General features: G+C 39.0%; 53 protein-coding genes (1 of these 53 cut by a window edge). 33 read left to right on the top strand and 20 right to left on the bottom strand.

What is annotated here, in order from left to right; all coding sequences use genetic code 11:
* The 3 genes in view from priA to thiI are tightly spaced (at most 7 nt apart) and all read right to left on the bottom strand, a layout consistent with a single transcriptional unit that may run on beyond the window.
* Positions 1-1,857, bottom strand: the 5' portion of a protein-coding gene (gene priA / locus T530_RS0101015) for a primosomal protein N' (protein WP_027727400.1). The gene continues 153 nt to the left of window position 1, outside the view; 1,857 of the gene's 2,010 nt are visible here — the first part of the coding sequence; it begins with the start codon at positions 1,855-1,857; its stop codon lies beyond the left edge, outside the window.
* Positions 1,858-1,862: 5 nt separating this feature from the next.
* Complete coding sequence (locus T530_RS0101020) at positions 1,863-2,654, bottom strand: uracil-DNA glycosylase family protein (protein ID WP_027727401.1); 792 nt, start codon at positions 2,652-2,654, stop codon at positions 1,863-1,865.
* 7 nt (positions 2,655-2,661) lie between these two features.
* Positions 2,662-3,861, bottom strand: a complete 1,200-nt coding sequence (thiI, locus tag T530_RS0101025) for a tRNA uracil 4-sulfurtransferase ThiI (RefSeq protein ID WP_027727402.1) — start codon at positions 3,859-3,861, stop codon at positions 2,662-2,664.
* 192 nt (positions 3,862-4,053) lie between these two features.
* Between thiI and T530_RS0101030 the strand changes: the two genes are divergently transcribed.
* From T530_RS0101030 to T530_RS0101045, 4 genes are all read left to right on the top strand, one after another.
* Positions 4,054-5,343 carry an ABC transporter substrate-binding protein gene (locus T530_RS0101030; RefSeq protein ID WP_027727403.1) on the top strand — a complete coding sequence of 430 codons (1,290 nt, stop codon included), beginning with the start codon at positions 4,054-4,056 and terminating at the stop codon, positions 5,341-5,343.
* Between the two features lie 210 nt (positions 5,344-5,553).
* Positions 5,554-6,333, top strand: a complete 780-nt coding sequence (locus T530_RS0101035; RefSeq protein ID WP_252507343.1) for a carbohydrate ABC transporter permease — start codon at positions 5,554-5,556, stop codon at positions 6,331-6,333.
* 5 nt (positions 6,334-6,338) lie between these two features.
* Positions 6,339-7,181, top strand: coding sequence for a carbohydrate ABC transporter permease (locus T530_RS0101040; RefSeq protein ID WP_027727405.1), 843 nt, complete (start codon positions 6,339-6,341; stop codon positions 7,179-7,181).
* Between the two features lie 3 nt (positions 7,182-7,184).
* Positions 7,185-8,672: an alpha-N-arabinofuranosidase gene (locus T530_RS0101045; protein WP_027727406.1), complete on the top strand. Its 1,488-nt coding sequence runs from the start codon at positions 7,185-7,187 to the stop codon at positions 8,670-8,672.
* A 63-nt stretch (positions 8,673-8,735) separates the two neighbouring features.
* Here T530_RS0101045 and T530_RS0101050 read toward each other — a convergent pair whose 3' ends face one another.
* Complete coding sequence (locus tag T530_RS0101050) at positions 8,736-9,653, bottom strand: transcriptional regulator (protein WP_027727407.1); 918 nt, start codon at positions 9,651-9,653, stop codon at positions 8,736-8,738.
* A gap of 240 nt (positions 9,654-9,893) precedes the next feature.
* Between T530_RS0101050 and T530_RS0101055 the strand changes: the two genes are divergently transcribed.
* From T530_RS0101055 to T530_RS0101070, 4 genes are all read left to right on the top strand, one after another.
* Positions 9,894-10,391: a hypothetical protein gene (locus T530_RS0101055; RefSeq protein ID WP_156011478.1), complete on the top strand. Its 498-nt coding sequence runs from the start codon at positions 9,894-9,896 to the stop codon at positions 10,389-10,391.
* A gap of 297 nt (positions 10,392-10,688) precedes the next feature.
* Positions 10,689-11,537, top strand: coding sequence for a hypothetical protein (locus T530_RS0101060; RefSeq protein ID WP_027727409.1), 849 nt, complete (start codon positions 10,689-10,691; stop codon positions 11,535-11,537).
* 97 nt (positions 11,538-11,634) lie between these two features.
* On the top strand, positions 11,635-12,534 hold the full coding sequence (locus tag T530_RS0101065; protein ID WP_027727410.1) for an SH3 domain-containing protein: 900 nt from the start codon (positions 11,635-11,637) through the stop codon (positions 12,532-12,534).
* A 92-nt stretch (positions 12,535-12,626) separates the two neighbouring features.
* Positions 12,627-13,043 (top strand): hypothetical protein, encoded by a 417-nt coding sequence (locus T530_RS0101070; protein WP_156011482.1) that lies wholly within the window; start codon positions 12,627-12,629, stop codon positions 13,041-13,043.
* A 235-nt stretch (positions 13,044-13,278) separates the two neighbouring features.
* Here T530_RS0101070 and T530_RS0101075 read toward each other — a convergent pair whose 3' ends face one another.
* Positions 13,279-14,415, bottom strand: coding sequence for a hypothetical protein (locus T530_RS0101075; protein ID WP_027727412.1), 1,137 nt, complete (start codon positions 14,413-14,415; stop codon positions 13,279-13,281).
* A gap of 272 nt (positions 14,416-14,687) precedes the next feature.
* Between T530_RS0101075 and T530_RS0101080 the strand changes: the two genes are divergently transcribed.
* Complete coding sequence (locus T530_RS0101080) at positions 14,688-15,743, top strand: hypothetical protein (RefSeq protein WP_027727413.1); 1,056 nt, start codon at positions 14,688-14,690, stop codon at positions 15,741-15,743.
* 21 nt (positions 15,744-15,764) lie between these two features.
* Positions 15,765-17,168 carry an alpha-amylase family glycosyl hydrolase gene (locus T530_RS0101085; protein ID WP_027727414.1) on the top strand — a complete coding sequence of 468 codons (1,404 nt, stop codon included), beginning with the start codon at positions 15,765-15,767 and terminating at the stop codon, positions 17,166-17,168.
* Position 17,169: 1 nt separating this feature from the next.
* On the opposite strand, the gene T530_RS0101090 is transcribed toward T530_RS0101085, so the two are convergent.
* The 4 genes from T530_RS0101090 to T530_RS0101105 are packed head-to-tail and all read right to left on the bottom strand — an operon-like array spanning position 17,170 to position 20,723.
* On the bottom strand, positions 17,170-18,012 hold the full coding sequence (locus T530_RS0101090; RefSeq protein ID WP_027727415.1) for a glycosyltransferase: 843 nt from the start codon (positions 18,010-18,012) through the stop codon (positions 17,170-17,172).
* Positions 18,005-18,808, bottom strand: coding sequence for a 1-acyl-sn-glycerol-3-phosphate acyltransferase (locus T530_RS0101095; RefSeq protein WP_027727416.1), 804 nt, complete (start codon positions 18,806-18,808; stop codon positions 18,005-18,007). Before T530_RS0101095 ends, T530_RS0101090 begins: the two co-directional genes overlap by 8 nt.
* Positions 18,809-18,850: 42 nt before the next feature.
* Positions 18,851-19,690, bottom strand: a complete 840-nt coding sequence (locus T530_RS13190; RefSeq protein WP_038073234.1) for a lysophospholipid acyltransferase family protein — start codon at positions 19,688-19,690, stop codon at positions 18,851-18,853.
* Entirely contained in the window at positions 19,671-20,723 is a 1,053-nt protein-coding gene (locus tag T530_RS0101105) for a glycosyltransferase family 8 protein (protein WP_027727417.1), read from the bottom strand. The genes T530_RS13190 and T530_RS0101105 overlap by 20 nt, the downstream gene beginning before the upstream one ends.
* Positions 20,724-20,835: 112 nt before the next feature.
* Between T530_RS0101105 and T530_RS0101110 the strand changes: the two genes are divergently transcribed.
* The 5 genes from T530_RS0101110 to T530_RS0101135 all read left to right on the top strand — a co-directional run bounded on the left by T530_RS0101110 (position 20,836) and on the right by T530_RS0101135 (position 27,729).
* A complete protein-coding gene (locus T530_RS0101110) occupies positions 20,836-21,663 on the top strand; it encodes a hypothetical protein (RefSeq protein WP_027727418.1) in 828 nt (275 codons plus the stop codon).
* A 149-nt stretch (positions 21,664-21,812) separates the two neighbouring features.
* Positions 21,813-25,031 carry an isoleucine--tRNA ligase gene (gene ileS, locus T530_RS0101115; RefSeq protein ID WP_027727419.1) on the top strand — a complete coding sequence of 1,073 codons (3,219 nt, stop codon included), beginning with the start codon at positions 21,813-21,815 and terminating at the stop codon, positions 25,029-25,031.
* Positions 25,018-25,953, top strand: a complete 936-nt coding sequence (locus T530_RS0101120) for a hypothetical protein (protein ID WP_027727420.1) — start codon at positions 25,018-25,020, stop codon at positions 25,951-25,953. The genes ileS and T530_RS0101120 overlap by 14 nt, the downstream gene beginning before the upstream one ends.
* 12 nt (positions 25,954-25,965) lie before the next feature.
* Positions 25,966-27,000 (top strand): uracil phosphoribosyltransferase, encoded by a 1,035-nt coding sequence (locus T530_RS0101125; protein WP_027727421.1) that lies wholly within the window; start codon positions 25,966-25,968, stop codon positions 26,998-27,000.
* Positions 27,001-27,144: 144 nt separating this feature from the next.
* Positions 27,145-27,729, top strand: coding sequence for a lipopolysaccharide assembly protein LapB (locus tag T530_RS0101135; RefSeq protein ID WP_027727422.1), 585 nt, complete (start codon positions 27,145-27,147; stop codon positions 27,727-27,729).
* Here T530_RS0101135 and T530_RS0101140 read toward each other — a convergent pair.
* The 7 genes from T530_RS0101140 to T530_RS0101170 form a co-directional block, all read right to left on the bottom strand.
* Positions 27,726-28,772, bottom strand: a complete 1,047-nt coding sequence (locus tag T530_RS0101140) for a hypothetical protein (RefSeq protein WP_027727423.1) — start codon at positions 28,770-28,772, stop codon at positions 27,726-27,728. The two genes, T530_RS0101135 and T530_RS0101140, sit on opposite strands and share 4 nt — an antisense overlap.
* A 3-nt stretch (positions 28,773-28,775) precedes the next feature.
* Complete coding sequence (locus T530_RS0101145) at positions 28,776-30,248, bottom strand: motility associated factor glycosyltransferase family protein (protein WP_027727424.1); 1,473 nt, start codon at positions 30,246-30,248, stop codon at positions 28,776-28,778.
* The gene (locus T530_RS0101150; protein ID WP_027727425.1) at positions 30,238-31,722 is read right to left on the bottom strand and encodes a 6-hydroxymethylpterin diphosphokinase MptE-like protein; all 1,485 of its coding nucleotides are present in this window, start codon (positions 31,720-31,722) and stop codon (positions 30,238-30,240) included. Before T530_RS0101150 ends, T530_RS0101145 begins: the two co-directional genes overlap by 11 nt.
* A complete protein-coding gene (locus T530_RS0101155) occupies positions 31,723-32,538 on the bottom strand; it encodes a hypothetical protein (RefSeq protein ID WP_027727426.1) in 816 nt (271 codons plus the stop codon).
* Between the two features lies 1 nt (position 32,539).
* Complete coding sequence (locus tag T530_RS0101160) at positions 32,540-35,749, bottom strand: hypothetical protein (RefSeq protein WP_027727427.1); 3,210 nt, start codon at positions 35,747-35,749, stop codon at positions 32,540-32,542.
* Between the two features lie 162 nt (positions 35,750-35,911).
* Positions 35,912-36,265: a PqqD family protein gene (locus T530_RS0101165; protein WP_027727428.1), complete on the bottom strand. Its 354-nt coding sequence runs from the start codon at positions 36,263-36,265 to the stop codon at positions 35,912-35,914.
* 5 nt (positions 36,266-36,270) lie between these two features.
* Complete coding sequence (locus T530_RS0101170) at positions 36,271-38,157, bottom strand: OPT family oligopeptide transporter (RefSeq protein WP_027727429.1); 1,887 nt, start codon at positions 38,155-38,157, stop codon at positions 36,271-36,273.
* Between the two features lie 142 nt (positions 38,158-38,299).
* On the opposite strand from T530_RS0101170, the gene T530_RS13195 reads away from it, so the two are divergent.
* Together T530_RS13195 and T530_RS0101180 are read left to right on the top strand one after the other, a co-directional pair.
* The gene (locus tag T530_RS13195) at positions 38,300-38,797 is read left to right on the top strand and encodes a septum formation initiator family protein (protein ID WP_051537709.1); all 498 of its coding nucleotides are present in this window, start codon (positions 38,300-38,302) and stop codon (positions 38,795-38,797) included.
* Positions 38,778-39,356: an L-threonylcarbamoyladenylate synthase gene (locus tag T530_RS0101180; RefSeq protein WP_027727430.1), complete on the top strand. Its 579-nt coding sequence runs from the start codon at positions 38,778-38,780 to the stop codon at positions 39,354-39,356. Before T530_RS13195 ends, T530_RS0101180 begins: the two co-directional genes overlap by 20 nt.
* On the opposite strand, the gene T530_RS0101185 is transcribed toward T530_RS0101180, so the two are convergent.
* Complete coding sequence (locus T530_RS0101185) at positions 39,353-40,219, bottom strand: hypothetical protein (RefSeq protein WP_027727431.1); 867 nt, start codon at positions 40,217-40,219, stop codon at positions 39,353-39,355. The genes T530_RS0101180 and T530_RS0101185 overlap by 4 nt on opposite strands.
* Before the next feature lie 3 nt (positions 40,220-40,222).
* Entirely contained in the window at positions 40,223-40,687 is a 465-nt protein-coding gene (gene smpB, locus T530_RS0101190; protein ID WP_027727432.1) for an SsrA-binding protein SmpB, read from the bottom strand.
* A gap of 88 nt (positions 40,688-40,775) precedes the next feature.
* On the opposite strand from smpB, the gene lepB reads away from it, so the two are divergent.
* Both lepB and hemW read left to right on the top strand, forming a co-directional pair.
* On the top strand, positions 40,776-41,474 hold the full coding sequence (gene lepB, locus T530_RS14515) for a signal peptidase I (RefSeq protein WP_051537711.1): 699 nt from the start codon (positions 40,776-40,778) through the stop codon (positions 41,472-41,474).
* Positions 41,475-41,477: 3 nt separating this feature from the next.
* Positions 41,478-42,650 (top strand): radical SAM family heme chaperone HemW, encoded by a 1,173-nt coding sequence (gene hemW, locus T530_RS0101200; protein WP_027727433.1) that lies wholly within the window; start codon positions 41,478-41,480, stop codon positions 42,648-42,650.
* Here hemW and T530_RS0101205 read toward each other — a convergent pair.
* Together T530_RS0101205 and T530_RS0101210 are read right to left on the bottom strand one after the other, a co-directional pair.
* Entirely contained in the window at positions 42,616-43,989 is a 1,374-nt protein-coding gene (locus T530_RS0101205) for a sensor histidine kinase KdpD (RefSeq protein ID WP_027727434.1), read from the bottom strand. The genes hemW and T530_RS0101205 overlap by 35 nt on opposite strands.
* Before the next feature lie 36 nt (positions 43,990-44,025).
* The gene (locus T530_RS0101210) at positions 44,026-44,742 is read right to left on the bottom strand and encodes a response regulator transcription factor (RefSeq protein WP_371180455.1); all 717 of its coding nucleotides are present in this window, start codon (positions 44,740-44,742) and stop codon (positions 44,026-44,028) included.
* A 160-nt stretch (positions 44,743-44,902) separates the two neighbouring features.
* Between T530_RS0101210 and T530_RS0101215 the strand changes: the two genes are divergently transcribed.
* The 14 genes from T530_RS0101215 to T530_RS0101280 all read left to right on the top strand — a co-directional run bounded on the left by T530_RS0101215 (position 44,903) and on the right by T530_RS0101280 (position 57,618).
* Positions 44,903-45,103: a flagellar FlbD family protein gene (locus tag T530_RS0101215; protein ID WP_027727436.1), complete on the top strand. Its 201-nt coding sequence runs from the start codon at positions 44,903-44,905 to the stop codon at positions 45,101-45,103.
* Positions 45,103-45,885 (top strand): motility protein A, encoded by a 783-nt coding sequence (locus tag T530_RS0101220; protein ID WP_009106081.1) that lies wholly within the window; start codon positions 45,103-45,105, stop codon positions 45,883-45,885. Before T530_RS0101215 ends, T530_RS0101220 begins: the two co-directional genes overlap by 1 nt.
* Before the next feature lie 12 nt (positions 45,886-45,897).
* Complete coding sequence (gene motB / locus T530_RS0101225; RefSeq protein WP_027727437.1) at positions 45,898-46,623, top strand: flagellar motor protein MotB; 726 nt, start codon at positions 45,898-45,900, stop codon at positions 46,621-46,623.
* Between the two features lie 33 nt (positions 46,624-46,656).
* Complete coding sequence (locus T530_RS0101230) at positions 46,657-47,217, top strand: flagellar basal body-associated FliL family protein (RefSeq protein WP_027727438.1); 561 nt, start codon at positions 46,657-46,659, stop codon at positions 47,215-47,217.
* Positions 47,218-47,233: 16 nt separating this feature from the next.
* The gene (gene fliM, locus T530_RS0101235; protein ID WP_027727439.1) at positions 47,234-48,277 is read left to right on the top strand and encodes a flagellar motor switch protein FliM; all 1,044 of its coding nucleotides are present in this window, start codon (positions 47,234-47,236) and stop codon (positions 48,275-48,277) included.
* Positions 48,270-49,475, top strand: a complete 1,206-nt coding sequence (fliN, locus tag T530_RS0101240; RefSeq protein ID WP_027727440.1) for a flagellar motor switch protein FliN — start codon at positions 48,270-48,272, stop codon at positions 49,473-49,475. The genes fliM and fliN overlap by 8 nt, the downstream gene beginning before the upstream one ends.
* A 123-nt stretch (positions 49,476-49,598) precedes the next feature.
* The gene (locus tag T530_RS0101245; RefSeq protein WP_156011484.1) at positions 49,599-50,249 is read left to right on the top strand and encodes a flagellar biosynthetic protein FliO; all 651 of its coding nucleotides are present in this window, start codon (positions 49,599-49,601) and stop codon (positions 50,247-50,249) included.
* A complete protein-coding gene (fliP, locus tag T530_RS0101250) occupies positions 50,236-51,078 on the top strand; it encodes a flagellar type III secretion system pore protein FliP (protein ID WP_038073239.1) in 843 nt (280 codons plus the stop codon). The genes T530_RS0101245 and fliP overlap by 14 nt, the downstream gene beginning before the upstream one ends.
* A gap of 41 nt (positions 51,079-51,119) precedes the next feature.
* The gene (gene fliQ, locus T530_RS0101255) at positions 51,120-51,389 is read left to right on the top strand and encodes a flagellar biosynthesis protein FliQ (RefSeq protein ID WP_009106090.1); all 270 of its coding nucleotides are present in this window, start codon (positions 51,120-51,122) and stop codon (positions 51,387-51,389) included.
* A gap of 18 nt (positions 51,390-51,407) precedes the next feature.
* The gene (gene fliR / locus T530_RS0101260) at positions 51,408-52,217 is read left to right on the top strand and encodes a flagellar biosynthetic protein FliR (protein WP_027727443.1); all 810 of its coding nucleotides are present in this window, start codon (positions 51,408-51,410) and stop codon (positions 52,215-52,217) included.
* Positions 52,217-53,287 (top strand): flagellar biosynthesis protein FlhB, encoded by a 1,071-nt coding sequence (gene flhB, locus T530_RS0101265; protein ID WP_027727444.1) that lies wholly within the window; start codon positions 52,217-52,219, stop codon positions 53,285-53,287. Before fliR ends, flhB begins: the two co-directional genes overlap by 1 nt.
* Before the next feature lie 24 nt (positions 53,288-53,311).
* Positions 53,312-55,438, top strand: coding sequence for a flagellar biosynthesis protein FlhA (locus tag T530_RS0101270; protein ID WP_027727445.1), 2,127 nt, complete (start codon positions 53,312-53,314; stop codon positions 55,436-55,438).
* A 36-nt stretch (positions 55,439-55,474) separates the two neighbouring features.
* Entirely contained in the window at positions 55,475-56,704 is a 1,230-nt protein-coding gene (locus tag T530_RS13205) for a hypothetical protein (protein ID WP_051537713.1), read from the top strand.
* Between the two features lie 2 nt (positions 56,705-56,706).
* On the top strand, positions 56,707-57,618 hold the full coding sequence (locus T530_RS0101280; protein WP_027727446.1) for a MinD/ParA family protein: 912 nt from the start codon (positions 56,707-56,709) through the stop codon (positions 57,616-57,618).
* The last annotated feature ends 53 nt before the right edge of the window (positions 57,619-57,671 follow it).

A 57,671-nucleotide genomic window follows, 5' to 3' on the forward strand; every position in this document is an offset into this window, starting at 1 on the left:
TATAGGGCATTCTGCAGGGCCTATGATTTCTGCTTCTCGAGGAGTGTTTTCTTTTATGATTGAAGCCGCATTAACAGCAGTTTCGTAGGCAAGACGCTTATTGAAAGAGCGGAATACAATTCTTACTAAGCGGCTGAATGGCGGGAAGTCCAGAAGCTGGCGGTTTGCAAGTTCCTTTTCGTAAAAGTCTATTGTATTTCCTGTGCAGGCATATAAAACAGGCTCGCGGTTCGGGTCATAGGTCTGAACTAAAACTTTTCCGTCCGGAAAGTAGCGTCCTGCGCGGCCTGCAACCTGGGTAATAAGGGAGAAAGTTCGTTCTGATGCGCGGAAGTCAGGCATGTGAAGTCCTGCATCTGCCATGATTACACCTACCAGCTGAAGGTTGGGGAAATTCAGGCCTTTGGCAACCATCTGGGTTCCTAAAAGAATGTCATATTTTCCCTGGCGGAAATCTTCAAGACTTGCCAGTAATTCTTCTTTTTTTCCGGTAACGTCAGTGTCCAGGCGGAGGACTCTTGCGTTGGGGAACTTAGCCCTGGTTTCGGCTTCTATGAACTCGGTTCCAAAACCGTTACTTCCAATATCAAGGGAGCCGCATTCAGGGCAGCTTTGAGGCGGTGTCATTGACCAGCCGCAGTAGTGGCAGGTAAGTCGGTGGGTTGCCTTGTGGTAAGTAAGGGGCACCGAGCAGTTTTTGCAGACAAGTTCAAAACCGCAGGAATTACAGCGGAAAAAGTGAGTAAAGCCTCGGCGATTTAAAAAGAGAATTGTCTGCTTTTTGTTGTCTAGAGTTTTTCTGATTTCATCTTCAAGTGGTTTTGAAATACAGCCGTCTGTTCCGTAAAGATTCAGGTTGATGCAGGAAATATGAGGCATAGTTCCGCCGGCAAGTCGCTTAGTGAGTGTATGGCGGACTATAGTTCCTGTTTTCATGCCGTACCAGGCTTCTACGGATGGGGTGGCACTTCCCATTACAAGGGGGATTTTAAGATTCTGAGCCCTCTTCATTGCAACCTGGCGGGCATGGTAGCGGGGATTATTTCCCGATTTATAAGAACCGTCGTGCTCTTCATCAATGATGATAAGGCCTAAATCCGGCACAGGGGCAAAAACGGCACTGCGCGCTCCAACGATTACCCTTGCTTCTTTATGCATGATTCTGTGCCACTGAGTAAGGCGCTGGCTTGGTGTAAGACCTGAATGAATGATCGCCGCTGTATTTCCAAAGCGTTCTGCAATGGAAGCTGCAACCTGGCCTGTCAGGCTGATTTCAGGAACAAGATAGATTATGCCTTTTCCCTGTGAAAGGATGCGTTCTGCAAGGGTAAGAAAAACTTCCGTTTTGCCGCTGCCGGTGGGCCCGTAAAGATAGTGAAAAAGTTTTGTCTGGCCGGGGGCTGTATTTTGCGAAGAAAGTATTTCTTCTACCGCAGCCTTCTGTTCATCAGATAGAACATTTTTCTGAGCTACTGTAAGTTCGTTTTCAAAAGAAAAGCCGCCGGCACTTGTCTCTCGTCTGCCGGAAGGAATCATAGAAAAAACAGCCTCTCCAAGCGTACACAGATAATAGTGAGAAAGCCATTTTGCCATTTCAAAAAGTTCAGTCCCGAAGAGAGGCTCTTTGTCTAAGATTCGTTTAATCGGGCGGATTTTACCGGCTTCAACAGGACAGGTCGGCGGAATCTGCTCTGTAATTTCCATAATAAAGCCTGTAAGTTTCTGATTTCCGAACATGATTTCGGCTCGTTTACCAACTTCCGGCTTTAATTCGGGCTTTTCCTTTTCGTCCGGGGTGTAGGAGTAAGTAAAGGGCTGATTTACAGGCCTGTTTATGATTATCTGAAGGTAGAGCATCTTTATTACTGATTGCCGCCTAAGATAGTGTCTAATTTCTGCCGGAACTTTTTAAGGTCTTCCCAGGCAGGGCGCTTTAAATCCTGATTGCGAAGAAGAGCGCTCGGGTGATAAGTAATCATAAGAGGAATGCCGTTGTATTCAAAAAAGTTTCCGCGGAGCTTTCCAACCGGCTCTTCTGTGTTGAGCATTTTATGTCCGCTTATGCGTCCCATACACAAAATCATTTTTGGTTTGAGGATTTTAATCTGCGCTTCAAGGAAAGAAAAACAGGCTTCCTGTTCTTCTGGGAAAGGATCGCGGTTCTGAGGCGGACGGCATTTTACGATATTTGCAATAAAGCAGTTTGTCTTGCGGTCAAGGTTGATTGCGGCAAGCATTTTATCAAGCAGGATTCCGGCCTTTCCAACAAAAGGACGGCCCTGCATATCCTCGTCGTAGCCGGGACCTTCGCCGATTACAAGAACATCCGGGTGAGTAACACCTTCGCCCGGAACGACATTCGTGCGGGTACGGGCAAGCTGACAGTGGGTACATCTTAAAATTTTTGAAGCAAGACTTTCGATTGTGATGGCACTGGCGTCTGACTGGCTGCCTAAGACCACGGCGGAAGGTGACTCCTGCACTGGTGCGCTGCCCGTCGCTTCGATTTTAGCAGGCGTTTCCTGCGCAGGCTTGTCCCCATCATCTTCAAAAAGAGGATTGCTGGCAAAGTTAGGCGGCACAAAGCCACCGTTAGCAACTGCACTCGCATTTTTGAGAAGATTAAAAATCAGCTCTTTTTCACTTGCCTTCATTCTGTCACTAAGCCTCGTTTGGATCTTCCTTGTCGGTTCTTACGTCTGGCTCGCCGCTAAAGGTAAACTTAATGATTTTTCTGTCGTCGAATGACTTTTGAATAAGCTCGTCAACTTCGAGATTTTTGTAGATTTCTTCTGCATCTTCAATTCTGCCGCGCAAAACAGGATGCTTAGGGCTAAAAAGCACGCAGCAGTCTTCGTAAGGAAGAATTGAAGTTTCGTAAGTGTCGATAAAGTTTGCTGTATCAATAATTTCTTCTTTATCAAGACCGCAGAGAGGGCGCAGAAGAGGGAACTCTGCAAAATGCTCGGTAACGTTCATGTTTTCAATAGTCTGGCTTGCAACCTGACCAAGACTTTCGCCTGTAATAATGCACTGAGCCTTACAGCGGGCCGCAAGAATATTTGCAACCTTCATCATGCAGACGCGGAGCATAAGGGTAGACCAGGCTTCCGGCGCCTTCTTTTTAATTTCCATCTGAACTTCGGTAAAGGGAATAACGTTGAGGTAAACTGTGATTCCGTAGTAGGCAAGCTTCTGGGCAAGGTCTTCTACCTTTTTCTGAGCCTCTTCCGAAGTGTAAGGATAAGAATGATAGTAAACGCATTCGATTTTCATACCGCGGCGCAGCATACGGTAACCCGCAACAGGAGAATCAAGACCTCCGCTCAAAAGCAAAAGTCCCTTTCCGCTGCAGCCGACAGGAAGTCCGCGGCAGCCCACGTTTTCATCAGAATAAACATAAACCTGTTCGCGAACTTCAACATAAATTACGCAGTCAGGATTATGAACGTCAACTTTCATAAGTTTTTCTACGTCACCTGCTGCTTCACAGCAGATTTCATAAGAATTCATAGGAAAGTTCTTTTCTGCGCGTTTTGCCTGAATCTTAAAAGTCTTGCAGCCCTTTTCAGCAAGGCGCTCGGCAATCATATAAACAGTCTTTTTGATATCTTCGATAGTTTTTTCGCAGGTTTCTGCCTTTGCCCAGCCGGTAATTCCCAAAATGTGATTAAGTGTGAATTCTGCCTTTTCGCTGTCTTTTTCGTCGCAGGTAATATACATTCGTCCTGCATGAAGAATAACCTTAGCATCAATTCCAGCAAGGCATTTTTTAGTATTACGCATCAAAAGATGCTCAAATTCGTGAAGGTTGGAGCCTTTCAAAGTAAGCTCACCAAGTTTTGCCAAATATGTGACCATAGCTTTATTATAGAGGAAAATTGAATAATTGAAAATCGGGCAGGGGGGATTTTAATTTATTAAAAATTTTTTCTGCACCCCCTCCAGCTAATAAACTTTTATTTGACAAATCAAATTTGCGGACTTATACTTTGAATTAGTTAAGCATGCAATAAAAATGTTTAATGAATATTAAAATTAAGAGGTGAAATTATGGTAAAAATGTCAAAAATTGCCGGTGCTGTAGCGGCTCTGGCTCTTCTTTGCGGGCTGACTGGATGTAATGGGGGCAAAAAGTCTGGCTCTGGAAAAACAAAACTAACTTTCTGGACTTTCCAGAACGCTCACGCTGAATTTATGAAGGATGCGGCTGAAACATGGAACCAGCAGAATCCTAACGAACAGATTGAACTTTCCTGCGAAGTTCTTGGTTATGATGAAATGCATAACAAGCTTTTGATTGCCCTTCAGTCTGGCTCTGGCGCTCCTGATATTTCTGATATCGAAATCGGAAAATTTGCAAACTTCCTTAAAGGTAAAAATCCACCTCTTGTAAAATTGAATGACCTGCTTGATATGGATCATCTTATTAAGGGCCGCTTCAATCCTTATACAAAGAACGGAAATATTTACGGCGTTGACTATCACGTTGGTGCTGCTGTTATTTACTATAACAAGGAAATTCTTGATCAGGCTGGTGTAAGCGCTGATGACATCAAGACTTGGGATGACTTCTACCGCATAGGTAAAATTGTTGTTCAGAAGACTGGAAAGCCTATGACAACTGTTGAATCTACTGAGCACTGGTCATTCTACCCTCTTATCGCTCAGCAGGGCGGCGACTTCCTTGATAAAGATGGAAACGGAGCTTTGGACAGCGAAATCAACATTAAAACTCTTGAATACATCAAAAAGCTTGTAGATGAAGGTATTGCTCAGATTGCGCCTGGAGGATTCCATCACTCAGAAGAGTACTGGGCATTTATGAACAACGGTGGCGCTGCAAGTATCTGGATGCCACTCTGGTACATGAACCGCTTTACTGACTATATGCCAAAATTGAGCGGAAAAATCATCGTTCGCCCAATGCCTCGCTGGACTCCAGACGGAGCTCGTTCTGCAGGTCTTGGTGGAACTGGTACTGCAATTCCTACACAGGGTAAACATACTGATCTGGCTTCACGCTTTATGGTTTATGCTAAGGCTTCTAAAGAAGGTTCTATCAAGACCTGGACTTTGCTCGGCTTTGACCCAATCCGCTGGGATGCCTGGTCTGATCCTGCTATGAAGGCTCCAAACAAGTTTACTGCTTACTTTGGTGACGGTGTATTTGACATGCTCGTTGACATTAAGGATGAAATTCTTGGTGTAAACGGTGGTGACAAATTCCCAGAAGCTCAGAGCCTTGTTCAGAAGAACGTTATGTTTAAGGTTTTGGGTGAAAAATCTGCTACTCCAAGAGAAGCTCTTGTTGAAGCAAACAAGATTTTGAACAGCAAATAATCTGACAATTAAAAATATTCAAAACTGTCTGATAAGTCCTGTTTCAGGGCTTGTCAGGCAGGTCTTTAAGGATTTTATATGGAAACAAAAAGCAAAAAATCCCTTTCACAAATTCTTATTAATCAAAAAACAGCGCCCTGGATATTTGTATCTCCTTTTTTAATTTCTTTTTTGGTTTTTACCCTCTATCCTCTCATCAATACCTTTATTATGAGTTTTCAGGATGTAGCAGGTTTTGATGACGTTACCTTTATAGGCTTAAAAAACTATAAAAATCTGAATAATGAGCAGTTTTTTCATGCCCTTCAGAACTCTACTATTTATACGATTCTGACAATTATCGTTTTGATTCCGCTTCCTATGTTTCTGGCGGTTCTTGTTAATTCAAAGACAACTAAATTTAAAAATTTCTTCAGATCTGCATATTTTCTTCCGGCATTAACTTCGGTTGTTGTTGCCGGTTTGTTCTTCCGATACGTTTTCAGCGAGCAGGAAACTGCTTTTGTCAATTCTGTCTTGCTAAAGCTGGGGGCTCGTCCTCAAAAATGGCTCTTCCAGCGGGCAACGACCATGTTTGTTCTTGTCCTTTTCTGTACCTGGAAATGGATTGGTGTAAACATGATTTATTTTCTTTCGGGCTTGAATTCAATTCCTCAGGAACAGTATGAGGCTGCCGATATTGACGGTGTTAATTCATGGCAGAAATTCTGGTACGTTACGGTTCCTAATTTGAGAAACGTAACTATTTATGTAGTCACAATCAGTGTTTATGGCGGTTTTGCAATGTTCGGTGAAACCTACACAATGTTCGGTTCGGCAGCTTCCCCTGGAGACATCGGTTTGACTATGGTTTCATACATTTACCTTGAAGGCTTCAACTATGCAAGACTTGGTATGGGTTCTGCAATCGGTGTAGCTTTGTTTGCCGTAATTATGATTGTAAATGTCGTGCAGCTCTGGCTTACAGGCACATTCAAAAAAGGAGAGTAAGTGTTATGAAAGAAAAATTTGCAATTTACAAAGGCTTAGTAAAATATCTTATACTTCTGATTATTCTTCTTTTCTGCATCATGCCTTTTATCTTCATGCTGCTTTCTTCTTTGAGACCAGGCGCTCAGATGGTACAGAACGGACTTACCCTTGATTTTAATCCAAAGACTATGAGCCTTCATAACTTTAAGGCTCTCTTCGGCTACAATCACGGAATGTTCTTCCTCTGGTTTAAGAACAGCATTGTTTTGACAGCTTTGCAGACGGCGCTTTCGCTTCTCTTCTGCGCTATGGTTGGTTACGGACTTGGCGTTTACAACTTCAGGGGACGCAATATCATCTTCCTTATTGTGCTTGCAGTAATGATGATTCCGACAGAAGTTCTTATTCTTCCTTTGTTCAAGCTTGTCGTAAAAATCAGATTAATCAACACAAAGGCTGGCGTTATCCTTCCTTTTGTTGTATCATCGTTTGCAGTTTTTTATTTCCGTCAGTATTGTCTGGGGCTGCCTCTGGAGCTGATTGATTCAGCCCGCATTGACGGCTGTAACGAAATAAGCATTTTCTTCAGGATTATGAGCCCTGTTATGCTTCCGGCATACGCAGCCATCATGATTTTGCAGGCTATGAACAGCTGGAACGGATTTGTGTGGCCTTTGATTGCCCTTCGTTCCAACGAAAACATGACTCTGCCGATTGGATTAAATGCGCTTCTGACACCTTATGGAAACAACTATGATGTTCTTCTTGCGGGTGCAGTTTTTTCTGTAATTCCGATTATTATTCTTTTCCTTGTTAATCAGAAGGCTTTTATTACTGGTTTAACTGTTGGAAGTATAAAGGGGTAAATTATGAGCAGTATTTCGCTTTTTATTGAAAAGAATTTCAAGCTTGCGGATGTAGACGACAGATTGTTCAGTTCTTTTATTGAACATCTTGGCCGCGCCGTATATACAGGAATTTATGAGCCTGGACACAAAGAAGCTGATGAACAGGGCTTCCGAAAAGATGTCATCAAGCTTGTACAGGAGCTGGGAGTTTCACTGGTTCGCTATCCGGGCGGAAACTTTCTTTCCGGCTATAAATGGACTGACGGAATCGGGCCAAAAGAGCTGCGTCCTAAACGTCTGGATCTGGCATGGAAGACAATTGAGTCTAACCAGTTCGGTATCGATGAATTTTATGACTGGACAAAAAAGGCCGGTACAGGAATTATGGGCGCCGTAAACATGGGAACGGGCACTCCAAAAGAGGCCGGGGAACTTGTTGAATACTGTAACTTCCCGGGCGGAACAGCCTGGAGTGATTTAAGAAAGAAAAACGGTCACGCAGAGCCTTACGGCATCAAAACCTGGTGTATTGGAAACGAAATGGACGGTCCATGGCAGATTTGTCACCTTGATGCAGTTGATTATGGAAAAAAGGCCCGCGAAACTGCAAAAATCATGAAATGGGTTGATGATTCTCTGGAGCTCGTTGCCTGCGGAAGTGCCACCTCCCTGCTCCCGACTTTCCCTGAATGGGACAGAATTGTTCTTGAGCATACTTACGAGCACATTGATTATCTTTCACTTCACCGTTATTACGAAAATCTTGGTAACGATGATAATTTCCTTGCTTCATTCGTCGAAATGGATTCTTTCATTCACAGCGTTACAGCCACAGCTGACTATGTTAAGGCCTTGAAACGCAGCAAGAAGACTATCAACCTTTCTTTTGATGAATGGAACGTATGGTACCAGCAGAAACAGCAGCCTCACGGATGGGAAGAAGTTCCTGCTCTTCTGGAAGACAGATATTCGCTTCTGGACGCCCTTGTTTTTGGTGGACTTGGAATTACACTTTTGAACAACTCTGACCGCGTAAAAATCGCCTGTCTTGCCCAGCTTGTAAACGTTATCGCACCGATTTTCACAATGAAAGGCGGTGCTGTAATCAGACAGACAATTTTCTGGCCTTTCAAGCACCTTTCTACCTTTGGACGCGGCACTGTATTAAAGACTTTGAGTAAGGCTCCTACAATCGAAACCTGTTACGGTGATACTCCTGTTCTTGCTACAGCTGTCGTTCATCAGGAAGAAAAGAAGGAGCTTACAGTATTCTGTCTCAATATCGATAAAAAAGAGAATCACGAGCTTAAGCTTGAGCTGCACGACTTCCCTGATATGACAATGATTGAACATATCGTTCTTTCCGGAAGTGATTTGCACGCAATCAACACTTTTGAAAATCCTGACAATGTTGCACCTCGCAACATTGAGGTCGTAAAAGGTGACAAGGGAACTTTCAATATCAATATTGATAAGCTTTCCTGGAATGTACTTCGCTTTAAGTACTAAGAGAAAGACACTGTTAAAGAAAAAAAACTGAACTGAAAAATCCTCCTTTCAGTTCAGTTTTTTTTAGTCTCTTTCTGAAAAAAGAGCCCTGACTTTTATATCCTGATTGTAGTTGCCAAATCCTTTTCCAAAAATCGTACAGCCACCAATGTTTGCGGCAGTTTCTGGCACGCTTATTCTTAAAGTGATTGTCTGGTCTGCGCTAATCTGCAGGTCATTTATTGTGACATCAGAAATCTTTCCGCCGTCAATAAAAGTTCCGTTTTCGTTGATAACAAGAAGCTTTAAAAGGCCGTAAGAATTCCAGTGCTTATCCCACCAGTCAGGAGTAAAAAGGCCGCGTTTTTCACCAAAATCGCCGGGACTTGTCCAGTAACCGATATTCTTGTCATTTACAGAAAAATAAATGTCGCTGGGCCAGTTTTCACAAATGCCAGGCGCTTCTGAACCGATTTCAAAAGAAAACTGCAGCTCCTTCAAAAGCTGATTCTGTTCAAGATAGTTTGGAATTCGGTATTCGATAAAGCCCTTTGTAAACCAGAGGATTCCGGCTTCCCTTGCACTAGGATCATCAAAATAGCGGGGAGAATCAATCTCACCGATTACTTTATTTATGCTTGCAATTCCGCAGGTAGGATAAACCTTGTACTGAGTAAAGTTACCCACAGGAATTTCAGTTTCATACATCTTAGTTTTGTCATTGGTAGAAAGAATATCAATGACAAACTGGTAATCTTTTAAAGTGCAGTTTTTCTGAGAACCGCGGATTCCCGGCGAATAAACCTGTTCAACAAGATTTGATTCTTCAAGGATTTTCATATGATGAGTTACAGCGCCGTTTGTAATATTGCAGGCCTCTGCCAGCTCATTCAGATTAATATTGCGATTGTTGGCAATAAGCCTGAGCATCTGTAAACGGGTCGGTGAAAGCAGGGCTTTGCAAAGCGCTTCAATTTCAGCATCGGTTCTAAGCGTTCTCATGCATTTATTATAACGGATGCTAAAACTTTTTGCAAAGCTTTAAAATAAATTAAAATCAGAGATTTTTCAAAAAGAACATACGCGTTACTGCTGACAGTCTTTACAAAAATTATTTCACCCAGGAACCAAAAGATTACGGCGGAATCCAGGCTGTGTTCTTCTTAGATTCCACAGGCCGTATTTCTTCCTCATAATATACGCTACATTTTTGGTGAATGTAAAATCAGCTATATTGAAGATGTGTCTGAAATTTCTAAAAATCAGATTTATGACTATATTTGTCTGAACTGTGCATTACCGTTCTGGGAACTGGACTTCAATCTGAGAAATCTACAAAATCATTACAGAGAATTCCTCTTAGGTTTGTCATTTTTCAATATTCCACAGGAAAATCTGGATTTGATTTTAAAATACAAGGTAAAGTATATACTTATTGATTTGGAGAACGAAGAAGAATTTTCTTTTTGCAAAAAAGCTTATGAAGAAAATAAAGCTTACCGTTCAAAAAACACTTTTGATGAATCAAGAAGAATCTATTGTGATTTTACTTCCGTTTATGAAAAACTTCCTTTAAATCAAAAATGTGCTTTCCATTATATGATGTCTGGCAAAACACAGAAAGAGTTCCTGTACGATTTTGGCTTTAACTCCAAAGGTACTGCTTCTACTTACTGGCAGAACACTCTTTGTAAATTTAACGTAGATTCTGTAATAAAACTGCGCAATAAGTTCAGATAGTCTTTATCCGCCTTGAGGAAGTTTTTCACCAGTATTGGTGAAAAGTTTCCTCCGTCTTGGTGAAAGGTGTCACCAGCATTGGTGAAAAAGTTCCTCCGTCTTGGTGAAAGTTTTCATCACGTTTAAGGAATAGATTTTTTCTGTGCCTATGAGCCAATGAAATTCAAGGATTTTGATTAGACAAGGTAATAACCCTTAAAAAGAATTAGCGAAATTGTTACAATAAAATGGTTTACACGGATCTGTGTAATATATGTTATGTGGACGTCCGTACTGGGGCGCTTTTGGAGAAATAAAATGAAAAAAAAGGTTTTTACAATATTCGCTTTCTTTTTAATCTCAACTTTTATTTTCGCAGCGGAAAATAATTTTTTCCTTGATTTTAATGAATCAGATTTTGAAGTAAGTAGTTTTTTAATTGAAGGAAAAACTGAATATTCTCAAAATAAACTTTCTTCAAATGATGAACTTCCATGGGTACCAAAAACAGCAAACAATGCATTTGTAATAATAAAAAACTGTGATACAAAAGATATAATTATTTCATCAGGTTATGTATCAAAAGAAAGACCTGATTTATTTGAAAAAAATGCTCGTCCAAAAATTTTATTAATCGAATATTTAAACTCGAAAAAGAATAAAAAAATTGAATTAAAAGATACTTACGAGCCTCAAACAATTAATATTTTTTCTCCAAAAGAAGAAAGTGAAACAATAAAAATATCTTTTATTGAAAACTATAAAGGAAGTAAATATTCAGATCTTTGTATAAATTATATTTGTAAAGCAGTATGTAAACGTAATCCAACATTTTCAATTGATTCCAACACATTAGACTTTGAAGAACATCGTTCATTTGGAGAATTCATCGACAACTTTTATGATAAAAATTTAAAAGTAATGATTGGACAGGATATTTTTCTTATCTATAAAAATAATAATTTTCCAGAAATAAAAATTAATAATTTTATAGTAAACCTAAATATTTCAGCGTCATATAGCGAAGCTTTTGGAGTTCGAATTATTGATGGTAAAAAATATGAAATAAGTATTTCGTGTGATGATACAAGTGAATATTTTATTTTTGATAAAGAATCATATACAATTGAGAAAACGAAAGTTGTAAATCGTTCGGGAAAAGAATAAATCGTATAAAAGGTTCGTAGCCGACAGCGGGTCGAGCCCGCTGCGGTACAACCAGTTGTTATGTGGACGCACCAGTGGTGTGCTTAGGAGAAAAAAGTTGAAAAAAATAATTTGTATATTATTTTCTTTTACAGTTTTGATTGCTTCACTGTTTGCAGACAAAAGCCGCTTTTATGAAAATGGGAAAGTCATCGACACAGTGTATGTCGATTCTGAAGATGGATTGAAAGTTAGGGATTATCCTTCGCTCAAATCGAACAGAATATGTGGATTATCTCATAAAATGCGATTACAAGTAGTTGCAGTTGGAAAAGAAGAAACTATAGATAATATAACAAATCCGTGGGTTGAAATTTTAATACCAAATATTTATTGGAAAAATAGAAATGTACCTGAATACGGCTGGGTGTTCGGAGGCTATCTTTCTAAGAATTGGCCAGGAAAAGGACTGGCATTGCATACTCTCAACGAAAAAAAAGAATATCTGACTCAATACAATTATTATTGGGCAAACTATCCAAATTTTGTAAAGTTTTATAAAAATGGAAGTTGTGATTGGTTTATAGAATCTTCGCCTAAGTATGGAAAAGGAACCTGGACTTTAGATGAAAATGACAATCTCGTATTATCGCGGGACGATTCCAGTTGGACAGAAAAGTATCATATTAAAAAGTATGATTATGGATTCTTTGAGACAGATACGCCATTAAATCTTTCAGATAGAAATGTTACATTTGGATTACGAATAGATTGGGATGTGCATTTGAATCCAGAATTGATTTACTCAAAGGAAATTTATTATCTGTATGACAGAGAAATGCTTTTTTGCGCAGATGAATCTTATTTCAAAGATAATTATGAAAAATTGACAAAATCTGGCATCTCACCATTGGAGAATTCTGATAACCCATATATTCAAAAGCGTTATGATTCATATAAAAGATACTGGGAGCCAATAAAAGCAGAGCACCAGAAACAAGCCGACGTGATGAAATAAAATCACAAAGCCGACAAAAACTTTTGTGACAATTCTGCCGTTGGCAGAACCGTTTTTACGGTTTAAAGATGCAACTATTTATAGAAATAAATATGAATAAAACAGCAGAACATGCGCTTCAAATCGGATGTCGCATTCAAGCTGCGTCACCAAGGGTGAATAAAAAATTAAAACAAGGAAATCTTATGGTTATACTTTTTCTTTTACTTGTAGCAGTTATATATACTATATTTTTATGTATTGGTACTATTGCTGCTGCCCTGTTGGAAAGCTTAATTATGTATTTTCCATTAATTATACTTTGTGTACTATTCAATACTGCTTTTATAATACAAACAGTAATTGCAATCATTTCCAAAATCAAAACAAAGAAGTTTGGCAAGGGAAATATAATTAGGACAATTATTTTAGGAATAATTACATTTGTTTTGTTTATAATCTCTATTATTCTGATTTTTCTAAAAAATTTTCAAGCATGGAAAGAGCTTTTCTCGTCTTGGGTAAGTTAGCTATTTCCTAATATTAGACCTGTTCGGAAACGCTAGTCGCAAAGCGACCGCAGTTTCCGCTCAGGAAGGAAATGGGATTGTGTCAAATTTAGTTCACAATTTCGATTATGAAAAAGCCATATATCCATCATGCTGCGTTAAACAAAATCTCCTTTTGAACTTTTATTGAGCAGAGCTTTGCATTAAGGCCGTAATCGTCAATTGACGCTTACGACAAATTTTCAATTACTATATTCTAAAAACTTCTTTTTGGGCAAAACGCGGAAGCCAATTCCAGAGGCGTTATTCCAAAACCTGATAAATAAATTTTTCCCGCAGAATCTTTTGTAATTCTTGTGGGATAAACTTTTGTAAAATCAATTGAACTTGTATTAAACCATGTCAAAGGAACGACATTCATGATATTTATGTTAGCATCAAAAGTATAAACCGCGCAGTAATAATCATTTTCATTGTACTGCTCTTCTTCCGGAACAAAGTAAGATAAAAATAATAAATCTTCCGCCAAGCCAAGCTCTTTTATTTCCGGCAAATAATAACTTCCGCTTTTGCTGTGAGGAATCACAATTTCCTTATAAAAATCGCTGCCTTCCTGCTTTGCATAAAACATTTCTTCCGGATTGTCATATTCTTCGCTATAAAAAGTTTCTATTTCATCTTTTGTAAAAGTTTTTGTCAGTTTTGAAACATCAATTATAACAAAATGAAGGTCTTCACTCACATTCCAAAGCAAAAGCTTGTTATCATCCAGTTTTTTGATATAGGTGTTTGGCGAAATAAGCAGCAGAGCTTCCTTACAATTTTGAGCCGCTTCCAAATATGTGTATTTAAAATTATCGCTGTGTAAATAATATTCTTTACCGGAAAATTTCTCGATTCTTAATGTGTTGAAATAATAAGGTGAAAATCCCGGATCATCTGAGAATAAGTCAGTTTTTTCTGTGGATTTGGTGTATAAATTTTTTATGTAAACTTTGCGTCTGTTTTTTTCTGAATAAAAGCCTTTAACAACAGAATAGTTGGAAATATTTTTACTTTGCGGCGTTTTATTTATCGCAAAAGGTTTTGCATAATATGTTCCGTCTTTTTCAAAATGCAAAGTTACGTTTATTGTTTTACCATAATCAGTAAGATTAAAAATCTCGCATAAAACCTCGTTCTTTTCCTTACAGATTTTATTGATATTAAAAAATCGCAATGTAAACAAAACCAGGATAAAAAGGCCTACAAAAACCGGAATAAGCAGTTCAAAAGTTGAAAAATTCTTTTTATCAAGTGAAAAGATAGCTGTAAGAAAAAATGCGCCGGCCGCAAGCAATAACAAAACCTGCTGTAAATAATCATTTTTCACTGTGTTTTTTAAATTTATCATTTCTTTATCCTAAAACTTTATATTCGCCCGGGAATATTCTATTTTATTTCGAATCCGCAAATTGAATTTACGTTTACATAATTATACCACAATTTAAATCCATTCTCCACGAATCTTATATGGAGTAATTTTAATATTCCAGGGGAGAAGTTTTTCACAGTCATTTTCAGTTTCTGCATAAGGGGCTTATGCCGACGATTCATGTGATTACGGCCAAAATTAGGAATAGTTATAAATTAATCTGCCCTTATAATTTTTCCGATAATAACCTTATGAAACGGTCTTTTTTTGCATTTTTTTTGATTTTAGGGGCTTTTCTTTTTGCTCAGGAAAGCTTCCGTCCGGAGGAATTTCAGGCTCAAAGTGAAGTAACCCAAATTCCTGACGAACTTTACGGCATCTGGGAAGGAAAAGACCGCATTGTTTTTTTTGAAGAAGCTGGCGACGCCGGCAATTTGCAGGCAGTAATTTTTCTTAAAGAATATTACGGCTGGTATTATGACAGGGCAGTGGAACCTGAAGAGTATGAAGAAAAAGCACCACGCACCCGTAATAGCGGTACTACAAAAGATGCTCAGCAGATTTATATCGATATAAAAAATCTAAAAAAAGAGGAAGGACGTTTTGTCTCTTTTGAAATGGAAACTGCGCTTTCCCGCCGGCAGAAAAATCTTGTGCCCCTTCTGATTGCAGATGACAAAATCTTCCTTGATTTTTACCTTCAGGATGAAAATGATAAGAATATGTTCATAGGGCATTCTCTTTCCCGCGGAATTACTATGAATGAGCAGCCTTTAAGCGAAAATATCGGAGTATTTTATCTGACTGCTGAAGGCAATTCCTACTTTGACATCCGCTACTGGAAATCTGACATGGATTTTGAAAGCGAAAAGGTAAACTTTACCCTTGGTGACGTTTCCTTTATGGTGCCAAAGCACGTAATTTCACAAAATCAGAATTATTCCTGCGTCAGCGGTCGCAGCAAAAAAATCAGAAATCCTCAGGGGGCAATCAGCTTTGAAAAGCGGGGAGTAAAATATATGGGCGGGAATGCCGCCGAATCTCCTTTTTTAATTCTTGATAAAGAGCCTTATCTTGTCCGCATCGCAGATAAAAAGACTTTTGATGATTTAATGAAGATTGTAAAAGATGCCAACAGCCGCCGTAAGCCGGACCCGCCGGCTCTTTTCCCGCCGCACGAGCCGCCTCTTGACTGGCACTGGGATTTAATAGATGCTTTAGAAAAGAATAATCCATATATTCAGGCAGTTCGCGAGCGTCAGAAAGCCTTCGGGCCGCGGGCTAAAGATTTAGAAATACATAAATAATTTGTATAAAAGGATTTTACTATGAAAAAAGTATTGCTTGCCTTACTGGTTTTAAACTTCAGCCTTCTTTTTGCTGTCCCAAAATCAAAAATTAAAGACGGCGCCATCTTACACTGCTGGTGCTGGTCCTTCAAAACTATAGAAGAAAAACTCCCCGAAATTGCATCTGCCGGTTTTACCGCAATTCAAACTTCCCCGATTAATACCTGCCTTGTCGGGGAAAAGGGCGGGCTTGAACTTTTTGGCCGCAACGGGGGCGGAAAATGGTATTTTCACTATCAGCCGGTTGACTGGAAAATCGGAAACTATCAGCTTGGAAGCCGTGAAGATTTTGAGCGCATGTGTAAAAAGGCTGAAAGTCTTGGAATCGGCGTGATTGTTGACGTTGTTCCAAATCATACTACACCTAAAAAAGAAGCAGTCAGTCCTGATTTTATAAAAGCCTGCGGCGGAATTGAAAAGCTTTATCATGCAAACAGCAGTCAGTCCGTAAAAAGCTATGTAAACCGACTTCAGTCTACAAGCCATTCAATGGGCGGGCTTCCAGATGTAAATACAGAAAATCCCTTGTTTCAGGCATATTTTATGAACTTTATGAATGATGCTGTTGATTGCGGTGCTGACGGCTTCCGTTTTGATACTGCCAAGCATATTGCCCTGCCTGATGACCCTCTTGATCCGGCTGCCACAAAAAATAATTTCTGGCCTGTTTTTACGGGAGCGGAGGCTGTAAACGGTCTTAAGCTTCATAAGGCGGCTGACTTATTTTTGTACGGCGAGGTTTTGCAGGCTGAAAATACACGTGAAAAAGACTATGCCAAATACCTTGCGGTTACTGCAAGTCACTATGGAAAAACTCTCCGCAGTCAGGTAAAAAGTGATTCTGTATCTGCAAAGTATCTTAAAAACTGGCGCAATGATGCCGGCGGAAATAATCTTGTAACCTGGGTTGAATCTCACGACACCTACGCGAACGAGGGTGAAAGCGCAAAGCTTACAAACTTCCAGCTTCGCGCAGGCTGGGCTGTCATTACGGCGCGAAAAGAAGGCACTCCGCTATTTTTTAGCAGGCCTAAGGGCGCGGAAGGGGTACAGTTCCCCGGCGCTTCAAAAATCGGCGATGCAGGAAATGATGAATTTAAAAATCCTGAAGTTGTTGCCCTGAATAATTTCAGGACTGCAATGCGTGGTGAAGAAGAAAATCTTTTTAATGCTGATGAAGACGGCGGAACTAAGATTTTGTGTATTGAACGCGGTAAAAAGGGAGTTGTAATTATTAATACAGGAGATGAAGTTAAAATAAAGGCTCCTTCATCTTTGCCGGACGGACTTTACGCTGACAAGGCTCACGGCCTTCAATTTAAGGTCAAAAAGGGAATGCTTTCTGCTAAATTAAAGGCCAGAGAGATTTATGTAGTGTATTAATTTACTGCTGATTTTCAGCTTCAAACTTGCCTTTCAAATAAACGTAGTCGTACAAAATATCATCAAAATTTTCATAGCCGAAAATCTTATGAACTTTTGTAATCTTCCACTGCTTGATGTTGGCAACGTGAGGGTATGGCAGCCAGAAAAGGCGCTTTGAAAAATGACGGATAACAGTATCCTTATAGAGGAACTTCTGGTCATTAAAGCGCTGGCTCAAAACCTTCTGCTTTGTAGTGCTCAAAATGATGGCGCTTTCGTCAGCGAACAAAAGCTTTTTATTTTTGATAAAGTTACGGCTCTTTTCCAAAAGTCCTGTCTTTTTACATTCTGCAAGATTAAAAAGAATTACTCCCGCATTGATAAACTTTCTTCTAAAGAAGAGGATGATTTTTCCGTAGTGGTCGCGGCTGGCCGCATATTCAACCTTGCTGACATCCTGATCCCACAAGAGGCGGACATCGCGGTTGAATAAAAGGTCAATGTCCAGGTACAAAAGCTTGTCCGGCATATTAGGAACCAGGTCGGCAAAAAGGCGGAGCAGGGTATAAGGAGAGCAGTAGCACTGTTCGTTAGGACTGTTTGCAAATTCCTTGTCGTAAAGGTCCCGAACATCAATTTTGATTACGGTATTTTCAGGATTATAGCCTTTTACAACGTCGTCCAGAAATTTAATCTGCTGGTCTGTAAAAGCCTTATATTCAGGTTTGATGTGGCTTACGTCCATTGTGTAAATGTAAAAGGTAAACGGCTCTTTTGTGTCTGTGCGCTTCAAAATAGAAAGCATGGTTGTAAGCGCGCCGTCAAAAACTTTATCGTTGCCGCAGAATAAAATATTAATCATTTTCTTTCCTTATATATTTAATGATTTCGTAATTACTGTTTTTTGCCCGCTCGCACATTGTCCTGTAAATGCGGTCACGGAGCTCTGTTTTCTGTTCTTTTGATGGGAGGCTTTCATCAGGGTAAAAGGGGCCGTCCACATAGGTTACAATTCGGGGCTGCTTTGAAAAGCGTCTTTTCTGATAGGTGTTTGTAAAGCAGAAGGAAGGAACCTTATGCTGAACAGGATATCTGAATGACAAATCAGAAAAAGGCCTGATTTTTGTGTAGAAAGGCCAAATGTGAGCTTCAGGGTAAATCATAACTGCCTTGTGCTCGCTGATTCTGGTCTTAATGATGTTCATAAAGTTTTTTGTAGCGCCCAGAGTGTCCGGCAGGGGAAGGGCTCCCAGATAATGGGTGATGTTTCCAAGTCCCGGAATGCTGACGTTATTGGGGTGAACTATTACAAAAACACCGCGGGGAAAGCTTACAAAAGTGGGGATAAGGGCGTCGCAGACCGGGTTTGTGTGGTTTGCAAAAACAAAATAGCCACTTCCCTTATTGTTTTTTGTAAGGGCGCGGCGGTTTACGATTTTATGGCGGTATTTAAGCTTTAGAAATACAGCCGCAATGGGAAGGGCAACAATTCTATAGAGAAAAAAACGAATCAGCTTCCATCCAAATGTCGATTTTCCGTAATCATAATTTTCATCAATTTTACGGGCTTCAATCTTCATCGGTGAAAATTCTTCGTTGAGTTCGTCTGTGTAGTAAATTGTATCAGGCAGTTCGCCTCTAACCTTATCTTTTTTCATAAAAAATTGCCGGGTCTGCTGGCCCGGCCCATCCTTGTGGATTTATTTTGTAAGATATGTCAAAGGAATTCCGTAAGTTTTTTCGTAAACTTCCTTCCACATTTCATAGTTCTTTTCGCGAAGCCATTCAATGTTCTGCTTTTTAGATTTATTCGGATCTGCATAAAGGGCTGGCAGAATGTGAACCTTGTAAATCTGAATAGGGAAGCCGTCATCACCTGTTTTATCTGAATCACGCATTGTGATGAACATAGGCAAAAGAGGAACATTATTTTCAACGGCAAAGCGGGCAGCTCCCGCAGTAAGCGGACGAGGCTTTCTGTAGTTCCACCACATTCCCTGCTCTGCGTAAACCAGAATCTTCTGCTTCTTTTTAAGAAGGGTTTTGATTCCGTCAAAAAATTCCTTTGTTACAGAATAATTTGAGCTGAAAGGCAGGGTATTACAGCCGCGGAAAAGATAGCCGTAAAAGCCCGGGAAGTTTGTGTAATTTCCTTCACGGATAACCTTCCACATAATGTGGTGCTTCAGGTATTTATCGATTGTGAGTAAAACTGCAAAATTATCAAAAGCGTTAAAGTGATTGCAGGTCATGATAAGACCGCCGTCTTTTACAGCCTCGTAGTTTTCAATACCCTCAGGTTCGTCCATAAGAAGTCCGCCTGATTTTACAAGACCCTGAATGAATTTCCAGCCGGCCTTGTTTGCAAAATGAGTCTGAATCTTACTGCGAAGCTTTCGTCTTGTGTAATCAACTTCACCAGGTTTCAGCTGGCGGGTAGGAGGATCATCCTCAACATCCTTACTCCACCACTGATTTTTCTCGTATTCCTCAATACGGGCTAATACTTCAAGTCTGTCCTTACTTTTTTCTACTGCCATATACAGATCTGTGTCCTTTTATTCCAATAAGTTTAGAAACTTTCTTCAACTTAGATATTTTAGACAATTTTCTGATAAAAAATCCACCCTCTTTCATAACTTTCTTGTGAGTCAGGCGGTAGCTGTTTGGGCTTTCTGCGTCCTCTTTTGTTGCGGCAACAAACCATTCGAACATATCCTTGTCCTTCTGTTTTGCCGCATCATCATAAGCTGCAAGCTTGTCTTTCAAATCAAGATAGAAGTCTGTCTGCTTTGCATAGAACCAGAAAAGATTTTCGTAAAGTACGTTTTCATAGTGCCATGGGCGCCAGATAATTTTATAATGGATGATTTTGAGGTTTTTATCATCGTATGCATCATTTTTGAATGCAGTTTTATTCCAGTCTAATGGAAGAATCATTTTGTGATCTCTCAAAAGAACGTTGAGGTAGTCTTCGTCCTGAACGATGCGGAAGGTATATTTTTCTGCAAGGGCAACAAATTTTTCTGCAATTTTGTCCTTGAGCATGCGTTCTGTATTCAAAAGCATTACGCCGGCATTGAAGTAATCCTCCGGTTCAATTCCAAGAGCCCCGCGAGGGTAGTTGAGCCAGTTGGGATGAAGAATGAAAACTTCCTCCGGTGCTGCCGCAACGTAATTATTTCCAAGGTCGATGTTATAAAGTTCAGAAATATCGCCTTTTACGATGATATCGCAGTCAAGGTAGATGATTTTCTTATATTTTGGAAAAAGATTTGGAATAAAGAATCTGTAATAAGTTTCCTGAGAATAATAGTCACGGAGTTTAAAGAGGTGACGGAGTTTATCAAGTTCTGCAGTAAGCGAAATGAATTCAATGGTAGAATTTTCAGTTGCCATCTTTACGATTTTTTCACGCTTATCCTGTGAAATGCTTGTTGTAAGCACGTAGATTTTGTACATGTAATTCTTTGAGGCATTAGAAAGAAGTGATTTGATTGCTGTTGCCAGAAGAGGAACATAATTGTCATCCGAGGCAAAGAAAATTGGAATCTCTTTAGTTGTGTTTTTCATAAAATTGGAAATCTCCCTTTTATTCCATCAGTTTAAATCAGTCTTTTTTTAATTAGACATAGCGGTGTAAAAAAAGGTTGCAGAAAAGTGATTTTTTTTTTATCCTTTTTGCATGATTTTTAAACGAATTTTTATTTTTATCACATTTTTTTCTGTTTTTAACTTGTTTGCAGATGATTTTTCTGATTACGAAATGGATATTATCAATCAGATTCAGGAATTCCGTTTTTCAACCCGCAGTCTGAAAAGCGCTGATGAGGCAATTAAGGCGGTTGCTGATTATAGAAAAACTCTGCTTACTGATGATGTCCGAAAAAAGCTTGGAGATGAAGCTGAACTTACAGCCGACAATCTTCTTGTTCTTGAACAGTATAACTACATGTATGAAAAAGAGATGAAGTCTCCTGACCTTGAGCCTTTCATCAAGCCTCAGTATGAAAAAATCGCAGCCTGGGATGCTGAACATCCTTTTGATAAGGCAAATCCTTACTATATTCTTTCCAGCGGCGATTTGACTAACTCAACAATGCAGTTTTTGCCTCAGGGAAAGGCAATAAGTCTTGGCATTCAGGAAAAGAAGAATTATGACATGGTGGTTGCAAAATACCCTAAGCTTGCCTTTGGACTTATAAATGCCGCCCTCTGGTATTATTTTGCGCCGGCGATTGGAGGGGGCAGCATGACAAAAGCCCGCGAATACTTTAGTCGCGCTGCTGAATCTGCCGCAAACAATTACGAAAAATTCTATGCTTATGTTTATTATTCTCAGTTCCTTTATGAAAATAATGAAATGGAGACTTGTGAAAAATATCTGAAAAAAGCAGAAGAGCTTCTTCCTGATAACCGCTGGACTCCTTTTATCAGAAAGATGAATGCAAAATCATACAGCGTTCTCGATTATTCAAATAACCGCGATAAAATAGAAAAAAAGATTCAGTAAAATAGCCGCAGATGAGACACGGATGAACGCAGATAAAAAACATCTGTGTCCTGTCTGTGTGTATCTGTGGCTAAAATCAATCATATAGAATAAAATCTCATTTTGTGTCATAATTGGTTAATTTATAATATCTAAAAGGACACTTAATAATGAGTTACAAACCCGTTGATCCAAAAGTTGACTTCCCTAAGCAGGAAGAAGAAGTTTTAAAATATTGGAAAGATAACAAGACATTTGAAAAATCTATAAGCCAGAGAGAAGGGGCAGAGGAATTTGTTTTTTACGACGGTCCTCCGTTTGCTACTGGTCTTCCACACTTTGGTCATTTTATTCCTTCTACAATTAAAGATATTATTCCGCGCTACCAGACAATGAAGGGCAAGAAGGTAGAGCGCCGCTTCGGCTGGGACTGCCACGGACTCCCTGTTGAAAACTTAATTGAAAAAGAGCTTGGAATTAACTCTAAGCACGAAATTGAAGCTTACGGAATTGATAAATTCAATGACAAGTGTAAGGCTTCGGTTCTTAAATACACCGCAGAATGGCGTCAGACTATTACCCGTATGGGACGCTGGGTTGATTTTGACCATGACTACAAGACAATGAATCCTGAATACATGGAATCAATCTGGTGGGTTGCAAAATCACTCTGGGATAAAGGCCTCATCTACGAAGGAAAATATATTCTTCCATATTGTCCACGCTGTTCAACAGTTCTTTCTACTCACGAACTTGCACAGGGCTATAAAGACGTTCAGGATCAGACTGTAACAGTACGCTTTAAGATTACAAAGGCTCCTGAAGGGGTAAATGACCCTGACATGGCAAACGGAAAAAACTACTTCCTTGCATGGACAACAACTCCTTGGACTTTGCCTTCAAACCTTGGGCTTTGTATGGGACCGGAAGTTGACTATGTAAAAATCCTTGATAAGGAAAGCGGCGACTTCTACATTTTTGCAGAAGCAAGACTTCCTGCTTACTACAAGAGCGAAGATGCTTACGAAATCATTTACCGCCACAAGGGTAAGGAATTCCTTGGTGCTGAATATGAGCCTTTGTTCCCATATTTTGCCCGCCTTAAGGATGCTAAAGTTTGCGCAGAAGAGTCAAATCAGAAGTGCGAAAAAGGTGCTTTCCGCATGTTCAATGCAGACTACGTTTCTACAGAAGACGGTACTGGAATTGTTCATATTGCTCCGGCCTTTGGTGAAGAAGATAATAAGATTTTCCGCGGAACTGGTATTCCAAACGTTGAGCCAATCGATGCTGAATGTAAATTTACAAAAGAAGTTCCTGAATATCAGGGCGTTTTTGTAAAAGATGCAGATAAAGATATTATGAAACGCCTTAAGGAAGAGGGTAAACTTGTAAAACGTGATACAGTTGTTCACTCTTATCCTCACTGCTGGCGCTGTGGTTCACCTCTTATTTACCGCGGAATCGGTTCATGGTTTGTAAAGGTTGCAGATCACCACGAAGCTTTGCTACGTGCAAACAGCCAGATTAAATGGCAGCCTGCCCATATTAAGGAAGGCCGCTTTGGTAAATGGCTGGCAGGAAGCCGCGACTGGGCAGTAAGCCGTAACCGCTACTGGGGTAACCCTATTCCAATCTGGAAGTGTGATGATCCTGACTGTAAGCATACCTTGTGTGTAGGAAGCCGCGAAGAACTCAAAAAACTTTCGGGTACTTACCCAGAAGATTTACACAAGCAGTATGTAGATAAAATTACTATTCCTTGTCCAAAATGCGGTAAGACAATGCACCGTATTCCTGAGGTTTTTGACTGCTGGTTTGAATCTGGTTCAATGCCTTATGCCCAGCAGCATTATCCTTTTGAAAATAAAGAATATTTTGAAAGCCACTTCCCGGCAAACTTCATTTCTGAAGGTCTTGACCAGACACGCGGATGGTTCTATACACTTACAATTCTTGCAAGCCACCTATTTGACAAGCCTGCCTTCCAGAACTGTATTGTAAACGGACTTGTTCTTGCTTCTGACGGACGCAAGATGTCTAAATCACTCCGCAACTATACAGACCCTGTTGAAGCAATCAACAAGTTTGGTGCAGATGCACTCCGTCTCTTCCTTATTCACTCTTCTGTTGTTAAGGCAGATGACCTCCGCTATTCGGATGAAGGTGTCCGCGATGTACTTAAATCAATCATCATTCCTCTGTGGAACTCTTATTCTTTCTTTGTAACTTATGCAAATATTGATAAGGTTCAGCCAAATGGAAAGGCTTTTGAAAACAAGCTTCCTTTAAATCCTCTGGATGCATGGCTTTTGTCTATTACCCAGAAGCTTATAAAGGATGTTACAGAAGCTCTTGATGATTATGACCTTTCTGCGGCAATCGACCCGATTGTTGCCTTTATTGATGAACTTAATAACTGGTATATCCGCCGCAGCCGCCGCCGCTTCTGGAAATCAGAAAATGACAGCGACAAAACAGAGGCTTACGAAAGTCTCTATATTGCACTTAAGACTTTGTGTCAGGTTGCAGCTCCTGTTACTCCATTTATTACAGAAGAAATGTGGCTCAACCTTAAGACAAGCGAAGACAAGGAATCTGTTCATCTTACAGATTATCCTGTTTACAATGCTGCATGGCGTAACGAAGAGCTTGAGTTCAAGATGGGAACTGTTCAGAAGGCAGTTTCTATGGGACACTCGCTGCGTAACCAGTTCAACCTTAAGAACCGCCAGCCATTGGCAAGCGTAGCTCTGGTAACACGCAATCCTAATGAAAAAACTGTTCTTGCAGAAATGCAGGATACTATTGCAGAGGAATTGAACGTTAAGAAAGTTGAATTCCACGACCGCGAAGACGAACTTGTAGAATATAAAGCAAAGGCAAACTTCAAAGTGCTTGGTAAGGAACTTGGAGGCCTTATGAAGAAGGCAGCAGGCATTATTACAGGCCTTTCTTCTGAACAGATTCAGGCAATTCTTGACGGAAGCAAAGTTACAATTGATGTAGACGGAACTTCTGTAGATTTGACTGAAGAAAAAGTTCTTGTAGACCGCTTTGAAAAAGATGACCTTAAAGTTTTGAACGAAGGAACTCTTACAGTTGGTTTGGATTCAAAAGTAACTGACGAACTTAAGAAAGAAGGTTACATCCGTGATTTGATTCGCGGTATCCAGAACCAGCGTAAAGAAAACGGCTACGAAGTTACAGACAGAATCAAGCTTGAAATTTCTGGTGACGCAGTTCTTAAATCTGCTTACGAAATGTTCAAGGATTTTGTTGCCGGCGAAACACTTGCTGCTTCAATTTCATGGGCAGACAGCCTGTCTGATGCTGTAACAGTAGACGCTGACGATGCTAAATGGAGCTTTAAAGTTGAAAAAGCATAATTTTTCAAAAAAAATTGCACTTTCAATTTGTGGACTGGCACTTGCTGCCAGTCTTTCAGCAGGATTTCTTACAGGATGTAAAACTCTTCCTGTAGAAACTCCTGTAAATGTAAATGCGCTTGATTTACTTGATAATGACAGCGCCTTTTATATCGCAATTCCAAATGGAGTTGACCCTGAACTTATCGTTCGTTTTTTACAGAACAACATAAAAGATATTAGCGAAAACGATGCCAGATCTATTTCAAAAAGAATTGATAATGTTTACTGCGGTCTTAATCACAAAAAGAATAAGACTCAGATTCAGATTACTTCTGATGCAAACTTTGGAAATAGCCTGGCTTCAAAACTTCTTAATGAAAAAACTGGATGGAAGTCTGGTCTTGTTACTACGGCTCAGTCTAAATCCTATGATACATATGAGCGAAATGCCCTGGAACTTTGCTTCCCGTCAGAAGATATTGCATTAATTGGTCGTGATATTCCTGTAATGCTTTCTCAGTTTGACACTGTTTATGAAGAACTTTCTGGCGCAGAGGAAAACGAGCTTCCTATAGAAACTTCGCATCTTTTGGATGATCAGATTTATGATTATCTTTCGCAGGCTGCATCAGAAAATGAAATCCGCTTTTATGCGGGAAAACCGCAGTCATTTCTTACCATCCTTACTGGCGCAAATCTTGATTTAAAGCTTGACCATGTAAGCGGTTCTTTTGTCTGCGATCCTGATTATCCGTCTCAGTATCTTCTTAAACTTGATTTTAAGTTTAAAAACGCCAGCTATCTTAAGGCGGGCAGGGGATTACTGACACTTGCATTTGGACTTACAAATTCTAACTGCGAAATTATCGGGGATGATGAACTTATTATTTACGATATAAAAATTGCAAAAAAATCATTATATAAAATCTTAATTCTGTAGATAGAGGAAAATATGTCTGATAACAAAATTATTCTTAAAGCTGAAGATTTGGATGGCTACCTTACAGCCGAAGATATGTCTGATTTGAAACGTCTTGACGAGATGTTTAAGGAGACAATGCAGTCTTTCGAGCCTGTAGATGAAGCAAAAATCGTAGAAGGATATGATAAGCTTGGAAAGGAAATGCAGGCTATCTGTGCCAAACACCCAAATATCAAGGTTTTCTCTTTTGTTACAGAAGAAGGCGCCCATGCTGAATGTTCCCGCGTAATTTCTAAACTCCGCGACATCAATACAGATCACCAGGAGTTTATGTACTACAGCCAGCGCGCATACGAAATGCTTTTCCGCATGGCTTACACAGACCAGCATTCTGATAAAAAGAGCCATATGTTTGTAAAAACTCCGGTAACTTATCCTGTTCAGAACTATGCCGTTCATAAAATCCCTGATATCGATGATAAAATTGAAAATACTGTAATGTGCGTTATGCTACGCGGCGCTCTTCTTCCAAGTATGATTATGTCAAAGGAAATTCAGGAGTATTCTTCTCACGATTACATTACTCCATTTGCCCTTTTCAAAATCAGCCGCAACGACAAAAAAGGCGAGTCAGACATGGAATACATCATGGATTTGAACAAGTCTTTCTTTGACCTCAAGCAGCTTGACGGTAAAGATTTGATTTTTGCTGACCCAATGAACGCAACAGGCGGTTCTCTTGTAACTGTTGTTAAATATCTTCAGGAGCAGGGAGTTCATCCTAAATCAATCGCTTTCTTCAATACAATTTCAACTCTCAAAGGAAGTATCCGCGTAACACGTGCCCTTCCAAACTGTACATGTTACACACTCTGGGTTGACCCTGTAATGAACGAAAAAGCTTACATTATGCCAGGTCTTGGTGATGCCGGCGACCGTTTGAACGGCTGTGATACTCAGGATTCTCCTCGCAATATCATTCAGCTGATTGCAGACTACGGTCACAATATTTCAGGCCTCTACCGCCGCCAGCTTTACGAAATTGAAAAAATCGTATTAGGCTAAAAATTCATCAGCGGGAGAAAAATTATTTTGAAAAGATTTTTACTCATAACATCTTTAAGCATTTTCTTTTTCTCCTGCGTGTCAAAACCAATTCCTATTCCCGGTGATAAAAAAATAGCTGTAAATAACATATATGCTGAATATATGAATATTGCGGATGTATATTATTCGCTGGAAAAATATGACAAGGCGCTGGAATATTATAAATTAAGCATGCAAAATTCCAAGCTTTACTGGGCCGCTTATTATAAAACTGCCAGGGTTTATGCCGTTCAGTCTAACTGGGAAGCTGCGCTGCCAATGTACCGCAATCTTTTACGCCGCGACAAGAATAATGATTCTTTGAAAGCTTCCCTTGCTTATATTTATGCCATGACAGGCAAGCTTAAAAAAGCAGAACGCGCCTATAAAGAACTGATTTATCTTCAGCCAGATAACCGAGATTATCTTGAAAATCTGATTGCTGTTTATTTTGCAAGAAAGCAATATGATGAAGGTAAGCGCTATCTTGATGTATTAATAGAAAAATTTCCCGACAGTGAAAATATTTCCAAGTTTAAGGATCTTGTCAAAACTATTGATGATGAAAATGCAGCTGAAGTTCCTCTTGAAGAAGGGGAAACTTCAGATTCAGATAAAAGTATTTTTGACGAAGAGCTTGAAAACGAAGAAGCTGCTAACGGGGAGTTACCGCCACCACCTCCTGAGCGCGGTAAAAATAAATCTTAATTCTGATTCATAAATTCGTTATACTGTTCTGTATTTGCGCGGAATGCGATAACTTTTTCTTCTGTTTCTTCTGCGTGTTCAAGGGCTGCTTCAGCCTCGAATAAAAGTCTTTCGCCAGTTACAATGCGCTGGTTTCTGTTGGAAATTCCCACATAGCAGACAGGTTTGAAATCTGCATAAGTCTGTTCAATTTCATTAATTGTATTTTCTGCAATTGTCAGGTTTTCATCGATATTTGTATCATTTTTCAAAAGAATAAGGGTGTCGTCTTTTCCTTCAAAGACAAGGTTCTGCGCCTTCATTCTGTCTTCAAGAAGTTCAATCAATTTTCGGTATTCTTCAGATGTTTTTTCAATTCCAAGGAACTTCATTACAAAAATTGCAAATTCTTTTTCATTTGCAATGGAATTTCTAAGGAGCTCTGTAAGTGTTTCATTAAAACTTACATCATATTCATCTTTTGATTTTTCTTCATTATTTACATCCTGATTATCTTCTGAATCAGCTTCATCATTATTGTTTTCTTCTGTTTCTTCATCAGAATCCTCGGCAGTTTTTGCCTGACCCTGGTTAGAAACAATTACAATGAGAATAAGTGTTATTACGGTTACCACAAGGATGATTAAAAAGGAGCTTTTTCCATATTCAAAGATTTTTGACGGGCGAATCAAGTAGCCTTTTGCTTGCAGAGTAATTGTTCTGTTTTCATATGAAATTGTATAACTGAAATTATTAATGTATCTTGAATCCTGAATAGAAGTTTCGGGATAAAAAAATATATAGGAATCGTTCATTTTTAATGTAACTTCAGCAATTCTGTCTGATGAATGAACAAATTTATTTAGCAGCTTTGATGCTTCTGTTTCAAAATTATCATAAGATGTATTTTGCATCATTTTATTTGTAATAAAATTAAAGGATTCTTCAGTTTTTAATTTACCATCCTGATATTCAGAATATAATGAAGAACAGAATAAAATAATTGAAAATAGATAAATTGCTACTGCAAAAACTGAATAAATAATTACAGACTGTTTTTTCATAATTTATAAATACCTGTCTAAAGTTTTTCGAGCAATATTATAGAGCTCTTTATAATTATTATCGGAAAATTCTGAATTTTTTCTTAGCCATGCGATGTAAGGAAGTAAAATTATTTCTTTTTTTTCATCGTTTTTAAGCTGTTTTATAAAGGCCTTGTAATCGAATGTCTTGGAAGACTGTGTTTGTAAGCCGGCCGGGTGGCTTTTAATTTCAATATTATAAACAAAGTCCTTGTTTGAAAATTCCGCGCCGGTATTAGTAAGATATTCTTCAAAGGATGTTCTGTAGCCTTCAAGAACTTCTGTGCTTTTATTATTGTTTTTGCTGATAAGGGGAGTTCTGTACATCAATTTGGAAAAAAGCTTTTCTGTTGAATTAAGCCGGTTACTTTGAAGCTGATAAAGAGTATCAAGATATGAGCCCTTTGCATAAGGCTTATTGTCTGGATATGAAAAATCAGCTCCGAAAACTTTAATTTTTGAAAAGCCCATCTGTATAGCCAGGTCCAATGCGCTTATTGTTACCGTGCCGCTTCCGGAATAAAGCTTTAAGAGCTTAAGATTTTGAGACTGCTTTGCATATTCGCTTAATGGGTGCCCTGAGGTAAAATAAGATAATCTTGCCTTGTCAGAAATATTTCTTGCGGCGCTTGGATTTGAAGACAAATCAAAAAAGAAGGCAGTTTGCGAGTTATTTTTTACATGGCCTAAAAAATGATTGTAGGAAAGATACTGACCGTCAAGACTTACTGCTGCATCTGCTTTAATGCCGTATTTTGTTAATATAGTGTAGGCTGTGTCGGTTGCAATAATGTAGTAATCACCCTTTTTCAGTTCATTGATATAGTTGTCTAAAGATGGCCCTGCCGCAATTATTGCCGCTGTTTTGCTGTTAACCGGCTGAAGGTTATTTTCCTGCTTATTGTTTGGAAGAATTTTCAGATTGCAAAGTATATTTTTTTGCCATATTTTTCCAAAATGCGCCTGTACTGAAAAATCTGCCGAGACTTTTTTCAAGCCGCTTTGAATCTGTTTTTGAAGTAAATCTATAATATTTGAGTTTTCATTAATCCACGCCTTATTTTCAAAAATCTTGATATTTCCGTAAAGGGCAGGGATGTAATTACTTATTATTGCCTGACAAAGATTTTCTGAATGATAGAAAAGTATATTTTTATTTTGAGATAAATTTTTTATTGCTGTCAGATGACTTAAAAAAGTAAGCTCATTTTCTGATTTTTCAACTGCAATTATTTTTGCTTGAGGGAAAGTTTCTGCAATGTTCTGAATTAATATGCCGCTTCCAATTCCTGTTATGATAAAAAATCTTGTGTCTGGTGAAAAAGTCTGAATTATCTGTTTTGCTTCCCTTTCAGGATCATATTTTGATTCTATACTTCTTCCATTTTGTAAAATTGGAATTTCTTTTCCGGTTTTGGATAATATTATTTCTTTATAAATTGAATTAGTCATCATTTAAAATTTTCTGTAATTTTTTCATCAATCTTGAGTTTTCTTTTTCCAGTTTTTCCTGAGCTTCATTGTTTTCAGGATTATGCTTGATTGCAACAAAATCCAAAGGAAATAAACTTTTTTTCCAGCCTTCAGTATTACAGTTTCTTAAAATATAAGTCAGGACATTTTTAATATTTGTTTTATTTTCTAAAGCTGAAAGTTTTTTGCTTTTGCTGATAGAGAATGTTTTAGAAGAAGTATAAAGCTTGCATTCTTCAGCAAATTTCTCAGGGCTGATATCTATAATGTCACCAAGACTATTTTTTTTGCCTTCTTCTGAAATAATTCTGAAAAATTTATTATTCTCCAGCTTTTGATTGCAAAACCAGTCTTTGTAAATCATTAAAGACTGGTTCTTAAAGCCAGATTTTGCAATTCTTTTTTCTTTTGAATTGATAAAATAATCATTAAGGCAGGCATTTTTTTCAAGTTCATTTGGTTGAGTATGCTGAAAACCTTTTTGTTCGCTTAGGTCCAGGCCTGAATAATATATTTTTCCTGTCGTAAGATTTTTTGCAAGGTCTAAAGCTGTTCCGCTGACAGTTCCATTGCGTTTTGCTTCAATAAATGGAATAGATGTCTGATCCGCAAGTTGGCGTGAAATGCCGTCATTATAAAAAAGTGGAATTATCTTAAGATTTTGTAAGATCTCTTTTTTGCAATAAGCTTCTGAAGTTATTGCCAGCGGTATTTTATTTTTTGTAAGCTTTTTCAAATGTTCTCCAGCCCAATAGCCTCCATCCGTAGAAATACAAAAATCTGGGATAATATCATTTTCCAAAAGTGTTGTTATTGCAGAACTTAAAGCAATAATTACAAAAGATTTCTGGCCTTTTTTAAGGCTTTCAAGGTTATCTTGTAAGCTGGGGCCTGAAGCAGCAATAAAAACTGGTGAACTTGTTTTATTGAAAGTATAAAAATCCTGCGCGTATTTAATGAAATTTGCAGAGTTTATAAGCCATTTTTTTTCAAAAAACTGTCTTGTAACTAAAAGTGTCTTTGCAGTATCAAGTGCCTGTTTTATCTGAAGCCAGACCTGCTTATTTTCATCTGGGAATATCTTTTCGGATGCCGTCCAGGAAATAAAGAGCACTGAAAAAATATTGTCTTCTGAAAATTCCCTAAGTAAATGATTTTTTAAATCACTGATACTTTCTTTATTAAAGGCAAAATCAAAAAGATTATTGTAAGATTCAAATTCATGTGTATACCTTATTGCTCCGATTTTTGCATAAGGAAAAGATTTTTTCAGATATGGAGCACAGTAAGAAAGACCTGGTTCAGTTATAATTACATATGAGGGCTTGAAGGTTGATTTAATGTTTAATGAAAATCTTTCTGCTTCTTTAATAGGTGAGTATGCAGAGTGAAGAAGGAGCCCATTAGCTTTTACAGTTTTTACTCCTTCCTTAGTATCAAGATATTCAAAAATCAATTAAATCACCTTTAAGAATTCTTTTGCAGCGATTGCTGACTGTGCCTGCCCTAAAAAATTAAGTCCTATTAATTCGGCGCTGCTTTCAAGAACAGATTTTAAAAGCTTTACAAGATGATTATGCAGCAGTTCCGGCACAAAAACTGATTTAAGTGAAAATATTACGTTGACTGCGGTTTTTGAACTTTTGGAAACTGCAGAAGGCGATGCAAAATAAGAACTCATGCGGTTAAAAAGTTCGCTCATAAGGGCAATTTCGTATACATCGCGGGAGTCACTTTCATCCTTGTGTTTTTTTGACAGAAAATCATCAAAACTTTCTGAAAAATCAATGGAAAGCATATAGTTTTTATTTTCAGGATTAAGCTTTATATCCGTCAAATCCTGCCAGCTTGCCTGATTTATCTGTTTGTAAGAGAGTAAAAGTTTTTCTGTCAGATTTTTATTGCAAAGTAAAATAATTCTGTCTTCTGCAAGCCTGCATATGCTTACAGAAGTAATTCTTTCTTCCAATTCTGATGAAAAAAACTGCAAAATCTGGTTTAGGGAAAAATCGCTTGAAGAAAAATTATAGATTTTCCCTAAAACCGGAGTCAGGCCGTCCCAGAAAGTTTTTGTGGAATCTGAAAGAAGAATTGTTTCTCCGTCTAATCCGTATGAATTTTTACAGAAGAAGAAATCAGAATAATAAAATAGTTCTGCAAATATTTCTATTTTATTATTCTGAATAAAGTTCAGGAAACTTTGCTCATTTCTGCTGATTTGTAAGTTTTCAATCTTATGTAATAGTCCTGAATTCTGAGATGTTAAGTCCATATTAAGACAATCCCAATTCAGAGAACAATTTTTTGTATGTTACAAATTCATCTGATTTTGCAAATTCCATAATCTTTTCTTCAGGAAGGTTTTCCAGAAGCTGATCCATATAAAGAAGAACAGATTTTATGTCACGCTTAAGATCATCGTTTGTATTATGCTCAGAAGTGTAAAGTTTGTCCTGTTCCAGAACGTTTTCTTTATCTGAATTCAGATAGTCTATGTTATCTTTTGAAATATTAGTATCAAGATTATCTACTTCTGCAAATTCTGAAGAAATTTCAGCAGTTTCTGCAGGCTCAGGTTCTTTTGCCAGCAATTTTTCTACAGTTGGAATCTCATCATCTGCGATTGAAGTTTCTTCTGTTACAGGTTCAGAAGGCTCTTCAATTACGCTTGCTGGACTTTCTGTCACAGGTAAAGATTCTGTTTCTACAACTTCTGCTGGTTCTGTATTGTCCAAATCAGAGAGAAGGGTATCTGTTGTATCAAAATGCTCTTCAAACAAAGTATCAGGAGAATCAAACTGAGTTGAATTTTCTGATGCTGCATTATCATCATTGCCAAAGATTGATTCTGTTGTTTCAAATACTGTTTCTTCAGAAGCAGGTACTTCTTCTGTTGTAGAATTTACAGAATCCATAAAATCAGTTTCGTTAGATTCTACAACAATATCTTCACTCTTTGGAATTGAGATTTCATCAGGAAGTTCTTCTTCTGTTTCATTTTCCTGGTCAAGCTGGATATTTTCAATATCAGGCTCTTCTTCAAGATTTTTGTCATTAAAATCAAAAGACAAATCTTCATTAATTGCTGTTTCTTCTGCTTCTATAGGAGCGTTTTCAACTACGTCAGGCTGAAGGCCTTCAGAAGCTTCTTCTGTTACTTCTGTAGTTGTCATTATATTGGCAAGCTCATCTCCTGAGAGGGCAATAGTATCATCGCCGTCATCTGTAAAGAAGCCGCCCTGCTGTTCTTCTGCAGGCTCATCTGTAACAGGAATTTCTGTTTCAGCAATTACAGGCTCTTCCTCAGCCACAGTTTCAGAAGGAATTTCATCTTCGATAGTTTCTGATTCAGCTTCAATTACAGAATCGCTGTCGATAGGAATCTGAGTTAATTCATCTTCAGAAAGGGCGATAGTATCATCATCGTCATCAGCAAAGAAACCTCCCTTGTCTTCAACAGGGCTTTCTTCTTCTTTAGGTTCTTCTACCTGAGTTTCTTCGAATACAGGTTCAGAATTTTCTGTAATATCAAGGTCTTCAAAAACTGAAGTATCTTCAAGTGTAATTTCAGCCTCATCTACAGCACTTTCCTCTACTGCAGGCTCATTATTTTCTACAATTGCAGGTTCAGCCGGGCTTTCTGTTACGATTTCTTCTGTTGGAGACTGAATTTCCTCTGTTGCAGGCTGTGATTCTTCAATTTCAGGCTGAGGCATTTCAAATTCAGCAGTTTCTTCAGCAATATTTTCTTCTGAAATTGCTTCCTCTGTGATTGTTTCCTGTGGAATTTCTTCCTGGACAGGTACCTGGATTTCTGGTTCAGAGAAGTCACTGTCTTCGCCAGAAACGCCTCTTTCCTTTACTTCGTTAATTTCTGACTTAAGGTTATTTATATCGTTTTTAAGACCTGTAAGTTCAGCCATAATCTGCTGAAGAATAGAAGTTGTAGTTGGATCCGGCTGAGCTGGTGCAGCTGCCTGAACAGGCTCAGCTGCTTCTTCAGCTTCCTCTTTATCTTCTTCTGTTTTAATTTCACTTATAACAGGAGCTGATGCGAATGTATCTTCATCGCCGATTGAAAGGTCATAATCAACAACTGCGTCAGCTTCTTTCTTTTCTTCTACATTCTGAGTAACAGGAGTTTCTTCCGCATTTGAATCAATTCCAAAGTCTGAAAGATCTACTTCTTCTGTTGATACATTTGAAGTATCTGCAACATAAGGTTTGTCTTCTTCTGCTGAGAACGTGCTTTCTTCTGTAGTATCTGCTTCAAATTCCTCTGAATCATCAGCTGTAAAATCACTAAAGTCACTTTCAATCTTATTGTCTTCTGTTTCAATTGTGTCTGTAGAATCGTCAAAAGACAAATCCATATCAAGTACAGGCTCTTCTTCTATAGTATCTTCTGCTGGGGCTGAAGTTTCCTGAACTTCTACGCCGAAGTCGCTTGTATCAATAAAGTCATCAAGAGAAATTTCTTCTGAACTGCCTGAATCTACAGGAAGAGAGAAGTCTTCTGCTGGAGCGCTGGCAGCTCCCGGTTCTTTTCCAGGTTCATAGCCATTATTTCCGCTGGCAACAGAATCATCAGAGAAACCGTCTTCAAGGAAGTCATCAAGAGAAACTTCTTCTTCACCCGGTGCAAGCTGTGTTTTAGGTGCTTCTGTATCATTTGTTTCAGGAGCCGGCTCATCAATTGCATCAAAACTGATTTCTTCAAATTCTGCTTCTGAAGAGCCGTCTTCTGTATTGATTTCAATTTCATCAGAAATTGGAGAAGGGGAAGCTTCATTTTCTGTTATGCTTCCGAATTCAGAAAGGTCAATGTCTGAAGAATTTGAATCTGCTGCCGGAACTTCAATACTTTCTGCCGCAGGTTCTTCAAAGCTTTCTTCAGAGATTTCAAAATTATCTTCTATAACAGGCTCTTCAATTGTGCCAAAAGAACTTTCGTCAATTGAGTCTGCAACAGGTTCTTCAAAAGTCTCTTCAGCGGTTTCTTCAACTGATTCTTCAGGATTTATTTCAAAACTTTCTTCTGGAGCTGCTTCAAATGTGTCGTCTGAAACTTCTTCTGTTTCTGTATTTTCAAAAGCGGCATCTTCCGGGAATTCATGCAGTAAAACTTCGTCAGTGCCAACTTCATTGGAAATTTCTTCTCCATTTGCAAACATCATAGACTCGTCTGTTTCTTCTTCAACCTGAGTTGTATTAGCAATGTTCATTAATTCATCTGCTGTAAGGGTAGAATCTTCGTCACCGGCAAAAGATTCCTCTGCGGGATTTTCTTCAATTTTTGGTTCTTCAAAAGAAGCATCACTTTTAAACATATCTGAAAAATCAGAGTCATCAAATTCTGGAATATCCAATGTATCATCAGATTTAGGCTCTGTGTCTGTTATATCTTCTGGCTGCTGCGAATTGTTTTTTACCCAAACGCCGTAACTTTCTAATTCGTTAGTATTTTCATCTGATTTACTCATATTTTTCCCCTTATAGAGTATAAATTCCGCTATTTAATTATCGGTAGAAACGTTTAAAAAAAATAGAGAAATATAAGTTATTCTATTATATCACATAAATTTTGAATTGGATAAAAAAAATTGTTAAAAAGTTTAGCCCCCCCCGGGAGCCGCCGGGGAAGCTTATTTTGCTCGTTTGATAAAAGAATGGAGTTCCAGAGTGGTTAAAAACTGTACGACGCGTTTGAGCATAGCGTCTTTTTCTGAAGGAAATGCCTCTTCCATCAGTTTTACAATATCTGAAACTGTGTTTTTGCCGTCAATGCAAAGCCAGACTTTTGTGCCGTAAGCATCAAGGGCAATGTTACTGAAACGAGGACGTTTGAAAAATTTCTGTGCTATGGTATTGAAGAAACCCTTGTTTTCCATTTTGATTTCAACAATACCGTTTTCTTTCTGACTCCACGGACGGTCTTCATTTTTTACGAAGACCAGATCCATGTAATTGGCAGAAAGTTTTTTGGTTTTCTGCTTCATCAGATTTATTTCTTAAGTTTCTTGTTAGAGAATACATAGAAGAGTGCCATCAAAGCTGCAAAGAAGATGAGTCCGCCAGCGTTTCCAAGCTTGCCGCCCATATTAATTGCAGAAAGAACAGTCATACCCTTAGCCTTAGAAACTGGAATTACAGCGAGGATTGCAAGGATAATACCTACAAGACCTTCACCGGCAATAAGACCTGAACCGAAGAGAACTCCGTTTTCTCCTGCTTCTTTACCAGCTTCACCCTTCTTGTCGAACCATGCGCGCAAAAGTCCGCCAGCGAAAATTGGAGTTGAAAGATGAATTGGAAGATAAAGTCCAACAGCAACTGGAAGAACAGGAATTCCGATTACTTCAATTGCAAGACCAATACCAACACCTGTAATTACAAGACCCCATGGAAGGTTTCCGCCCATAACGCCTTCTACAACAAGCTTCATCAAAGTTGCCTGTGGAGCAGGAAGTTCTTTTGAACCGAATCCCCAGGCTTTATCAAGAAGGAACATGATTCCGCCGATTGCAAGGGCAGCTGCAACAGAACCGATCAACTCACCAATCTGCTGTTTCTTTGGAGTTGCTCCAACGATATAACCAGTTTTAAGGTCCTGAGAAATATCACCAGCCATACAAGCGATGATACAGATAATAGTTCCGATACAGATTGCAGAAATCATTCCTGCAATTCCAGTGTGGCCTGTAGACTTAAGAAGGGCAGTTGCGATAATCAATGTTGCAATTGTCATTCCAGATACAGGGTTATTTGAAGAACCTACAATACCAACCATACGGCTTGAAACTGTTGCAAAGAAGAAGCCGAAGAGCACGATAATCAAAGCTCCAAGAAGTCCAACTGGAATAGCTGGGATAAGCCAGATTGTAACTACGATGATAGCTGCAAGAATAAGAAGGAATTTTGTTGAAAGATCGCGGTTTGTGCGCTCTTCAGTAGCTTCCTTGTGGCCAAAGCCGCCTACAGCTTTTTTGAAAGTCTTGATGATTGTAGGAAGAGATTTGATAAGGCTGATGATACCGCCTGTTGCAACTGCTCCGGCACCAACGTAACGGATGTAGTTGCTCCAGATTCCCCAAACGCCAAGTTCACTTACAGGAACCTTAGCTGGAGCAATCATCATTGAGCTTCCAAAAAGGTTGATTAATGGAATTGCAACAAACCAGCCCAAAATACCACCGGCAAAGAGGTAAGCTGAAATTTTCTTTCCGCAGATGAAACCTACACCGGCAAGTGAAGGAAGTACGTCTGCGCCGAAACCTGAACCAATTGATTTAATGCTCCAGTCAATTTCAGAAGGGAAAAGTTTAAGTCCGTCAGCAATGAATTTGTAAAGTGTAGAAATTCCAAGACCTGAGAATACAAGCTTAGATTTTGCACCACCTTCCTCACCTGCAAGAAGAACTTCTGCACATGCAGTTCCTTCAGGGAATGGAAGAACTCCGTGCTCTTCTACGATAAGGGCAGAGCGGAGAGGTACCATGAAGATAAGACCAAGCAATGCTGCGCAAAGTGAAATGATTGCAATTACCCAGAAAGATGGCTTAGAAATTGCGTCGCTTTCTTTTGCCCACATAAACAAAGCAGGAAGTGTAAAGATTGCTCCTGCGGCCAGTGATTCTCCGGCTGAACCGATGGTCTGAACCATGTTGTTCTCAAGGATTGAATCACGCTTCATGATGATTCTGATAATTCCCATTGAGATTACGGCAGCTGGAATTGAAGCTGAAATTGTCATACCTACGCGAAGTCCAAGGTATGCGTTTGCAGCGCCGAAAAGCACTGCAAGGAGAATTCCCAGAACGACAGAAACCGGTGTAATTTCCGGAAGAATTCTATCGGCAGGAATAAAAGGTTTGAATGATTTGTCTTCCATAACGATTTATAAATCCTTTAATTAAATTGAGATAACTTTTCTATTTTATCACACTTTGTTATTAATTGCTAATAATGATTTTTTATAATTTGAAAATAAAAATGTTTGCAGATTTTGAAACTGCCTGCCGATATTTTAACAAATGAAATGTGCAAAATATTTGTTCTCAATTTTTGTTGGAACAGCTATCTATGTTTGTTTGTCTCTCTGCTTTGGTCAGAATGGAATGCGCTGTTATAAGCAGCTTGAAGAACAGAAAATATTGTTGAGTAAACGAACAAGCGAAATTCAAAATATAAATACAGAACTGACTCTTGAATATTCAGCCCTTCAAAACGATAAGGCCGTTATTTCTGCCTATGCCCGTAAGCTAGATTATGTAAGTGACGGTGAAAAACTGGTAAAAATTACCGGGCTTAAACCTGCCCAGACAACTTTATATGATACAGGAAGTGTTCTTCGTCATCAGGATCCTGATTTTCTTTCAGAAGATGCTTGTAAAATCATAAGTCTTTTCATTACAATCCTTTGTCTTGGAGTGATGTTCCTTTTTGACGTAAGTAATGGTAAAATCTCCTTTAAGAAAGAACATTCACCTATGATAAAAGGAATTCCTGTATATGATTTTAAACAAATCTGATAAAAACTCTTCTGAAGCTTGTATTGACGCCCTTAAAAAGGGCAAAATTGTAATAATTCCAACTGATACTGTTTACGGATTTTCAGGCCTTGTGCTTCCCGGAAATACGCTGGACGGTGATTCAAAAATCAAGGCAATAAAGGGAAGGGCGGAAACAAAGCCTTTTATCCAGCTTATAGCAAGTCCTGAAGACATAAAAAAGCATACTGATGATGAAATTCCTGCAAGTCTGCTGTCTTACTGGCCGGGCCCACTCACAATAATCGTAAATAATAAAAATGAAGAAACAGACGGCCTTAAAACTATCGCTTTCCGCTGTCCTGGTGACCAGTGGCTTAGGGATATTATAGCCGAGGTTGGACAGCCTCTTTATTCTACCAGCGTAAACCGCAGCGGTTTTCCTGTTTTGGATACGGAAGAAGCAATAATCAGTGAGTTTGAAAAAGACGTTGATTTAATCGTTCTTGACGGTGATAAAAAGAATGCCGTGCCTTCTACAATCGTAAGTCTTGCCGGCGGCGAAGTAAAAGTGCTGCGTCAGGGTGCCTTGAAAATCTAGTTAATTCTTGTCCAGGTAACCGGAATATCTGTGTAGACAACGGAGCCGTCAGCCTTTATAAGGGTGTGTTTTGCGCCCTTTAAAGTGTTTGAATCGCTTGCAGTGAGGGTCCATTCAATCGGCTGGGCGTTTATGGCATGCTCCAATGCTTCTTCTCGTGAAAGTTCCGGGAAATAAGAGGCGTTTGATTTTTGATTCTGGGTAATCTTGATTTTTTTGCCTTCCGCATCTTCAAAATTTATCAGGATATTCATGCTGGCGCCGTTATTAAAAATTACAAAGCCGCGTCCGCCCCTCATGATGACAACCTTGTTCAGTCCGTTTTCTGCCTTCCAGGTTCCTGATAAAAATTCTGTGGAGATTGCATTGGCTTTTGCTGGCGGCATGTCATTTTTAGCTTTTGTTTCTGCTGGAGCGTCACCGCCTTTTGTAATCAGGTTGCTTAGGGAAGTTTTTAAATTATCCTTTGGTTCCATAAGGATTTTGTAATAGGAATCGTATTCCTTTGTTCTGGTTACTTCTGAATTTTCATAAACCAGATGAAAAACCGTCTGCCATTTATCAGAATCCGTGATTTTATTGATTTCTGCAAAAAAAGTTTTTTTAGAAGGTGTAAAAAGCTCCTTATCAAGCTTTTCAATTTCTTTTGTATTGAACTCTGACCGGCGGTCTGTAACTTCAAAATTCTGGGTTTCGGAAAGCTGGGTAAAGTATAAATCACTTGTCAGCTTTGCCATGTTCATATCAAGGTCTGAAGAGAATATTCCGCAATAATCAATTTCATAAGTCTGAGCAAAAGTAAAAGCGCTCAAAAAAATGAGAAGGGTAAAAAAAGATTTATACTTTTTTAATTCCTTTTGCAAATCCTATCCTCTGAGTTTATTAGAAAACTCCCTCTGAAGTTCACGTTTAATATCACGATCCTTAATGGTTGCTCTCTTATCAAACTGTTTTTTACCCTTGCAGACGCCAAGCGTAACCTTAACGCGTCCCTTTACAAGATAAAAATTCAGCGGAATAAGGGTAAATCCTTTTTCTTCAACCTTTCTTGTCAGACGCTTGATTTCTTCCTTATGCAAAAGAAGCTTTTTAGGTCTGTCCGGATTATGGTTGAAAATTGAAGAATACACATATTCCGATATATGAAAGTTTTTAAGCCACACTTCGTTATTTATAATTTCGGCAAAAGCATCTGGAAATGAAATGTTTCCGTTTTTTACAGATTTTACTTCGGTTCCAACAAGCTCAAGTCCGCATTCGTAAGATTCTTCTACAAAGTAGTCAAAGCGGGCCTTTTTGTTATCTGCAATAATTTTTCTTTCCTCTGACATATTTATAGTAATTATATAATTAAATCAGTCGGTTGTAAAAGCACTTTATATGTGATATTTTTATTTAAAAAGATTATCTGAGGCAATTATGAACAACAAATTATTGCATTATTCTTATTCGCACAAAGTTCAGACTCATAAGCACGTTTTCTTTATTTTTTTTAATCTCATTTTTTTGTTTGTCATCTTAAATCTGCTTCTTGCTTATGTATTTTTTCCTGTTCGCCAGACTTCAGTTTCAATGATTCCTGATATCGAAGAAAATTCCATGATTATGGTGTCTCCTCTTGCAAAAAAACTCAACAGGGGAGATGTGGTTCTTCTAAAACCTAAAAAAACAGTAAATTTAAGTAAAATTCAATGTATTTCTGAAGTTTTTGTACGTTTTTTTACCGGCCAGCAGGTTTCTCTTTTTCAGAAAAGTTCTTTTCCTGGAACTAACAGTCAGCTGAGACGGGTAGTTGCCCTTCCTGGTGACAGAATTTATATGCGTGATTATGTCCTTTACGTTAAGCCTGCCAATGGAAAGTATTATCTTACAGAATTTGAAATTGCAGACCACCCGTATAACGTGACATTTTTTACAGCTCCTTCTGAATGGGATCCTTACCTTGGTGTAAAAGGCTCCTTTGATGAAATTATTCTTTCTGACAATGAGTATTTTGTCCTTGGGGATAACCGAAAGTCCAGCGATGATTCCCGCCTTTACGGACCTGTAAAACTGGAAAACATTCAGGGAAAAGCCGTTATGTGCTATTTTCCATTCAAGAAGTTCAAACTTTTCTAAAAAATGACAGTTTCTTCTGCCGCCCTTTACATTCACATTCCTTTCTGCATTTCAAAATGCCATTATTGTGATTTTTTCAGCAGGGGTGGCTCGAATTCTGTCCCTGATTCTTATGTCGAAGCGCTTTGTCAGGAAATCCGCGGGCGGGCGAAAAAATTTTCTGTAAAAGAGTGGGGCTCGGTTTATATTGGTGGCGGCACACCAAGCCTTTTGAATGCCAGGCAGATAAAGCAAATTCTTTCTGCAATAAAAGAAGCTGCTGTTCTTCCTGAAAGTTCTGAAGTTACAATTGAATTGAATCCTGATGATATAACTGAAAATCTGCTTGAGACATTAAATGAAAGCCGGATAAACAGAATTTCTGTCGGAATTCAGTCTTTTAATGATAAGGCTCTTTCTTTCTGCCATCGCCGGGCTGATCCAGGTAAAAATGAAGAGGCTCTTTCTTTAATTCAGAAAAAATGGAAAAAAAGATTTTCTATAGATTTAATCTGCGGTCTTCCTTTTGAAAGTGAAGAAAGCTTTATGTCAGGCCTTGAAAAGATTGTTTCCTTTAATCCGGACCATATTTCCATGTATTCCCTTACTTTTGAAGATGAAACTCCCTTTGGAAAACTTCTTAATCAGAAAAAAATTGAATATGATTATGATTTTTCAGATGCACTCTGGCTAAAAGGACGGGAATTTCTTGAAAATCATGGCTTTTATCAATACGAAGTTTCAAATTTTTCAAAAAAAGGCTTTGAAAGTCTTCATAATCTCTGCTACTGGAATCATAAATCTTATCTTGGCTGTGGGAGTGGAGCGACTGGAACTGTTTATAATGAAGAAGGCAGCGCTTTCAGGTTTACAAACACAACGAATATCGAAAAGTATATAAAAAATCCCCTTGCTTCATTTACCAGCGAAGAAATAGATGTAAAAACTTCTGTCCTGGAATTTTTTATGATGGGGCTTAGAAAAATAAGCGGAGTTAGTGAAAAGGATTTTTATAATTCTTTTGGAAAAAAGCTTACCATTCCTGATTCCGTAAAAAAACTTGCTGAAGCATGGGAACGAAAAGACTTGTGCAAAATTACTGAGAACGAAGATGATTATTCTTTTACGCTTGGAAAAGAAGGAATCTTATATTTAAATCGATTTATTTTTGAGCTTCTTGATCTGGAATTGGAATAATAATCGTAAAGCAGCTTCCTTTTCCTTTTTCTGATTCAACGTTGATTTTCCATCCGTGAGTTTCAATGATGTTCTTTACAACTGAAAGTCCTATGCCCATTCCTTCTTCGCGGCGTGAATTTGATGCCCTGTAAAAGAGGTCAAAAATATTTGCAAGGTCATTTTCGCTGATTCCAATACCCGTATCACAGATTTTTACAAAAAGGTTATTATCCTGCTCAAAAGCGATGATTTTAATTTCATCACCTTCTTCTGTGTATCTGAGCGCGTTTCCAATAAGGTTTTCAAAAACTCGGTTAAGCAGCTGCTCGTCATAAGGAATGATATATTCATTTTGAATATCAATGCTGCTTGTAAGTTTTCTGTTGAAAACTCCGATGGTGTTTTCTGCATCAGAAGCAATGTGTTTTATAAATTTTACAATAGGCTGAGGTGTAAGGGTTTTGCGTAAATCACTGTTTTCAAGCTTTACAAAATTAATCAGGGTGTTAATCATATTTTCAAGGTGAGTTGATTTTGCCTTAATAAGCTTAATTGCTTTGATTCTGTCTTCTTTTCCCTTTATTACGCCATCGATAATAGCTTCTGTATACCCTTTGATAATTGCAACCGGAGTTCTAAGGTCGTGGCTGATACCCATAATGAATTTATTTTTGCGGTTCTGCGCACTAACCAGCGCCTCTCTCATGGTTTCAAGACTTTTTGAAATTGAAGAGATTTCGTTTGTTTTTATTTTAGCATCGCAGATAATTTCAACATCAAGGTTTCCGTCTGCAATCTGACTCATCTGTTTTTGAATGTTTACGATTGAGCGGAACATGTTTTTTGAGATTTCAAAAAGAATTATTACGCTTACTGCAACAAGACTTGCGATGATAATCAGAAGAGGAAGTAAAAAGTCTTTTGGATTTTTTGGAGTTAATTCCTTTTTGGGGAAACGTGTAATAAGTGTATATTCAGAATCATCAAAAACATGAGTTGTAAACTGGTAGATATATTTTTCTTCTGCAGACTGAATAAAAGGGATTATGTTTGTTGCATCTAATGTTATCCCGGCAGGTATGCCTTTTATCGTAGATATTACAATTTTTCCATTTCCATCAATTAAAAAGGAATCCATTTCCGGAGGAAGAAAATCAAAGGTGTCTGTTAGAGTTTCCGTGCTTTTTGAAAAAAGTGATTTTTCATTCTCTTCAAGCATTTTGTAAGACGCTTCATCTCTTGTAATGGCGCGTCTTCTGAACTGGAAGTAGTTGTTGGTTGTTATAAAAAAAATGCATAAAACCGGAATTGCGATGATAAATGCTGCAAGAAGAGTTAACTGTTTTCTTAGAGTCATATCTGCCGCCTGTATTCCAGTTTATATTAGCGTATTTTATTTAATTATGCAGTCAGGGTTGAATACATATCCTTTACCGAATACGGTTTTGATGTATTCTTTGTCAGAACCTTCTGTATGAAGCTTTTTGCGAAGGCGCTGGATGTAAACGGCAACTGCTGTGATGTCACCAAAATCAACCTTCCATACAGCCTGGTAAATCTGTTCCGGAATAAGTGTCTTTCCGGCATTTTTTACAATGTATTCAAGAACTTCGTATTCCTTTGATGAAAGAGGAATCTTCTGACTTCCTTTTTTAAGTACGCATGAGTTCAGTAGGAGAGTGAAGTCGTCAAAACGAATTGAATCTTCTGCTTTTGCAGATGCTGAAATCTGGCGGCGGAGGTTTGCGTTTACGCGGGCAACAAGAACGCTTGGCGAAAATGGTTTTGTTACAAACTCATCAGCTCCAAGTCCAAGACCTTTAATCATATCTTCATCTGCATCACGGGCAGACAAAATCATTACAGAAGGTTTTTCAGTTTCTGTAAAGCGTGTACTCAGTTCCTTTAAGAAATCAAAGCCGCTCATTCCAGGTAAGTTCAAGTCAAGGATAATAAGGTCTGGTTTGCGGTCTTTGTCAAAGTTGGCAAGTGCATCTTCAGCGTTGTAAAAAGCTTTTGTACCGATTTCTGATTTTGAAAGATAAAGGCAGATCAACTGTGAAATTGATTCTTCATCTTCAATTACGTAGACATACGGAAGTTTACTCATATCACTCATAATAAAGATTATATTAATATAACAGTAAAAAGTGTAATAAATTTTTGTTAATATCTTATAAAATCTTAGAAATTAAGAGGTTGAAATATAGAAAAAAAAGATTATAATTTTAGATTATGTAGGATATGAAAAATTCCGAAAAATAAAAAGTATGATTGAAGTTATGCGTTTGGATGGGAAAAGTTACTGGGTAAATCCACACATGATAGAAAGTATGGAATCTAATCCTGATTTAACATTAACTATGTTGTCGGGAAAAAAACTCATCGTAAAGAATTCTCCCCAAGAAATCATCGATAAAATTATCTCATACCGTAAAAAAGTCGGTACAAGCTGGCAAGAGGTGTTGTAATGGATATAGCTACTATAATTGGTATTGTTGGTGGTGCTGTAATGATCGTCATGTCGGTTGTTACTTCTGGTGGTACTTTGGGAGGTATTATCGATATTCCTTCTGCAGCCATGACAATCGGCGGTTCTTATTTCGCCATGTTCATTGCTGCTCCTTTGAAAAACATTCTGGCCCTTTTCAAAATCATGGGACGTGCCTTTAAGGTTCCTGATTTTGGTGAAAAAAACATCGTAATCAATATGCAGGCGCTTTCAGAAAAAGCCCGCCGTGAAGGTATTCTTGCCCTTGAAGACGGACTTGATGATCTGGAAGACCAGTTTATGAAAATGGGACTCCGTCTGGTAGTAGACGGTACTGACGGTAACATTATTCGTGCAGTTATGGAAAACGAAATGAACCAGTGCGAAGCACGTCATATGTACTGGGTTGGACTTATCAACGCCTGGGCCGGATTTGCTCCTGGTTTTGGTATGATGGGTACTGTAGTAGGTCTTATTGGTATGTTGAACAACCTGGAAGATAAATCATCCCTCGGTCCTAACATGGCGGTTGCTTTGATTACAACACTTTACGGTTCCATGCTTGCCAACTGGCTTATTACGCCGTTCTCTACAAAGCTTCTTGCTCATAACCAGCAGGAAATGCGTGCAAAGGAAATGGTAATCGAGGGGGTTCTTGCTATTCAGGCTGGTGAAAACCCTCGTATTATGGCTCAGAAACTTCTTACTTATCTTGATCCTGTAACAAGAAAAGCAATTGAAGCTGATGTATTGAAAGACTAATCAGGGGATAAAATGGGAAAATCGAAGGAACCTGAAAAACCGTCGGCTGCCTGGCAAGGTACCTACGGTGATATGATTACACTGATGCTCTGCTTCTTCGTAATGCTTTATGATCCGTCAGAAATCGATATCACGACACTTGCAACAATTACTCAGAATCTGCAGATGAATGAAACAGAATCTGTTTCGGGCGGTCTTTCCTTGTCTTCTGGAAAACTTTCTGACCTTGGTAATATGATTAACTCCCTTCCGTCTTTGGAAAAAGGACGTTCTCTGGGGCTTGCTAAAAAGAAGGCAGTAAGCCTTTTTGCACCGGATATTAAATCAAGTAGAATTACCATTACAAGTGATGAACGCGGACTTATCATCACTCTTCTTTCTGATAATTTTTTTGAAGAGGGAAGTGCGGTACTTAATATAGAAGAAACGCGCGATACTTTACTTCGCCTTGCAGACTTTTTTAAGTCGCCGGAAGTAAAAGACCGCCGTTACAGAATAGAAGGACATACAGATAATACACCGGTTCCTGTTGCTTCTGAATTTACAAGTAACTGGGAATTGTCCGCTCAAAGAAGTATTAATGTTCTTCATTATTTAGCCGATTATGGAGTAAACGAAAATAGTTTTTCGGTTGCCGGATACGCTGATACAAGGCCTAAGTATTCTAACGAAACGGCTGAGGGGCGTGCCTATAACAGACGTGTAGATATAATTATTCTAGACGAGGGACATTTTTAATGTTACTATATATAGAGATTTGCTGGAGGGGAAATGGCAGATAACGACGATATCAATCTGGATGATGGTGGAGAAGCATCAGCATCATCTTCAGAAAAAAAAGGCGGCTTGGGCGGTTTAGTTTCAGGTCTTTTAAAATGGATTATAATCGGTCTTGCAGCAATTATCGTAATTGTAGTTGTTGTTGTAATTACAGTTAAAATTGCAAGCAAAAATACTTCTTCTATAACTGCAATCCCATCTTCAGAGGAATATGTTTCCGGTCAGCGTGAAATTTTTGACTGGTATACTTCTTTGGGAATTATCCAGACTTCAACCTGTGATGATCCTCCTGCAACTGTTCGTGTGGATGTGGCTCTTGCATACAAAAAAGATGATAAGGCAACATCAACAGAAATTACTCAGCGTAACGTTGAATTAAAGGCTTTTTTGCGCCGCTATTTCAGCAGTAAAACTGCAGCGGAACTTAGAAACCCTAACAACGAAGATGCCCTGGAAAATGAGCTTAAGAACGGCATCAATGATAAAATCTTAAGCTCTTCAAAAATACGAGATGTTGTGTTCCAGTCGAAAGACGTTATAGAACAGAATTAATAAAGGTGGATTGTGAATGAACGAGGTTCTGTCACAGGACGAAATTGACCAGCTTCTTACTGCCATCAGTTCGGGTGATTCCGAAGTTGATGACTTTAAGCCGGTTAATAGTGCCCGCAAAATTAAGATTTACGATTTTAAGCGTCCTGATAAATTCTCAAAGGAGCAGTTGCGTACAGTTTCTAACATGCACGAAACTTTTGCGCGTTTAACTACTACTTCTTTGTCTGCGCAGCTTCGTTCTTTGGTTCACGTACACGTAGCGTCGGTAGATCAGCTTACTTATGAGGAATTTATCCGTTCTATTCCGACTCCTACAACTCTTGCCGTAATCAATATGGACCCTCTTAAGGGTAACGCCGTTTTGGAAATTGACCCTGCAATCACTTTCTGTATGATTGACCGCCTTTTTGGTGGACGCGGAGCAATTTCTGGCGGTGGAAATAAAAACCGCGACCTTACAGATATCGAACAGGAAGTAATGGAAGGCGTAATTGTCCGAATCCTTGCTAATATCCGTGAAGCATGGACTCAGGTAATCGACTTGCGCCCTCGTTTTGCACAGATTGAAACAAACCCTCAGTTTGCGCAGATTGTACCTCCTACAGAAATGGTCGTGCTCATTACTTTGGAAACAAAAGTCGGTGATGAGGAAGGAATGATGAACTTTTGTATTCCTTACCTTGTTCTTGAACCGATTATTTCAAAGCTGTCATCCCAGTTCTGGTTCTCTTCTGTCCGCAAGAACTCAACAACTCAGTATCTGGGAACAATCAAACAGCAGCTTACCGATGTAAATATGGATGTCGTTGCAGACATCGGAACTATAAATCTTCCTATCCGCGATGTGCTTAGCCTCAGGGTAGGAGACGTTGTGCGTCTTTCTACTATCAAAGTTGGAGATCCATTGACGCTCAGCGTTGGAAATAAAAAGAAATTTTTCTGCCAGCCTGGTGTTGTTGGCAAAAAAATGGCTGTTCAAATTACAGGAAAGATGGAAGGTCAGGAATCAGACGATTTTGAAGAGCTTTCAGTAGAAGGAGACGAAACTTATGAGTGATGGTGCTATCTCACAGGATGAAATTGACGCTTTGTTATCAGGCGTTTCTGTAGACGGATTGAATGCTTCCGGCCACGTAGGAAACGACCCAACTCATCATTTTGATATTCCTACTCTTCAGAAAATGGCTGATGATTTACAGCCTAAGACAGAGGAAAATATTAACAAATACACCGGCGCCACTTTTAAGGTTGATAAACCTTATGTTGAGCAGGCTAACCGTGATATTGTTCTTTCAAAAATCCCTGAAGTTGTTGTTGGTGTAAATGCTGACTATACAACAGGAATTAAAGGAAATCACCTTTATATTATTTCTCCTGAGTTTGCCCTTAAGCTTTTTGCCCTTGTTGGTGGTGAAGCGGCTGCAGAAGTTGATGATATGGTTTTGTCTGTTGTAAGTGAGTTTATCGCAACTCATATTGCTGCAGAAATCAACATTCTTGATGCAACAGGAAAGGCAAGCGGTCTTGCAAATGCAACTCCGGAAACTGTAAATGATTCAAAAGCTGTAATTATGTTCCCTCAGGGGGATTTTGTTCTTGCAAGCTATCCAATTACTCTTGAAAGCGAAGCCTTTACCTTGTGGGAGTGTATCGGCGGTGATGCTGCTGAAGGCATGACTAAAGCTTTGGGTGGCGGCGCTGAAGAACCGGCTCCAATTGGTGCCGTTGATATGGGCGGAGCTCAGATGGGTGGTATGGCCGGCGGAATGGCAGGCGGCGCTCAGATGGGCGGAATGCCAAATATGGGTATGAATATGGGAATGGGAATGCAGCAGCCTATGGGCGGTATGCAGATGGGAGCTATGCCAAATATGGGTATGGGAATGCCTATGGGCGGTATGATGCCAAATATGGGTATGAACATGGGTATGAATGTTCCTAACGTTCAGCAGCTCCAGTTCCCTAATCTTCAGAACGGCGTAGCAGGCGGTGAACAGGGTAATATCGGTCTTATCATGGACGTATTCATGGAAATGACCGTAGAACTTGGACGTACTAAAAAATCCATTAAAGATATTCTTGGAATGGGTGAAGGTACAATCATCGAGCTTGATAAGCTTGCCGGTGAACCGGTTGATATCCTTGTAAACCATAAAGCAATTGCCAAGGGAGAAGTTGTAGTTATTGATGAAAACTTTGGTGTTCGTGTAACTGAAATTCTTTCTCCTCAGGAGCGCGTAAACGAATTGAACTAAAAATATTAAACTGTTTTGGGGAAAACAGTTATCAAATAGGTAAGCCTAAAAATTGCTTTCGCAATTTTTTTAACGGCTTGCTATTGAACAGAGACCGCCAGCGGTCTCACACGGGTGGGAAAATTGACATTAAAAAAAATTCTTATGACTGCAGTTTTATTAACTGCGGTCTGCTTTAATTTTTATTCACAAACCTCGGAGCAGGCTTCTGCCGTAGAAACCGAGGTTTCGTCTTTTGAAAATAATACTAACTATTTTAACAATAATCCTTCAGCAGGTGCTGCTGCCCAGGCTGGAAATCAGAATGTGGGCGGAATAGGGCTTTTTATCCGCATGGTTTTTGTCCTTGCTTTTGTAATCGCCCTGATTTACGGAGTTTTGTGGTTTATCAAAAATAAAACAAACGTTGTAAAAACCGAAGATGATTTTTTACGTCGTGCCGCCTACATCAATATTGCGCCGGGAAAAACTATCGAGGTCATCACCCTTGTTGACCGTGCCTATGTAATCGGCGTTACGGAAGATGGCATTACTCTTCTTGGGGAAATTGATTCAAAATCTGATGAACAGACAGCTCAGATGATTAATGCTATGAACCTTCACGCAGATCAGACTCAGAATACTAAAAAACCTTTGAACTTCAGCGATGTAATGGATATGTTCCTTGCCAAAAAAGGAAAGACAAAGAACGTATTCAGCGATACAGAAAATCAGGTTGACAAGATTTTTGGCCGTAATAAGAGTGAAAATGGAGAAAATAATGAAGAGTCTTAGAATTATTCTTTCTTTATTAGTAATTTTCTCTTCTGTTACACCGGCATTTTCTCAGTCTGTAACAAATCAGGGGACTCAAAATAGAAATTTTCCTCAGGGGAGCACACAGGGACGTACTGAACTTCGTAATGATGTCCGTCAGCCTTTAGTTCCAAATGTTGCTGTTCAGATTTCAGAGCCAAGATCCGGCCGTGAAGTTGCCTTTTCCGTACGCCTGCTTGTTTTACTTACACTTTTAACTCTTGCGCCAAGCATTTTAATTCTTACAACCTGCTTCCTTCGTTTTTCTATCGTACTGGACTTTATTAAGCGAGCTCTTTCGCTGCAGCAGGTTCCTCCGACTTCCGTTTTGAACGGAATTGCATTTTTTATGACTCTTTTTGTAATGTGGCCGACTTTCAGCCGCATTTATAATAACGCCTATAAGCCTATGAGTGACGGAACTATTGGAATTGAAGAAGCCTTTACTCAGGCAGAAACTCCAATCCGTGAGTTTATGTTCATTCAGATGGAAAAGGATACTTCTTACATAAGCATGTTTATGAATATGGCTCATCTTGAAAAGCCTGATACTCCTGCTGATGTTCCTACATATATTCTTATTCCGTCTTACATCCTTCACGAGCTTTCTGTTGCCTTTAAGATTGGTGTACTTCTGTACATTCCTTTTATTATTGTAGATATGGTCGTTGCCAGTATTTTGATGGCAATGGGTATGATGATGCTGCCTCCGGTTCAGATTTCTATGCCGTTTAAACTTATCCTTTTTGTTCTTGTTGACGGCTGGGGCTTACTTACACAGCAGCTTTTTGTTTCGGTTCTGCATTAGCGGATGCAGGCGGGATTTCACAGTGAGGTAAAAATAAAAAAATGTCAGCAGGTGAAGTAAATGTTTTGATGCGAGGGGCAGTTGTTCAGATTTTGCAGATGATTCTGCCTGTTCTGGGACTTGCGCTTATAGTTGGTTTGATTGTAGCTATCTTTCAGGCTGCAACTTCTATTCAGGAACAGACCCTAACTTTTCTTCCAAAATTCGTAGTTATTATTCTCGTAATTGCTCTTTTGGGTGGCGTTGCTTTTACATCGCTGGGCCAGTACACCGTCCTTTTATTTAACCGTATTCCGGATTTTGCAAAATAAGGGGCCTGGTAAAGACTGATGTTAAACGAAATTCTTTCAAATGCACCAGTTTATCTCCTTATTTTTGCAAGGGTTATGAGCCTTATTGTAACCCTGCCGCTTTTTTCCATGCGTGCAGCCTCACGAATGTCCAAGGTTGCGCTTGCAGGCTACATCTCTTTTTTTATTTTTAGCACAGTAGATTTTTCTTTTTACAATTCCCTGATTACATCTGACCAGGTTTTCAGTATGGAATATTTTCTTCTGATTGCAGGAGAAGTTCTTCTTGGCGTCCTCATGGGCTTTTATGTTTCCATAATTTTTGCAGCCTTCAGTTCTGCAGGTCAGTTTATGGGATTTCAGATGGGACTTTCTGCTGCCAGCTCTTACGATGCCATGAGCCAGGTAGAAAACCCTCTTATGGGACAGTTCTTTAACCTTGTAGCCATGCTGGTATTCTTGCAGACAAAGTTCTTCCAGCGTCTTTTTTTAGGCGGCCTTGTTTCCAGCTTTAAGACCCTTACAGCCTTCAGTATTGTTACTTCTAACGAAGCGATTGCAAGATTTCTGCTGGCAGGCCTTACAAAACTTTTTGCAGACGCTCTGATTATCGCTCTTCCTGTAATGGGAACTCTATTTTTGATTACTGTCTGTACCGGTCTTTTGACAAAGGCAGCTCCACAGATGAACCTTCTTTCTGAAGGTTTCCCGATTATGATTCTTGTGGCTTATTTTGTAATTGCTACAATTATGCCAAACCTTATAGATTTTTTTGTACGCGCCTTTACCGGCGGTTTCACCCAGATTCAGAATCTCTTCATAGAGATTAGCGGCGGAGGAATTAACTAATGGCTGCAGAAGACGAGGGAAGAACCGAAGAACCGTCGGAATACAAACTTGAAAAAGCCCGAAAAGAAGGCCGCGTTGCCAAAAGTAGTGAAGTAAGCGGTGCTCTTGTGCTTTTGCTCAGCGTGCTAACCCTGATTTTCCTTTCAAAGTGGATTTTTAATCAGATTGTTACCGCTTTCGTTTATTTTTTCAGCAGAACCGGCACTGGTGAAATGGGAACTTATTCAATGGTCGCTTATTTTATGACAACAGTTGTAAAATGCATGCTTCCTGTTTCAATCGTCGGGGTAGTGGGAGCAATCCTTGGAAACATAATTCAGACCCGCGGTTTTGTTTTCAGTTTTAAGCCGATTGAACCAAAGTTTTCTAAAATCGTTCCAAAGTTCGGTGAATATTTTAAGAAGACGATTTTTTCGGGAAAAGGTCTTTTTAACGTTGCAAAATCGGTAGGTAAAGTTGCAATTATCGTATCAATTGCCTATATCTATATCAGAAAAGATATTTTTGTAATTATCGATATTATCGGAAACGGCGATGCCTTTGGCGCCCTTGCAAAGGTTGCTAAAATGGCAGCCCAGCTTCTTATAATTGTTTCTATTTTATTCCTTATAATTTCTATCCCTGATTACTTTGTTCAGAAGCGTGATTTTATGGAAGAAATGAAGATGACCAAACAGGAACAGAAGGAAGAATATAAGGAAATGGAAGGCGATCCTGAAGTTAAAAGCCGCCTGCGTCAGATGCAGCAGCAGCTTTTACAACAGAATATTCCTAAGGCAGTTGCCGAATCTGATGTTGTAGTAACCAACCCTACGCATTTTGCAGTTGCCCTGAAAATGGATAGAGATACAGCCGACGCTCCAAAGGTTAATGCCAAGGGTGCCGACGAAGTTGCACAGACAATCAAACGGCTTGCAAGGGAAAATGACATTCCTATTGTAGAAAACCGCCCTGTGGCCCGCGGATTGTATACAGAAGTTGAAGTTGGTGATATAATACCAGTAGATTATTATAAAGTTATTGCATTGATTTATTCGCATCTTGAAAAGTTTCAGGATTTAAAAAAATAGTAGATTGCTGAGGGTGGGGACTTAATGGCAAACGAAAAAAGGGGAAATGTTTTAAATTTCATTCAGCAGAATGCTGTTGCAGTAGCAGCCTTAGTGGGCGTTTTTCTGGTAATTTTACCGATGCCACAGCTGCTCATCGACTTCTGTATGATTTTAAACATCGCCATTTCTGTAATCATCCTTCTTGTAGTAGTAAGTACCCCTCGTGCATCTGATTTTGAAACCTTCCCGCGAGTAGTCCTTTTTGCCACAATCTTTTCTGTAGCAATTAATATTTCTTCAACAAGACTTATTCTCAGCGGAACCATGGGGGCCGGTCACAGACTGGCAAACCAGAGTTTTATGGTTCAGGCTTTTGCAAACATTATTGCCGGAAGTGATATCGTAATAGGTTTTATCGTCTTTGTAATTCTTATTATCTTCCAGATTCTTGTAGTTACAAAGGGTGCCAGCCGAGTATCAGAAGTTGCAGCCCGCTTCAGCTTGGATTCCATGAACCAGAAGCTTTTCGATATCGATAACCGTTTGAACAGCGGCGCATTGAGTCCTGATGAAGCAGAAATTGAAAAAGCAAAAATCCGCCGTGAAATTGACTTTTACTCAGCAATGGACGGTTCTTCTAAGTTCGTAAGCGGAAACGTTAAATTTGGCGTTGTCGTAACAATCGTAAACTTAGTCGGTGGACTTATAATCGGCGTTATTAGAAATTCAATGGGATTTGGTGAAGCAGTTTCTACCTATTCAATCCTCACCATAGGTGACGGACTTACTTCTCAGATTCCTTCTCTTATTATTTCATTTGCAACTGGTGTTCTTGTAACCGGTACTAAATCTGATGAGCCCTTTGATCAGAAACTTATCAAGAACTTTACCCGCGACGGCCAGATTTACCAGCTGGTTGGAATTGGTCTGGCACTTTCTGGTTTTGCCCTTCGCAACAACACTCAGGTTCTTCTTATTCCAATCGGACTTCTTTTCTTCTGGATGGGACTCAGTATTTCCAGACAGAAAACAAAAGAGGCAATTGCCGCAAAACAGCAGGCAGAAGACGCTAAAAAATCAGAGCAGACAAATCCTATCGATGATTCTAAAACTCTTGAGATGCTGGATCCTCTTTCGCTGGAAATTGGTTATGCTCTTATTCCTCTTGTTAATAAGGAAAAGGGGGCGGAACTTCTTGAACGAATTACCCGAATCCGAACAGAAGCCCGCCTTGATATGGGCTTCAATATTCCAAAAATCCGCATTCAGGATAATATGACCCTGGATCCTAACGATTATTCTTTCAAAATTCAGGGAATTGAAGCAGGCCATGCAAATATCCGTCTTGGCTATCTTATGTGTATGGATACGGGGGCTGTAATCAATAAAATTGAAGGAGAGCACACAAAAGACCCTGCTTTTGGAATGGATGCAATATGGCTGCCGGAAGACCGCCGCCAGGAAGCTGAAAATGCGGGCTATGTAGTTGTAGATCCGCCTACAATTATTTCTACCCATATTACAGAAATTATCCGCTCTCATGCGGCAGAAATGCTTGACCGTCAGGCAGTTTCAAATATCATAGAAAAGGTAAAGGAAAAAAATCCTGTTCTTATAAACGAAGTTCTGGACGTTGCAAAACTTTCTTACGGTATGATAGAGCGCGTTCTTCAAAATCTTCTGGAAGAAAAGGTTTCTATCCGTAACTACGTTAAGATTCTGGAAACCATGGCAAACTACGCTTCTGTCTGCCGTACTTCCTGGGAACTTACGGAAAAGGTTCGAGAAGCGCTTGGACTTCAGATTTGCATGCAGTATGCAGACCCTGCAGATAAAAAACTTCGTGTAATGCGACTTTCTGAGCCTTTGAGCGAGATGATTGCATCTCATGCTTATCTTCCACCGGACGGTTCAAAACCATATCCTGCATTTGATCCTGTTGACCGCCGCAAGTGGATTCGCGCTATAAGCGACAGTCTTTCAACTGTCAGCAATATGGGGCTCATGCCGATTATTCTTTGTGTACGTGATGTTCGTCAGCTGGTGCGTGCTTCGCTTGAACGTGAGCAGCCTGGTGTAGTTGTTCTTTCAGATATGGAAATCTTAGCCGCAGGCAAGAATGTAGACACTGAAATAATTGCAGAAATCAGGTCTGAAGACGAAGTGTAAAAAAAAGGAAAGAGGAAATAAAAAGGTTTAGATAAAATGGCTTACGAACGAGAAAATATTCAAAAAATAGTTGCAGATAATCTTGATGAATGCAAAGAGAAAATTTCCCGCATGTATGGTCGTGACTGGGTTTACAGAGGGCATGACAGAAAACTTGTAAAATACGGACCATTAAATCTTTTTAAGAAATGGGGCATAGAAATGAAGTATATTGTCGGACATTCAGATGCCTATTCCGATGCAAAGCCTTCAAAAAAGAATGAAGAAGATGCTGAATTTGAAAAAAATAAGGCAGCGCTTCTTGTACAGACTCTTTCTGCCCAGCTTACAAGTCAGCTTACTCAGAAACTTGAAGAAACTAAAAATGAACTTTCTGCTCAGATTGCAACAAAAAGCGGCTCTTCTGCTGATGAGCCTGAAGCAATCGTAAAAATTGAAGACATGCTCTATCAGAATGATTTTTCAAAAGATTATATCAAAGAGATTTCTGAAAAAATCCGCGCTAATTTTTCTCTGGAACAGCTGGAAAATTTTGATTTAGTTGAACACAAGGTCGTAGACTGGATTGGAGAAAGCATAGAAGTTGCCCTTCCAAAAGTTCACAGACCTCCTCACGTTGTAATTATTGTAGGTCCTACAGGAGTTGGGAAAACTACAACTCTTGTAAAACTTGCCGCTCAGTTTATGCTTTCTTACCGCAAGGATGAAAGAAATCAGGGCCGCCGTCCTAACTTATGCTTTATTACAACAGACTTTATGCGAGTTGGCGCTCTGCAGCAGCTTGAACGCTTTGGCGATATTATGAGTTACAGCGTTCTTAAAGCCGAAAAAACAGAAGATTTGAAAGTCCTTTATGATGAAAATAAAGACAATATGGATGCAATTTTTATCGATACTTCTGGATGCAGCCCTAATGACGCAACTCATCTTGCTCAGATGAAGCTTCTTCTTGATATTCCTCAGATGAATCCTGATATTTATCTTGCAGTTACAGCTTCATCAAAAGCCCGTGATCTGGAAAATATTTTCAAAAATTATGAACCTTTCGGTTATAATTCAGTTATTATTACAAAAAGCGATGAATCTCTGCAGTATGGAAACGTTATCAGCGTTTTGCATAAAAAACATAAGGCTGTTTCCTATATTACAAACGGCCAGAATGTAACACAGGATTTAAGACAGGCCTCAATAGTTGATTTTTTAATCAGGCTTGAAGGCTTTGATATAGACAGACAACACATTGAAGGAAAATTTGGAGGAAAATAAAAATGGAAGAACAGGCAGAAGGATTGAAAGAACTAATGGAAGATAATTTTCCTTCCAATGATACAAAAGATTCCGGCGAAAAAACTAACGGAAAAAATCATAATACAAGAATTATTGCCGTAACAAGTGGAAAGGGCGGTGTCGGAAAAACTAACTTTGCCGTAAACATGGCGATTGCCTATGCCCAGCTTGGCAAAAAGGTTATCCTTATTGACGGTGACCTTGGTATGGCAAACGTAAACGTGCTTTTGAATGTTGTGCCTCAGTTCAATCTTATGCACGTAATCAATAAGAAAAAGACAATGAAGCAGATTATTCTTGATACCGAATTCGGTATTAAGTTTATTGCCGGCGCCAACGGTTTTTCAAAAATTGCCAACCTAAGCGTAGACGAGCTTGAGTATTTTGCAAAACAGTTCAGTACTCTTGGTAATGCAGATATCATCATTATTGATACAGGTGCAGGTATTGCAAATAACGTTTTGCAGTTTGTTGCCGCTGCTGATGAAGTTTATGTCGTAACAACTCCAGAGCCTACTGCCATCACGGACGCTTACGGAATCATTAAAATCATCACTACAGAAATTGTTGACCGCGTTGTAAACATCAAGCTTATTGTAAACCGCGTTCATTCTGCAGATGAAGGAAAACGTATTTCAGAGCGAATCATTAACATTGTTGGTCAGTTCTTAAATTACAAGGTTGAATATCTTGGCTGTGTTTACGAAGATCCTATCGTACAGGCTTCTGTAATCCGCCAGAAACCATTTATTGTTGTAAATCCTACTTCAAAACCGGCTGTCTGCCTTAAACATATTGTAGGACGAATTGAAAAAACTGAACCGGAATACAACGAGGGAGTTGCAAGCTTCCTTAAAAAATTCCTCAGTAAGAAGAAAAAGGACGATATGTAAAAATTTTTCTATTAATTTTATATCTTATGGTGTATAATTAATAGGGAAAAAAT

The sequence above is a fragment of the Treponema sp. C6A8 genome, assembly GCF_000619925.1.
Lineage (GTDB): Bacteria > Spirochaetota > Spirochaetia > Treponematales > Treponemataceae > Treponema_D.

Coding starts and splice junctions, on each gene's coding strand:
- T530_RS0101230 (WP_027727438.1), top strand. CDS start 46,657: ATGGCAGATAACGACGATATCAATCTGGATGATGGTGGAGAAGCATCA.
- T530_RS0101135 (WP_027727422.1), top strand. CDS start 27,145: ATGAATATTGCGGATGTATATTATTCGCTGGAAAAATATGACAAGGCG.
- T530_RS0101050 (WP_027727407.1), bottom strand. CDS start 9,653: ATGAGAACGCTTAGAACCGATGCTGAAATTGAAGCGCTTTGCAAAGCC.
- T530_RS0101035 (WP_252507343.1), top strand. CDS start 5,554: ATGAGTTTTCAGGATGTAGCAGGTTTTGATGACGTTACCTTTATAGGC.
- flhB (WP_027727444.1), top strand. CDS start 52,217: ATGGCTGCAGAAGACGAGGGAAGAACCGAAGAACCGTCGGAATACAAA.
- hemW (WP_027727433.1), top strand. CDS start 41,478: ATGACAGTTTCTTCTGCCGCCCTTTACATTCACATTCCTTTCTGCATT.
- T530_RS13190 (WP_038073234.1), bottom strand. CDS start 19,690: ATGGCAGTAGAAAAAAGTAAGGACAGACTTGAAGTATTAGCCCGTATT.
- T530_RS0101110 (WP_027727418.1), top strand. CDS start 20,836: ATGATTTTTAAACGAATTTTTATTTTTATCACATTTTTTTCTGTTTTT.
- T530_RS0101165 (WP_027727428.1), bottom strand. CDS start 36,265: ATGAAGCAGAAAACCAAAAAACTTTCTGCCAATTACATGGATCTGGTC.
- T530_RS0101220 (WP_009106081.1), top strand. CDS start 45,103: ATGGATATAGCTACTATAATTGGTATTGTTGGTGGTGCTGTAATGATC.
- T530_RS0101270 (WP_027727445.1), top strand. CDS start 53,312: ATGGCAAACGAAAAAAGGGGAAATGTTTTAAATTTCATTCAGCAGAAT.
- fliM (WP_027727439.1), top strand. CDS start 47,234: ATGAACGAGGTTCTGTCACAGGACGAAATTGACCAGCTTCTTACTGCC.
- thiI (WP_027727402.1), bottom strand. CDS start 3,861: ATGGTCACATATTTGGCAAAACTTGGTGAGCTTACTTTGAAAGGCTCC.
- T530_RS0101075 (WP_027727412.1), bottom strand. CDS start 14,415: ATGATAAATTTAAAAAACACAGTGAAAAATGATTATTTACAGCAGGTT.
- T530_RS13205 (WP_051537713.1), top strand. CDS start 55,475: ATGGCTTACGAACGAGAAAATATTCAAAAAATAGTTGCAGATAATCTT.
- fliP (WP_038073239.1), top strand. CDS start 50,236: ATGAAGAGTCTTAGAATTATTCTTTCTTTATTAGTAATTTTCTCTTCT.
- T530_RS0101105 (WP_027727417.1), bottom strand. CDS start 20,723: ATGAAAAACACAACTAAAGAGATTCCAATTTTCTTTGCCTCGGATGAC.
- fliQ (WP_009106090.1), top strand. CDS start 51,120: ATGTCAGCAGGTGAAGTAAATGTTTTGATGCGAGGGGCAGTTGTTCAG.
- smpB (WP_027727432.1), bottom strand. CDS start 40,687: ATGTCAGAGGAAAGAAAAATTATTGCAGATAACAAAAAGGCCCGCTTT.
- T530_RS0101170 (WP_027727429.1), bottom strand. CDS start 38,157: ATGGAAGACAAATCATTCAAACCTTTTATTCCTGCCGATAGAATTCTT.
- T530_RS0101210 (WP_371180455.1), bottom strand. CDS start 44,742: ATGAGTAAACTTCCGTATGTCTACGTAATTGAAGATGAAGAATCAATT.
- T530_RS13195 (WP_051537709.1), top strand. CDS start 38,300: ATGAAATGTGCAAAATATTTGTTCTCAATTTTTGTTGGAACAGCTATC.
- lepB (WP_051537711.1), top strand. CDS start 40,776: ATGAACAACAAATTATTGCATTATTCTTATTCGCACAAAGTTCAGACT.
- motB (WP_027727437.1), top strand. CDS start 45,898: ATGGGAAAATCGAAGGAACCTGAAAAACCGTCGGCTGCCTGGCAAGGT.
- T530_RS0101155 (WP_027727426.1), bottom strand. CDS start 32,538: ATGGACTTAACATCTCAGAATTCAGGACTATTACATAAGATTGAAAAC.
- T530_RS0101080 (WP_027727413.1), top strand. CDS start 14,688: ATGAAACGGTCTTTTTTTGCATTTTTTTTGATTTTAGGGGCTTTTCTT.
- T530_RS0101060 (WP_027727409.1), top strand. CDS start 10,689: ATGAAAAAAAAGGTTTTTACAATATTCGCTTTCTTTTTAATCTCAACT.
- T530_RS0101140 (WP_027727423.1), bottom strand. CDS start 28,772: ATGAAAAAACAGTCTGTAATTATTTATTCAGTTTTTGCAGTAGCAATT.
- fliR (WP_027727443.1), top strand. CDS start 51,408: ATGTTAAACGAAATTCTTTCAAATGCACCAGTTTATCTCCTTATTTTT.
- T530_RS0101040 (WP_027727405.1), top strand. CDS start 6,339: ATGAAAGAAAAATTTGCAATTTACAAAGGCTTAGTAAAATATCTTATA.
- T530_RS0101090 (WP_027727415.1), bottom strand. CDS start 18,012: ATGATTAATATTTTATTCTGCGGCAACGATAAAGTTTTTGACGGCGCG.
- T530_RS0101125 (WP_027727421.1), top strand. CDS start 25,966: ATGTCTGATAACAAAATTATTCTTAAAGCTGAAGATTTGGATGGCTAC.
- T530_RS0101145 (WP_027727424.1), bottom strand. CDS start 30,248: ATGATGACTAATTCAATTTATAAAGAAATAATATTATCCAAAACCGGA.
- T530_RS0101070 (WP_156011482.1), top strand. CDS start 12,627: ATGAATAAAACAGCAGAACATGCGCTTCAAATCGGATGTCGCATTCAA.
- T530_RS0101020 (WP_027727401.1), bottom strand. CDS start 2,654: ATGAAGGCAAGTGAAAAAGAGCTGATTTTTAATCTTCTCAAAAATGCG.
- T530_RS0101085 (WP_027727414.1), top strand. CDS start 15,765: ATGAAAAAAGTATTGCTTGCCTTACTGGTTTTAAACTTCAGCCTTCTT.
- ileS (WP_027727419.1), top strand. CDS start 21,813: ATGAGTTACAAACCCGTTGATCCAAAAGTTGACTTCCCTAAGCAGGAA.
- fliN (WP_027727440.1), top strand. CDS start 48,270: ATGAGTGATGGTGCTATCTCACAGGATGAAATTGACGCTTTGTTATCA.
- T530_RS0101160 (WP_027727427.1), bottom strand. CDS start 35,749: ATGAGTAAATCAGATGAAAATACTAACGAATTAGAAAGTTACGGCGTT.
- T530_RS0101280 (WP_027727446.1), top strand. CDS start 56,707: ATGGAAGAACAGGCAGAAGGATTGAAAGAACTAATGGAAGATAATTTT.
- T530_RS0101030 (WP_027727403.1), top strand. CDS start 4,054: ATGGTAAAAATGTCAAAAATTGCCGGTGCTGTAGCGGCTCTGGCTCTT.
- T530_RS0101215 (WP_027727436.1), top strand. CDS start 44,903: ATGATTGAAGTTATGCGTTTGGATGGGAAAAGTTACTGGGTAAATCCA.
- T530_RS0101205 (WP_027727434.1), bottom strand. CDS start 43,989: ATGACTCTAAGAAAACAGTTAACTCTTCTTGCAGCATTTATCATCGCA.
- T530_RS0101045 (WP_027727406.1), top strand. CDS start 7,185: ATGAGCAGTATTTCGCTTTTTATTGAAAAGAATTTCAAGCTTGCGGAT.
- T530_RS0101095 (WP_027727416.1), bottom strand. CDS start 18,808: ATGAAAAAAGATAAGGTTAGAGGCGAACTGCCTGATACAATTTACTAC.
- T530_RS0101180 (WP_027727430.1), top strand. CDS start 38,778: ATGATTTTAAACAAATCTGATAAAAACTCTTCTGAAGCTTGTATTGAC.